Here is a 57,671-nt window from a genome sequence, read left to right on the forward strand (position 1 = left end):
CTCAGTATGGCCACGTCGATCACTCCGAACTCCCGCTCCTTGCCGAGCGGGACAGTGTTCTATACGTGGGTCAACATTCGATGCAAAAACCTACCTCGGATGGGTCAGGATTCGGTGCAAATCAACACAGTCAACACACAGAGCTCCCTGCCTTCCTGGTCAAGCAACCGCCGAGCGTTGGCGATTTGGTCTGCTACCTCGGGACGGCCCAGTTTTGCGTGTGGTTTGACCTCTACCAGTACAGATCGCCCATCGCGCAAAAGCAGTTCAAAGTCCGGCGTATAGCGCCACACTGGTGCCTCGGAGCGAATCGTGCACGGCTGCTCACGATAGGCAACTATGGACGGGTGCATTTCGAAGAGAACGAGTGCGTCTGCCTCGAGCAACTCCTCATAGGCGATCATCCGCCCGTTCTTCCTACTCGGAAATTTGCCGCGCAAAATACTTCCTGATCGAGAGAGTATGTTGCGCGCAGGGGCGTATGCACCATTCGCACCCTCGCGCCGAAGAAGGTGCATATAGAACCTCACTCAGTCGACAAACGTCGACGGTCAGACGAGCGCTCCGAAGCATCATGCGGGTGCCGGCGCAAAGCACGGTGTTCCGTGAAACTTCATTGGGTCGCTAGATCATTGATGCCAAGATTAAACAACAGACAAGATTGATCAAGTGCAAATTGGACTACGCTGATGATCTTTAAGAAAAAAGTTGTCGTCTTTGAATATTCCGACAATTGTCTGCAGCGCTTTTTCACTCGCCAAAGTAGCATTAGTAGATTGTTCGCCCCGGCTACGTACCCACCTCTGCATACGCGTACTGCGTTTGCGCGTCCCGCTCTTTTGGGAGATGGGCTTGACGGGGCGGCGGAAAGATTACCGCTGATGAGTGCGGCATGATTCTCATTGTTGACCTTGAGGCGACCTGCTCGGACGATGGTTCAATCCCCGAGGAAGAGATGGAGATCGTCGAGATCGGTGCGTGCTGGGTTGATCGGCGAGGACACATCTTTGACGAATTCCAGAGCTTCGTGCGCCCGAATCGGCACCCTCACCTAACACCGTTCTGTGCAGCCCTGACCGGCATCAATCAAAGTGACATCGACGGTGCTGAAGACTTCCCTCGTGCAGCAGCTCGCCTACAGTCGTTTTCATGTCGGTTTTCCCAGCCCGATGCTGTATGGGGAAGCTGGGGCGCGTACGATCGAAAGCAGATCGAACGGGAAAGTGCTCAGCATGGTTTGCGCATGCCGATCACACTGCCGCACCAAAACCTCAAGCGGCTATTCGCGAAGCGCCGACGGACGGGCAAAGAGGTAGGCATGGCAATGGCTTTGAACCTTGTCGGATGCAAAGCAGAAGGAAACCATCACCGGGCGCTGGACGATGCTCGCAATATCGCGCGCCTTGTTCCTTGGGTGTATGGTGTTGAGACGTAACCCGCAGCTTGGTCGCATGAGGGTGAATTCAATGGACGATCAGAAACAAGGGACGCTTGCTGCTCCAAAGGTCATTGTTCGCCGCAAGTCAAGGCGAGTGATAGTTACACCGGCGATGAAAGAGCGTTTGCGCAAGGAGGCCCAGACGTCTACGCGCACTCGTTTTCCCGAACTGCCTGAGTGGCAACGTTGATCGGCCTGTTCGAGAACTTTGTTCGCGACTCTTTGTCTGGGACGATGCTTCATTAGCAAGGTGCTTACGCTGACGCGTCTTCTCTTCCGCTATTCCGCAGAGCGCATCGGTTCGTCCGTGGCAGTCAACACCCCTGCGACCTCCTTCAGTTGCCGTCGAGCAATCATAGTATCGACAGCCTGTTCAAGAACGCTGCGAACCTGGCTGCCTGTGCTGCGAATTCCGAATCCACGCGACACAGCCTGGATGACTTGGTCCCGCGTGGCACCAAAGCTCCTTTCGATCAGTTGGAGAGCCGCGACTTCGATCTCCTCAGGCGGCAGCATGTCGGCACGACGAAGGGCGATGGTGTTGACCCCTGAGCGATCACGAGGTACTGGCACACGGTTTGGAGTAGCCAGGAACTCCCCCGAGCGCGTGATTCGGCCCGTCGCTATCGCAATATCAATGGACCTTCCCACCACATCTTCAATACGAGCGCCTGCCCGCTTCAGCCCCCAGGCTTCTCGCATCCGGGTAATGACATGGTCGCGATGCACCGGCCCTTCCACGTCGACCGCTTGAACCACCAACTCTGTCAACGCTCCTTGCGGCGCTTCATACAGCTCCCCGACGAGATGGCGCGGTCGCACTAACGTCACCTCTTCATAGGGAGCAAAACCGGCGGCATCCTCTTCATCGGTTACCGTTTCACGCTCCACATAGGGTGCCTCGGCATCCAATTGCTCAGTAAGCGCAACATCCTCTCGTAACTCATCGAATTCGGCCTTAGCGGCTTCAATGCGACGAATCAGCGCGTCCAGCTGTTCGGTCGGGCGCTGGAACCAATCGGCACTCCAAATCCGATGGATAGTCCAACCGTGTTCCTCCAAGATCGCCTGTCGCAGCCGATCGCGATCTCGGGCCGAACGAGCACTGTGGTAAGCCGCACCATCGCATTCGATACCCAGCAGGAATCGTCCTGGTCGCTCGGCATCGAGGACCGCCAAATCAATGAAGAAACCGGCCAAGCCCACTTGTGCTTGGACCTCGTAGCCCCTCGCTCGCAGTGCGTTGGCCACCTGCACCTCGAATATGCTGTCATGGTCGCGCCCCGTGACCTCGGCCATCGACAAGCGCCCCGTGCGGGCATATTGGAGGAATATCCGGAATGCGTTGACCCCGGCTCGCTCCGCCGCATAGGCCGGGTCAATATCCTCATCCGTCATGGACGCAAACACGTCGCATCGCTGCTTAGCGCGGCTAATCAAAACATTCAGGCGCCGTTCACCGCCAGCCGTACCTAAGGGGCCAAAACGCATTGGTACTCGCCCATTTGGCACCGACCGGCCATAGCCCACAGAGATAAAGATCACGTCACGCTCGTCACCCTGGACGTTTTCCAGGTTTTTGACGAAGAACGGTTCTGAACGATGTGCCTTGAAGAACTCCTCAACCTCAGGTGACAATCCGCGGCGCAGAAGTTCGAGTTCATCAATGATGGCGCGACGCTGAGCAGCGGAAAAGGCTGCTACTCCTAGGGACAACTTCGGGTAGGTGCGTGCGTGGACGATGATCGCTTGGGCCACCGCTTTTGCTTCGATCAGGTTATTGCGCTTATTGCCAGCGTCGAACAAACCTTCGTGGACATGATGAAACCGTAGGCCCCGGCCACCCTGCGCCGTGTAGGGACTCGGCACGATATAGAGCTTGTTCTCATAGAACTGCCGGTTACTAACTGCAATCAATGACTGATGACGGCTCCGGTAATGCCAGCGCAGCATCCGGGTAGGCAGGCCACGAGCCGTGAACAGACCAAGAATGCTCTCGATATCCGCAACTGCTGTCGCCCCTTCATCATCCTCGTCCTCGTTGCTTGAGGTCATCTTGGCAAAGAAAGCAGTGGGTGGTAGCTGCTTTGGGTCACCAACCACAACCACTTGTCTAGCGCGAGCAATCGCCCCCAAGGCATCAACGGGTTGAATCTGACTGGCTTCGTCCATTACCAGCAGATCGAACTCCATGGCGCCCGGCACGAGAAACTGTGCAACGGACAGCGGACTCATCATAAACACCGGTTTGAGCGCTCGTAGCGCTGGTCCGGCCTTTTCGACGAGCTTACGCAGAGATATGTGACCCTTCTTTTTCTGAATCTCGCCTCGCAATACGCCGAGCGGCCCCAGCGCACCACCATCGCGAGGCGGAACGTTTTGGTAATGCGCGTGTACAACTTCCGCGCTCGCAGCAAGGATCCGCTGTCGATCCAGCGCGGCGAACTCCTGCACGAGGCGCCCATGGGTGGTCCCATCAAATCTGGCGAGATCAGGTTCGAGTCGTACCATCCGCGCATAGGTCGCCTCGAAATAGGCCATCTCGAACGCAGAGGCCAAAGCGTCCGGCGCAATTCGACCGGCATCTAGGCGATCCACCAGATCACTGCAGCCTTGTGCACGCGCGCGGGCCGAGCGATCTCGGTAGTTCACCCAGCGGAAGAGCTGTTCGTGCTCCTCGCTCCAGCGTCGCAGGCGCCAAACGAGCACTTCAAGCCGCGCATCCAGGATCGTGCCGCCAATGGAAGCCTCCAGATCCAATTCGAGTTCGTTACCCAAAGCGGTAAGGCTCGTCTGGATGAGTGCCTGCAATGCAGCCAACACCTTGGCGCGAGACACTAAATGCTCTCGCTCATCAACTCGGCCAGCTAAAGCTCGAATGTCAGGATTCTGCCTAATCCAGTCCGCGGCAGATTTGAGTGCCGCCCAGTTCGACTGCTCTGCTTGCCATGCGCCATCAAACGCTGCACGCCCCAGCGTCAAACCTTCGCGGACAGCCTGCCGATCGCGTTGACCGGCGGCCAGCGCTGCCAAGACAACACGAGCCTCACCCGCGCTTGAGACTCCAGCGGGAATCAGCACGCCTGCAGCCGAATACGCACGTGTATATCGCACAGCCAGTTGAAGCAACGAGCGCAAATCGGCACGCTCCACCGCGGCCACTTCACCGAATACGGGGCCTCGGGCCACCCCCAAATCGTCCCAGACTTCTTTTAACCCACGCTCGATCTGCAGGCAGACGGCCGATAGTTGTTTGGCGCGCGCGGCGACCTCCGTCTTTTCCGGGCCGCGCGCGGCGATCAGTCGTGGTTCAGCCCCGAGGCCTTTCAGGGATCGCATCCACTCGACCAATGCCAAGAGTGGCGCCGATTGTGACCTCGCACCACGCCAGTCATCGCCAAACGCGCTGCGCCCAAAAGCATCTTCTGCTTCAACAGTCCTCTTCGCGTCCTGCCCCTTAGCCAGGGTATCCAGCAACCCCAACACGACGGGCAGCGGCTGATTGGGTGTCGCTAGAACGGACCTTACCAATCGATTGGCCGCACGCCATTCACCGCTCAGAAAGCGAAAAACGCTCGTGCCACGCGATGCCAAGGTTGCACGCGCAGAGGCCAAGCTAAGGGACCACGCCATTTCGGTCAGTTGAGCTCCAATGGCGGTCTTGGCGGCTTCAAAGTCGGCCACTGCTTGAGCAACTTCTCCGGCACGCTCGACCCCATCATTCCAAAGATCAGACGCGAATGTTTCCGGGCTGGCGGGCGGAGCAGACGCGACACGCTCACCGATACGGGTCAGTGTCTGGAAATCTCCAAATGTCGATCCGGGATCTCGACCAAGTTGACGAGCAAGAGCAGCCGCTTCCGCCAGCAAGCGAGGCAATTCTTCGGATAATAGGGCGAGCCGCTGAAACTGCTGCGCATTGAAAGTCTCGGGAAGCTCCGTGAAGGCAGGGAGAACCTCACCGAGATCCGCGTCCCAGGCATCCTCAGCAACTCGACCGGTCAAGGCTTCTCGTCGTGCTGCACACTGTTGCCCAAGTTCGAGCAAATGCAGGATGACGTCAGAATTTTGCCAAACGTCGTGCCCCATGGCCGACGCGGATAACCTGGGGGCTGCCGCAATACGCTGAAGCAACTCCACCATCGGTGGAATGTCAGACAAACGAAGCGGTGGCTCAAGTTCCAAGAGCTCAGCTGCAATGGCGAACTGCTGCTGTGCCGCCAAGACCCGCTCTAGTAGCTGCTGGACACGCGCAACCAAACGCTCGGCATCCATCGGTGAGATCGCCGGCAGTCCCACACCCACCCAAGCATGATCAGCTGGCCGACCGATTTCAATCACGCGGCTCGCCAAATCGGCCAACAAATCCTGGCGCGCAGCGAAGCCATCCTTGCCCCATTGCTCCGGGCTCTCGAGGTGAATGTCGTTCGGGCGCTCCCCCTGTTCGCGTAGGCGCACCAAATGCCCAATCACCTGAAATGGAGACAACCCTGATTTCGGATCGATGGCGTGCAGATTCCGAGCATGCGCGTTGAGGCTGTCGCGCGCCTCAGTCAGCCGCGCGAAAAGGCTTCCTGGATCCGTGACCTTGGGAGCGCCCAGTTCCCACGTGCGCCGAAGCTCGTCCAACACAGCGCGCTTGTTGGCTTTGTTGCTGTGCAGCTCCAGGCAGGCATCGCCGACGCCTTTATCATCGAGACGGCGCTTTACAACGTCCAATGCGGCCATTTTTTCAGCCACAAAGAGCACGCTTTTCCCGTCTTTGACGGCAGCGGCAATGATATTGGCGATAGTCTGGCTTTTGCCTGTCCCCGGTGGTCCCTGAATGACTAGATTCCTGCCCCGCCGCACTTCGTGGATCGCCAGCGCTTGCGAACTGTCGCAATCCAAGATATGTAGCATTTCGGACGGTGGGATCAGCGCATCGATGTTAGCGTCCTCATGCGCGAGCTCCTCGCCGCCTGCAAAGCCGTCCGCCAGCAGCGAACGAATCAAAGGATGGTCACCTATCGTGGCGCCCTCAGGCCAGACCGCTTGATCTAGGTCCCGGTACATCAGAAACTTCGCGAAAGAGAAGAACCCCACCGACATGTGGTCGGGGAATACCTCCCACGTGTCCTTGGTTTCGATGCTCTTCCGAACCAACTCCATGTAACTGAGTGGCTCGAATGTGTCGCTCGCCTCAAAAGCCGGCATACGGAGCGCATGGACCCGATCGAGATAAGCCTCAAGCGACAGGTTGGACGCAAAGTCCTCCTGCCTAACCTTCAAGTTGAAACGCTCGCCGGCATTGCCACGATCGAGCTGGACGGGGATTAATAAAAGCGGCGCGTAACGAATGTTCTCTGCGTTGTTCGGATCGATCCACTTGAGGGCGCCCATCGCTAGGTAGAGCACGTTGACGCCCTGCTCTTCCTCCAACGTGCGTGCATCCAGATAGAGTTCCAGCAGGCGGCTCTGGAGACCCTTACTAGTTAGACGAGTTTGCAGACGAGTGTCGGCATGCCGACGCAAAACACCTCGCTCGTCCCTGCTTTCATCGTCGGGTTGGGCCAATTCCTCGATCTCATCGGGTTCGGCCTGCCTCTTATCCGTAGACGCATCGGCGGGGACTCCATCAGTACCTTCAGATGCTGGATCATTGGTCTCTGCAGCGCGCCCCGCTACGAAAGTGAAAGTCTTCCCCTCTCGAACCAACAGTCGAAAGATTTCACCGATTTTCTCATCGATAATTTCGATGGACCGACCACTCCGAGCCCCACGGGGCATATTGAGCAACCGGTTACGAGCTGATAGATCGAGCAGTTCGACTCGGACTCGTTCTAGCTTCTCGGCGAGCGGTAAATTACTTTGAAAAATGGTTTGATTTTCACCGGCAGCCGGCGCGCTTTGCCCTTGTACTGGCTCCATGAGCTCCCCACACGTTCTTTCTGCCTGCGTCGTTCGAAGGCTTGTTATTCGATCAAAATCAGGCAGCTCAGAAGACTCAGTCCTGATAGCTGCCTGCAAATCACTCTCGCGGTCTAACGAGCGTGACATGAGCACATCATGAATCTCGTGTCTTGCGCTGTTGCGCCGATTATCGCGTTACGCGAGCGAAGTGCCATAGTACCGACGGAGTAGGTACCAATTGGCACCGCCAAATGTAGGATTTTTATATCAGTTGTTCGGAATTTTTACTTCCACAACACACAAACACGCCCCCGAGGGTCATGGTGTTCACGAGAACCCTTCGATTCAACCACCGGCGCCTCCAAACGCCTTGGCTTTCCGTGCTGCCACAAGCGAGGCCGGGGTGCGATGTTCTTGAAAATAGCTGATGCAGTTTCGTATCCGCGATGCAGACGCTCATTTTCGCGCAGCAAAAGCTTCTCCAATCTGCCGTGCACGCTTGATCTCGTCGCTGTGCAGGTAGATCGAAGTGGTCGAGACCGAGGCGTGGCGCAGATTGTCGCGCACGGTGGTCAGTTCGGCGCCGTGCGCCAGGGCGTGGGTAGCATGCGTATGCCGCATCCAGTGTGGACTGGCCTTGCGCAGCTTCTCTGCCAGCACTGCGTAATCTTTCTCGATGACGTTGGCTGCCGTCTCAAAAAACCTCCTGACCACACTCCACAACCGCGCCGCCGAAATGCCACCGTCGGCATCCAACCCTAACCCACCAATCAGCGGCGTCTTCGGGTTCCAACGTGCCCACGTGACTGGTAGCCCGCGCTCGACAAGGTAGCGGTCGAGCGCCGTGCGCGCCAGCGGCGGCAATGCAACCTTCCCGGCACGGCTGCCCTTCCCTATCAAATTGAGCCAGTGATCGCCTTGTCGGTCAGTTTCGACGTCGCCAAGCTTGGAAGAAACAAGTTCGCTCGCCCGCAGGCCGGTCGCATAGCCGAAATCCAACACGAAACGCAGCCGCTGCGCGGCCGGCGCTTCCCACCCATACGACCATTCCAAACCGTCCGCGATGGTGCGGACCAGCGCCCACTCGCCCTCGGTGAAGGCGTGCGAGGCGTCCAGTGCGGCAGTCCGCCCGCCACCCCGCACCTTGATGCCCGCGAATGGGTTGGCCAGTACGTAGCGTTGCTGGATCAGCCAGCGGAACATGGCGCCCAATACCGACAGCGCATACGCAGTCGAACGTGCCGAGAGCCCGTCCGTGAACGGCCGCCATTCGACCGAGGTGCGCGGCCGCGCCGGACCGACCCAGCGCTCCCGTGGTGTCGGCCGTCGCAAGAAGCTCCGGTAGGCGATCGCGTCCTCGGTGGTGAGTGAGGAGAGCGGCCGACTGCGTTCGACGATCGCCCACAGGATCAGGCGTTCCGCCTCCTTGCGATAAGCGCGCTGGGTGGCGGGCGATTCATGCAGGGACAGCCAGGCCTGGACCGCTTCGTAGTCGTTGTCAGCAGCGAGGGTGCAGGTCTCGCGCGGCGCACGGAACTGCCCTTCCGAGCCGTCGACCTCGTGTGGCAGGCGCAACTGCTCCCAGGGCACCACCACACCGAGGACCTGTTCCGCGACCAATGCCCGGGCACGCTCGGTCAGTTGCGGATGCTCGGCAAAGAAGATCTCGATACGTCGCGCGCTGGCCTGCCCCAACCCGGGAATGATGGCCCACCAACGGCGCCGACGCGGCACGCGAACGGTCAGGTCGGCGAGAGTACTAATGCCGGCTGCACGCAACGCAGCGACGGCACGCGCATCCAGCCACAGCGCCACGTCATCGCTGATGACCGGCTCCGGCAATCGCAACATCCGCAGTAGCTCGATCGCCTGGTCGGCTGCCCTACCTTGCTTGGCACGTTCGGCCGCCGGAATCTCAAACAGCACCGCCAAGTCTTCACGCTGACGCCGACGCGCAAACGCAGCAAGCTGGCGCCGAATACGGCCAAGCACGCCGCGCGAGGACTGCCTCGGCGTCAAGCGGTCGCCCAGGTAGCGCTCAACCGCCTCGCGGGTGGACAGGCCGGCATGCCAGCCCCGCAGCGCCGCCAGTTCGGTGGCATCAGGGAAGCCAGCTGGGGTGCCGATGGAGGAATCGATTGGGAGCAGACGCGTTTTCATGGAAGGCAGTTTAGTGCTTCCATACGGCTATTACGATAAGAAGACTTATCGTAATAGCTCCATATGATCGAAGCGCGATGATGATTTCTCGGCTTATCAACTTGGCCGGCGAGATCGGCGGTATTCCAGAGGATGTCCCTTGGTAGCAGGCCGAAGATGCCCATTTCCCAACACTACTTCGCCTACTGGGCCAATCTTATTGTCGAGATTCTCGCAACTCTGAACTTTGTTTACTCAACTCTGAACTCTTCGAGTACAGAGTAGCAGGTGCGATTGCTAAAAGCTTCGCTTACGCTTGCGATGCCTTGATGTAGTCGCTCACGGCCTTTGTGACCTGCGCGGTCGTGGCCTCGCCGCCCAGATCCGGTGTGTGGACGCCGCTCGCAGTGGCATGCTCGACGGCTTGCATCAGCACCCTGGCCGCGCTGGTCTCGCCCAGATGTTCCAGCATCATCGCTGCAGTCCAGAAGGTGGCGATCGGGTTGGCAATGCCTTTGCCCGTGATGTCGAATGCGGAGCCATGGATCGGCTCGAACATCGAAGGGAAGATACGTTCCGGGTTCAGGTTGGCCGTCGGGGCGATACCCAAGCTGCCGGAAAGGGCCGCGGCGAGGTCAGACAGAATATCCGCGTGCAGGTTGGTTGCGACAACCACGTCCAGCGTCTTCGGCTTCAGGACCATGCGGGTCGTGACCGCATCGACCAGTTCGCGGTCTGTCTTCACATCCGGATACTCGGCCGCGACTTCGTAGAACATTTCGTCCCACATGACCATGCCGAAGCGCTGCGCGTTCGACTTGGTCACAAGAGTGAGATGTTTGGCGGGACGGCTACGCGCGAGCTCGAAAGCGAAGCGATGGATGCGTTCGACGCCTGCTCGCGTGAAGATGGCCGTCTCCGTCGCAGTTTCAATCGGCAGGCCGCGGTGCGCGCGGCCGCCGTGGCCTGCATATTCGCCTTCGGAATTCTCGCGCACGATCACCCAATCGATGTCCTCGCCGTTCTTGAGCGGACTTTTGACGCCTGGAAGAACACGTGCCGGCCGCACATTCGCGTACTGGTCGAAGCCTTGTGCGATCGGAAGACGCAATCCCCAGAGCGAAACGTGGTCCGGCACATCCTGGCTGCCGACGGCGCCGAAGAAGATTGCGTCGAAGGTCTTGAGCTTCTCGAGCCCGCCTTCAGGTATGTAGTGGCCGTGCTTCAGGTAATACTCGGAGCTCCATGGAAGGAGCTCCACATCGAGCTTGAAGCCGCCGTCGCGCTTTGACAGCACCTCCAGAACTTCAAGTCCGGCGGCAATGACTTCGGTGCCGATGCCATCTGCGGGGATCGCGGCGATCTTGTGTACGCGCATGAATTCTCCTGGTGTGTCTTGGTCAAGCATCCACGGGAAACACGCAAATGTGCGGCAATGGACACTGTGTTGCCATCAAGTAAAAAGGAACTTATGGGGCCGGTCGCGCCCACCGTCGTCGCCGACAGCCCGGTAAACACACTTTCATCCCGGCGTCCTACCTAGATAGCTTGCCAGGTGCATCCGCATCGAATTACAGACCAACGAGGGCCGGCAGGCCGCCCAGGTTCTTGATCTCGTGGCTGCCCCACACCGGCCAGCTCGGCTCGTGACCGCGCGCGACGAACACCCTGTTCTTGATGCCGATGTCATCCGCCGAGAGGTGGTCGTAGCGATAGCTCGACGACACGTGCAGGATGTCTTCGGGGCGGCAACCGAGTTGCTCGATCATGTATTCGAAGGCTTGCAGGCGTGGCTTGTAGGCTTGCGCCTGCTCTGCCGTGTAGACGCGGTAGAACGGCGCCCCCAGCTTCTCGACGCTGTGCGGAATCAGATCGTTCATGGAGTTGGAGAGGATGACAAGTTTGTATTCCTTCGCCAACGTGGCCAGTGCGTCCGGTACGTCCGGGTGCGGCTGCCAGGTCTTCACGGCTTCGTAGAACTTCAGGCCTTCGTTATCGCGACATTCGACACCCCAGCGGCGACAGGTACGTTCCACGGAGTTGCACAGGATCTCGTCGTACGGCCTGAAGTCGCCCATCACCTCATCCAGGCGATAGCGCGCGAAGTCCGTAGTGAACTGCTTCATCTCTTCAGGAGCAACACGGTCAGCGAAAAGCTCCTCCATCTTCTCCTTCATCTGGAAGTTGATCAGCGTCCCGTAACAATCGAAGGAAATGTATTTGGGCCTCAAGCTGGTAGTCATGATTCAGGTTCCTTTGTTTGACAGAGGGTCAGATGTCCGACCAGAGCCGTGCTCGTACACCGGCATTCGAGAGCTTGCTTGATCAGTACGGCGCCACTCTATGCAGCGGCCCATCCGATAGAATGGATGCGAATTCACACTACTTTTTCCTTGGAGTAAAAAATGATTCACTCGCATGAGCTCAGCTTTTTCTGGGAGATCGTCAAGCAAGGAAGCTTGTCGGCAGCGGCGCGCGAACTCGGCGTCACGCCGGCAGCGGTCAGCAAGCGGCTGGCAAAGATCGAGGAAAGCCTGGGCGTGCCGCTAGTGCGGCGCACGACGCGCCGGCTCAGCCTGACCGATGAAGGAGAACTGTTCCTCACCCATGCCCGCCGGATACTGACGGAACTCGAGGAAATGGAGCAGCAGGTGGCCCAGAACCGCCTGGCCCCCAAAGGCCTGCTAAGGGTGAATGCACCGCTGGGTTTCGGGCGAACCTACATCACCCCGATCGTCTCTCGGTTCGTCAAACGCTATCCCGAAGTGGAGGTCCAGTTGCAACTGACAGACCATCCACTCAGTCTCGTCGACGACACCTTCGAAATCGGCATCCGCTTCGGCGAGATTCCGGATGCACGCCTCATTGCACGGCGCATCGCGCCCAATCGCCGTCTCGTCTGCGCGGCGCCGTCCTACCTCAAGACGCATGGCATGCCCAAGGTCCCGCACGACCTTGTCCACCACAACTGCATCGTGTTGCGACAGAACGAGTCGGCCTACGGCTTGTGGCGCTTCTCAAAGGGAAAAAAGACCGAGACCGTCAAGGTACGCGGAACCCTCTCCAGCAATGACGGCGAGGTGGCTCTCAGCTGGGTGCTGGCCGGACATGGCTTGATGCTCAGGGCCGAGTGGGACATCGCAAAGTATGTCCGGACCGGTCGACTGGTGATTCTGCTGGAGGACTATGTGACGGAGCCTGCGGACATTTTCGCCGTCTATGCCGAGCGGCAGGGGCGATCTCCACGGGTGCGGGCTTTTACTGATTTTCTCGTGAATAGTTTCGCGCAAAGCGCGGGAAAATCGCAGGCGCCTGAGTTGAAGTGGTAAAGAGCCATCCGGTACCGAACGCCGACAGAAATGATGTCGTCATTGAGGTCGCTTTGCGGATGATGCGGGCCCCGGGGCGACGCTCCCCATCGGTGCATTGCCGGTCAGCGTATGCGCTAGGCTGTTCCTTCTTCGTGTTGATTGTGTGGGGCAGTACCAGACGAACGTGACGCTAGCTTGAGCGCCATCGACCAAAGACCACTTCCGTTGGGCAGCGCTCGAACAGCCCGTCGTCGATTGTCTTGCGCGCCCCCCCCCCGCCTCCTCGCCGGGCAGAGGCACAAAATGAACTGGCCCGGGCAACTGCAGCACTTCTTTCGGAATGCGGACCGCGCGCGCCAACATCACGATATGCACGTCATGCCCGCATGCATGACACCTTCCTAGACCGACGTACGAGCAAACTTACTGGCCTCACGAATCGGCGATACATCCAACTCTGTGCGTAGGACGATTCCCCGCTCCAAGGTGACGCCCGGCAGGCTCGCTACCACGCGGGTGCCGCCAGGCCTCGCACGACCGAATAGCCAACGTCTTCGAGATCAAGCGCGACGATGTCCTCCGTTCGGTGTTCTTCAAACCGCGACTCCAGGTAGCTATGCAGGTCGCGTCGCTGTTTCGCCGAGTGCGGATGATGCTGCCGCCATGGCGGCGCAAGGGTTATGGGAACTTTCAATTCCAATACCTTTTGAATGCAAGTTGCTTTACGTCTGTGCCATCAACGCGGCAAGCGTCGCGGGTTACCCAAAGAGGGACTTAAAAATTGTGCCGGATCCCGATGTCGAATCCGTTGGAGGATTTACCCGGCGCGGTCACGGCGCCATCAAGCGCTGAAGCTGACGTACCCCCGTTGCTCACGTGAGCAATGGCCGTATACAAGGCAGTTCGCTTCGACATCGTATAGACATACCCAAGCGCCCACTTCTTGGCCGTCGGGCTGCTTGCCGCATCAGTGCTGTAACGCGAGTATGCGATCCGGATGGCGCCAGCGCCGGCGGGAATCTTCGCACCAACCAGCCAACCCCTGGCGCTGACCGGTCCGTTCTTGTCCCACTCGTACATGCCCATGGCGCAGACCACGCCAAAATCATAGCTCGCACCGGCGTTGTTCTGCCGAACATCGCCTGCTGCGTAGCGAGCCCGGCTGACTGCGCCAGCGACGGTAAAGGTCCCAGTGGAGTAGCCGGCGCGAACCCCAAAGCCGTTCCCGTCTTTGGAGGTAGGGGTACCACTGGGATTTTCACCCATGTAATACATGGCGTTGAACTGGAAGCCGGAGCCGCTGAATCCCTGAGGCCCGTATCCAATCGAGGAGGCGTTGAAGCTATGCCCGTAGAGGTACGAGATGCTGTTGGAGGCGCGGACCGTGGTCGGGCCGGTGATCGCCGAGTTCAGCACTTGGCTGCCGCCGCTGCCACCGAGGTCAAATGGATCAAAGACGGCAAGATTCATGTACTGCGGCACATACTCTCGGCCGAGGCGAATTTCACCCCAATTGTTTCCGACGCTGATTGTCGAACGACGGTTGAACGTGAGCCCGCCATTGCCTGTAATACCGGTGGACTGGTTGTTGGTGTTGGTGGTTTGGCCAGTGCCGGTGTCCGCGTTCACACCGCTCTCCAGCCAGAATCCGGCCTTGAGGCTGCCGCCAAGGTCCTCCTGACCTCTGAAGCCGATCCGGGAGGCGGCAAGGTAGCCGCTCGCCATCTGGTTCAGGTTCGAAATGCTCCCGGAACCGTGCGCCAAAGCCATGTCCACAGTGCCGAACAGGGTCACGCCGGATTGTGCGTAAGCGGTTCCAGTCAGCGAAGTCGCGAGTACAACGGCCACGGTGATGGCTTGCAGTGTGATCGAATTCGATCGCATGGGATGTGTCTCCTAAATCTTGTTAGCGTTTTGATTTTTTCCGGAAGCACTGCACTGCCCCCGACAAGGACAGCGCTGCGAGCGAGAGCGCGAATAGCGTCCACAGACCCCGGGCTACCAACGCAGCCGCGATCCCCTGATTGCCGGGCAGCCATCCGGTGTGCAGCGGGTACACCACGTTCAGATAGCGCACTGTCAGCGGTTGCTCGCTGGCTCGCACGATGCGCAGAACCGAGGCGTCAGCCTCACGCAGGTACACCGAGTGGAAGCCAAAGGGATTCCACTCATCCACACGCAATCGCACGCGGAGTACGCCACCGCGCGCCGCGTAGATTCGTATCGGTCGAGCTTGCGGCAATGCGACGGATGCGGCAACGAGTGCTTGGCCCAGCGTAGACCGTTGCCCCGCGCTTGCGGCCTGCCCGGCGGGTGGAGGCACAACTGAACCTCCGCCTGCAAACGCAGACAGCGCGCCGCTCGCCAGTTCCGGCGAGCGCAGTACGAAGCCGGTAGACAACATCATGGCGAGTGGAAGGATGGCGACCGGACCGATCAATCGATGCCATTGCTGCCAGGACGAGCGCGCAGGCATCCGCCTCACGCGCAACCAGACGCGCAGACCCATCGTGATCGATACCAGGGCGAGCAACGCCGATGCTCGAAGTACCCAGGGCCCGGCCTCACCGAGCATCAGATGCTCGTGTAATTCGAACAGCTGGGTTTTCAAATCACGGCTGTCCGGCTGCAGCTCGCCTGCCGTGCCGCGCGTCGCATCGATCTCGGCCCAGCCACTCTCGCCGGGCTGCGCCATGCGTAGATGGACACGGATCGGTGCGTTGGGGCCACGTGGCAGGTCGACGAGATCAGCTTTTGCCGTGTGGTACCGGCTCGCCAGTTCGACCATGCCCCGATCCAGCGCTTTTCCCCATTCGTGTACCGTAGGAGGACTCGCCTGCGGCGAGGGCAGCGGCTGCAGCCACAGCAGGGTGACGCCAGTTAGCGCCGACACCGAGAGCAACGGTGCGAGCACCCAGCCTAAGTAACGGTGCCATTGGTAAGAGAATTTCATGCGGCCTCCCGTTCACGGCTGCCATCCGTCATGGCAGCTACGCCGCGCTGACGGCCAACGTACTGGCTCGGCGTCATGCCCCAGGCGTTCTTGAAGTGTCTGCAGAGATGGCTTTGGTCGTAGAAGCCTGCCACTTGTGCTGCAGATGCCAGCGACTCGCCGTCGGCTAACAGTGTTTGCACCAACTGGAGACGCTGCAGGCAGATGAAGCGGTGTGGCGAGACGCCTGCATGTCTGCGGAATACCGCGGAGAAGCGCCATACGCTCAGTCCGGCCTTGGCGGCTAATTCATTGAGAGAAAGGCGTTCGTCGAGATGCTCGCCTATGTACGTGATCGCCCAGGCGATGCGTGGGTGCATGGTCATCTTTGGCTCCTCCAGCAACGGCTTTTAGTTCTAGCTCTATTGCCGTCAAGTGTAGGAACTGTCCACGGCAGGTTCCGCTGAAGCACCTTGCCCGCAAACGAACGTCGTGGCGTTGTAATGGTGTGCAACAGCATGAAGTTTTTATGACCAGACGCATGCCACGCGCAGCAAATTCGTCCAAGACGTGCCATTCGTTTTAACGTAAGCACCAGCGCGCACTCATGAGGGGCGGACACGCCACGCACAGCAAATCCGTCCAAGACGCTCGGTACCATGACACCTAGAATTCGCCGACCACGCCGCACAAGGGACTTCGGTTCTCACTTGCCTCGTGGTCCGTCGCGACGCTGCTGAGCCCAAATTTGACCCGGCATCCGACGAGTCAGTGGCGGTAGAACAATGCAGCACCAGCTGTCTGTTCGATCACGCTGGAACCGTCGCTTTTTCAATTTCCCGCCCCAAAAAAAACCGATTGGAGAAGACAATGAAAACCATCAACAAGCTTGCCCTCGCCGCATGTGTGATGACGAGCTTTGGCGCAGCGACCGTTGCGGACGCACATGGCATCTGGTTCGCGCAGCGCTCGAATGAGCTCGCATTGATCTACGGTGTAGGTGCCGATGATCTAGACGCAGTGAAGCGCCTGCCCAAGATCAAGGCTGCCGCGGCCTATGATGAGAACGGCAAAGAGGTGGCGATGCAGCTCACGCCCCATGCATCCCTGCTCGTAGTGAAGGCTGAAAAGGAGCCGGCGATCGTGACCGCTGTGCTCGACCACGGTCCGTGGAGCAAGGCAGCCGACGGCGAGTGGTACAACAAGGGCAAAGACGAGGTGCGTGATGCCTCGATCAGCGAACACACCTTCAAGTACGCTGTACATCTGCGCCGGCTGAATCTGGTGCCCCCCATCCTGCCAGCCCAGAAGTTGCAGATCGTGCCAATGGTGAAGCCTCTGCCGGAGAAAATGGGCGAAAAGCTTGTGGTCCGGGTGTTGTATGAGGGCAAGCCTGTTCAGGGAGCCCTCGTGCAGCCCGATTACGTGACTGACCCCGACTCCAAACCACTGAAGACTGGTGCCGACGGCATCGCGACCATCAAAGTGCGAAACCAGGGTCTCAATGTCGTCGTTGCAACGCTCACGACGCCACCTGCGAACCCCGTGCAGACGAACCGCGACGAGTATCTAGCGACGTTGTCATTCGTGCTACCGCACCAGCCCGAGTAAGGCCGACCGAGGCCAAGCATTGCGGGCCCTGTACGCACGTGAAGACGCATCGAGTTTGCATATGAACAGCCCATTCCCGTCCTTTCCGCAGTTCATCACTGCGCTCACGCTTGCAGTGCCAACCGGCCTCGCCTGGCCCCGGCTGCGCAACTGGCTGCGTGGCCGCCCCCCGGCACAGGCTGTCCCCTCGATGCTGACGACACGGGTGCGCCGAATCGTTGATGAGACAGCTGACATCAAGTCGTTCGAACTCGTGAGCGCCGACGGCTCTAAGCTGCCCGGCTGGAGCGCCGGCGCGCACATCGACGTGCGACTCGACCAAGATACTGTTCGGCAGTACTCGCTGTGTGGAGCACCTGGCACACAGGACATGTATCGCATCGCGATAAAGAATGCGCCTGACTCACGCGGGGGTTCACGCGCGATGCACCAGCGCGTGGGCGTCGGAGATACGCTTGTCATCAGTCATCCGCGCAATCACTTCGAAATGATCGACGATGCTTGCCACTACGTACTGATTGCCGCCGGCATCGGGATCACGCCGCTGCTCGCGATGGCGCAGGAGTTGCAGGCTCGCGGTGCCTCGTACGAACTGCATTACTTCACGCGTTCGATCGCCGAGACCGCGTTCCAACAAATGCTTTCGGCGCAGCCGTATGCTGATCGCGTGAGCTTCCATTACGCCGTTGGCGCGCGACTGCGTGACCTGCTGCAGGTGAGCCTTCGCCACTATTCACCTGGCCACCACATCTATATGTGTGGCCCGCGCCGGTTTACGGACGTCATCAACGATGTCACAGCCGGCATCTGGCCGCCCGAAGCTATCCACGTCGAATACTTCGGTGCGGACGTTGCTGCGACGTCCGCACCGGGCCACGCGTTCGAGGTTAAGCTGGAGCGCTCGAAGCGCACGATTCCGGTTTCCGCCGAATGCAGCATCGCCGATGCGCTATGCGCGCACGGCATCTCTGTTGCCACCTCGTGCCGCGAGGGTGTCTGCGGCACCTGTTTGACTGGCCTCTTGGCCGGCACGCCAGACCACCGGGACGCGTTCCTCAGTGACAAGGAGCGTAAGGCTGGCGACAGGATCATGATCTGCGTCTCGCGCGCGAAGTCTAAGCAGCTCGTGCTCGACATCTGACCGCGACAGCGGTCGAAAGCCTCCCCTACTCAGAGCGTCGAGAAGGAGTACGTGTGTACGTAGGGCCGATTGAGTAAGCGCCGTCATGTCTTGCTCGAAGCGCTCGGCGTGCACACCCTTGCCCATCGGTCACTGAGAATTTGATCGGCGGCGAAGTGTTGTCCTATCTGCTCGCCCCGATTCCAACAAGGATTCCAATCCCGCCGCAAGCAGATCGCCGAATGCCGATCCGTTGTGCGACATGAAAATTGGTGTGCCGCTAAGCATTCAGTCAAGAATTGGAGAGCCGCTCACATCGGCGATCAACTCAATGGAATCTCCAAGATCCACTTGAACGTCCACCGGTCGGTGCTACGCGTCAAACCGCGTCCAATACCGAAATTGAAAACGAACGGCTTACGGTCCACATCAAACGCGAGAAATAGCGTGTGCTGCTGCTCATGCAATGGCAGGAGATGATCAACACGCCCCAGTCCTGCGTAGTACTCCACCCCGGTGCGAACTCCGGTTGCGACAGTGCGAGCCACCTTGAATGCGGGCGCAACCTCTGGCACACCGCTGCGCTCGGGGCCAGAGAGGTTCCAGTCAAGCACTGGGTTGATCGCCCATAGCCACCGCTCATTCTGAAAGCCATAAATCGGCCGCAACTCCGCCGCTTGTTGCGATTGCTCAAATCGTGTCGCAACGTGAGCCAGCTCGACGTTGAGACCAGCGAAGTGGCCAACCCCATCTTCCGGTCGAACAGGCATCCACTTCACGCGGAGCTTCGGACCGGTGACGTAGTACGTGTTATCGCGCGTGAGCGAAGTCGGAACGTACAGACCAAGCTCTACCGACGGCGTCAATCCGTAAGAGAACTCAGCGGTTGCGCGCCAACCGTGGGGGGTTGTGACTTCTTTGGGGTACGAGGGCTCTGCGATGCCGCTCGGCGTCGTGTTCAGATGCAGCTCCAAACCAAACTCGCCCGGTGCGTTGATGTCGCCCGTATAGACCTGGATTTCGTCGGGCAGCGCTGCGTGCACCGGCGGTCCCGACACGTACAACAAACTTGCGGTGAGCCCGGCAATGTGGGCAATGCGCGAATTCAGCATGGGGGTACTCCGTTTTCTACCCGCCGAAGCACAAAGGTAGGATGAGCGCTCTTGCTTATGTCCCAGTGCGTTACAACGGGTGGGGGGATGAAATGAATCTGTACGGCGCGCACGTCAAGGCTTTTGCGACGGGCGAGCCTTGAGTCCGAGCGCCTCTGGCGCGACGTAAGCCAATGGCCCAAGTTGGAAGGCAGGTAGGCGACGGTATGCAGAGCAGCCCCCCAAGGGGAAAACTCATCGATAACTTTATGGGGCCGCGCAAAAACGCCCGCCCCAGCAAAGCTAGCGTGTTTCCTGCCTACCTTTCAGTACGGCGGAAAGTTTGATAGCTCCTGAGCTTTCCCCCATCGAGGCTAGCTAAGCTGGCCCTGGCAGACGTACTTGGTGTGAAGGTAGTCGTCCAGCCCGTGGACGGAGCCTTCACGGCCGTAGCCGGATTCCTTCACACCGCCAAACGGCGCGGCCTCGGCGGCCAGCGCCCCTTCATTGATGCCGACGATGCCCGTCTCCAGCGCTTCGGCCACGCGCCAGATACGGCGGACGTTCTGGCTGTAGAAGTAGGCGGCTAGGCCAAACGGCGTGTCGTTGGCAGCGGCAATCACCTCGTCTTCGGTCGTGAAGCGCGTCAGCGGTGCGACGGGGCCGAAGGTTTCTTCGCAGGCGCAGGCCATGGTGGCATCGGCGTCGATCAGCACCGTGGGTGCGTAGTAGTTGGGCCCAAGCTGTGTCAGGCGCGCACCACCGGTCAACACCTTGGCGCCCTTTGCGATGGCGTCCTGCACGTGCCGGTCGATCTTCTCGACCGCACGCGCGTTGATCATCGGGCCGATCTGCGAAGCGGGGTCGGCGGCCGGCCCGACCTTGAGCGCGGCCACGCGTGCGGCCAACTTGGCGGCAAACGCATCGTGCACCGCGTCGTGCACGAACACGCGGTTCGGGCACACGCAGGTCTGCCCGCCGTTGCGGAACTTGGCCGCCATGAAACCATCCACGGCGGCATCGACGTCGGCGTCTTCAAACACGATGAAGGGCGCGTTGCCGCCAAGTTCGAGCGACAGCTTCTTCAGCGTGTCGGCGCTGCGGCGCGCCAGATGCTTGCCGACGGGCGTGGAGCCGGTGAACGTGATCTTGCGCACGCGGCCATCGTCCAGCCAAACGTCCACCACTTCAGGCGTCCGCTCGCGCGAGGCGGTCACGATATTCAGCACGCCCGGCGGCACGCCGGCTTCCTGTGCCAGACGCACGAGCGCGAGCGATGTCAGCGGCGTGTCTTCCGCGGGCTTGCAGACGACGGTGCAGCCCACCGCGAGCGCCGGGGCGATCTTGCGCGCGATCATCGCCGCCGGGAAGTTCCACGGCGTGATGGCCGCCACCACGCCCACCGGCTCCTTGAGCGCAAACATGCGCCGGCCCGGCACCGGCGCAGGAATCACCTCGCCGTTCATGCGCGTGGCTTCTTCGCCAAACCATTCGATGTAGCTCGCGGCGTAGGCCACCTCGCCCTTGCCTTCAGCAAGCGGCTTGCCCTGCTCCAGCGAGATCAGCTTGCCAAGATCGTCCTGATGCGCCAGCACGAGATCGTTCCAGCGTTTGATGATCTGCGCGCGCTGCTTGGCCGGCACCTTGCGCCACGCCGGGAAGGCGGCATGCGCGGCGTCCAGGGCAGCCCGTGCCTCATCCGCGCCGGAGTCGGGCACGCGTGTGATGAGGTCGCCGGTGGCAGGATTTGTCACGTCCAACAGCGGGCCGGTTGCGCTCAGCCATTCGCCGGCGATGTAGTTGGCGCTGCGGATCAGGTCCGCGCGATCGAGTGAGAGAGACATCGTCTTTTGGTCCACAGCAAATGAAAATCAGGCACCCGCAACGTGCGCGGCAATCGCCTCGCCCACCTGCGTGGTGTTGGCGGTGCCGCCCAGGTCCGGCGTGCGCGGGCCGTCCTTCAACACGGCTTCGATGGCCGCGACGATGGCGTCGTGCGCTGCCCGCCCCGCCCCTTGTCCTTGCGTCAGGAAATCCAGCATCAAGGCCCCCGACCAGATCATCGCAATCGGGTTGGCGATGTTCTTGCCGTAGATGTCCGGCGCCGAGCCGTGCACCGGCTCGAACAGCGACGGGAACGTGCGATCGGGGTTCAGATTGGCCGAAGGCGCCAGGCCGATCGTGCCGGTCGTCGCGGGTCCGAGATCGGACAGGATGTCGCCGAACAGGTTGGTCGCGGCCACCACATCGAAGCGGCCCGGCTGCAGCACGAAGCGTGCGGTCAGGATGTCGATGTGCTGCTTGTCGAGCGTGACGTCGGGATAGCTTTGCGCGACTTCATCCGCGCGCTTGTCCCACCACGGCATGCTGATGGCGATGCCGTTGCTCTTGGTGGCGAGCGTCACGTGTTTGCGCGGGCGGCTTTGTGCAAGGTCGAACGCGAACTTCAGCAGCCGTTCCGCACCACGTCGCGAGTAGACCGATTCCTGGATCACGATCTCGCGGTCGGTGCCTTCGTACATGATGCCGCCGAGCGATGTGTATTCGCCCTCGGTGTTCTCGCGCACGACGTAGTAGTCGATGTCGCCGGGCTTGCGATTGGCGAGCGGGCACGGCACGCCCTCAAACAAACGCACGGGGCGCAGGTTGATGTATTGGTCGAATTCGCGGCGGAACTTGAGCAGCGAACCCCACAGCGAAACGTGATCAGGCACCGTGGCCGGCCAGCCGACCGCGCCAAAGAAAATCGCGTCCATGCCCTTGAGCTGCGCCTTCCAGTCGTCGGGCATCATCTGGCCGTGCTGCTGGTAGTAGTCGCAGCCGGCCCAGTCGATGTTGTGACACTCCAGCTCGAAGCCAAAGCGCTCGGCCGCCGCCTGGATGACGCGCAGGCCTTCTGGCATCACCTCCTTGCCGATGCCGTCTCCCGGGATGATCGCGATGCGAAATGCGGGAATCATGTCGTTCCTTGTTCTATTAAACGGAGACTGCGGCAGCGCGGTCCCGCTCATCAAGCCAGCCCTGACGCAGTTCAGGCACCGAGTTGGCGAGTTGCTCGTAGTACGGATGATGTGGGCCGCGATCAAAATCAGCGCGCGCCACCTGCGTGAGCTTACGACCGTGCTGCATGACGACGATCTCGTCGCACACGGCGCGCACGGTGTGCAGATCATGGCTGATGAAGAGGTAAGACACGCCCAGATCGCGCCGCAGGTCGGCCATGAGGTTGAGCACGGCCGCACCCACCACGGTGTCGAGCGCGGAAGTCACCTCGTCGCACAGGATCAGATCCGGCTCTGCAGCGAGGGCGCGCGCCAGGTTCACGCGCTGCTTCTGCCCACCCGACAACCCACCCGGCAAGCGTTGCGCCACGCTGTGCGGCAAGCGCACCAGATCGAGCAGCTCGCGAATGCGCCGCTGCAACGCCTCGCCCTTCAAGCCTTTGTAGAACTGCAGCGGCCGCGCCAGGATGCGCTCGATGGTGTGTGACGGGTTGAGCGCCGTATCCGCCATCTGGAAGACAATCTGGATGCGGCGCAGCTCCTCGTGGCTCCGGTTGGCAAGCAGCGGCTTGAGTTCACGGCCGGCGAACGTCATGTTGCCCTGGCACGGCGCAATCAGGCCTGCAATGGCCCGCGCCAGCGTGGTCTTGCCTGACCCCGATTCGCCGATCACGCCGATGGCCTGCCCGCGGTAAAGCTTGAGGTCGATCCCTTCGATGACACAGGTGATGGGCTTGCCCTTTGTGCCGACAGGTCCGTAGCTGGCAGCCAATGACCGTACATCGAGCAGCAACTCACCTTCGCCCAGGCAGTGCTCCGCTGGGCGCGCGGTTGGCCGCGCCGCCGCCAGCAGGCTCTTGGTGTAGTCATGATCAGGCGTGGCGAGGATGTGCGCGGTCGGGTTGATCTCCTGCATCTGGCCGCCGCGCAGCACCAGGATGTGGTCGGCCATCTGCGCCACCACGGCCAGGTCGTGGCTCACGTAGACCGCCGTGGCGCGGCGCTCGCGCACCACGCGGCGGAACGCACGCAGCACCTCGATCTGCGTGGTCACGTCCAGTGCGGTGGTCGGCTCATCCAGGATCACCAGATCCGGATCGATGATGAGCGCCATCGCCGCCATGAGCCGCTGCAACTGCCCACCCGACACCTGATGCGGATACCGCTCGCCAATGGTTTCGGGATTGGGCAGTGCAAGTTCGCGGAACAACTCCACGGCCTTGGCCTCGGCTTGCGCGCGCGACATCGTGCCGTGAATGCGCGCCGGCTCCACCACCTGATCCAGGATCGTGCGCGAGGGGTTGAACGACGCCGCTGCACTCTGCGCGATGTAGGCGACGGTGCGCCCGCGCAACGCGCGCTGCTCGGCAGGCGGCAGGTGCAGGACATCGATGTCGCCAATGCGCACGCTGCCCGATGCGATCTCGCATCCACGGCGGGCATAGCCCATCAGCGCCAGCGCAGTGGTGGTCTTGCCGGAACCGGACTCGCCAATCAGCGCCAGCACCTCGCCCGGCTGGATGGCAAAGCTGAGGTTGTCTACGAGGGTCTGTTCGCCTGCGGTAATGCGCAGGCCTTCTACGACGACGGACGCACCCATGTTCAACGCCCTCCGCGTTCGCGGGCCGCGCGGCCCGGCAGGTTGTCGATGACGATGTTGACGGCGATGGTCAGACTCGCGATGGCCAACGCCGGTACGATCACCGAGGCGCCTGCGTCAGGCAGCGCACCGATGTTCTCGCGCACCAGCGAGCCCCAGTCCGCATCGGGCGGCTGAATGCCCAACCCCAGAAAGCTCAGGCTCGCCAGCAGCAGTACCACGTACACAAAGCGCAGGCCCAGGTCGGCCAGCATGGGCCCGAGGATGTTCGGCAGAATCTCACGCAGCATGATGTACAGCGTGCCCTCACCGCGTGTACGTGCCACAACCACGTAATCCAACGCGTTGATGTTGACTGCCAGCGAACGTGCGATGCGATACGCACCCGGTACGTAGATAATCGCGGCGGTCGCCACCAGCATCGTCACCGAAGAACCGAAGCCCGCCACCATCAGCAGGGCGAACATCTTGCTCGGGATGGCGGTCAGCGTATCGAGCACACGGCTCAGCGTGGCATCAACCAGCCCGCCCATGGCGGCGGCAAACAGCGCCAGCACCGTGCCCGTACCGCTCGCCAGCAGCGTGGCCACGAGCGCCACTCCAACCGTATAGCGAGCGCCCTCCACCACGCGGACGAACATGTCGCGCCCGAGGTAGTCGGTGCCGAACCAGTGGGCCGCGCTCATGGGCCCGAACACGTCGCCATTGCCGTCGCCGCTCGTGATCAGATGCGCGGGCAGCAACGCGGGCCCGACCACGGCCGCCAGCAGCCAGAACACCAGCACGGTCAGGCCAATGAGGCCCGTGACGCCAAAACTGCTCAGCAGACGCTGGACGCGATTGCGCTGTGCTGGCAACGGAGCCTGGAGCGCAGGGGAAGAAGGGGTGGATTCCATAGTCATACTCATATTCGTGGTGTGGGCTTGCTCCCTTCACCCGTGCCGCAGGCGCGGATTGGCAACAATGCCCAGCACATCGGCAGTGGTTACTAGGAGCAGATAACCAGTGCAAAAAATCATGGCGCAGCCTTGCACCAACGGCATGTCGCGCTGGGACACGCCGTCGACCATCAGCTTTGCAATGCCGGGATAGTTAAAGATGGTTTCGATGATGATCACGCCCCCCAGCAGGTAGGACAATGACAGCGCCACGGCATTGGCAATCGGCCCCACCGCGTTGGGCAACGCATGGGCGAGCACAACGCGCATTGGCGAAGCGCCCTTCAGACGCACCATTTCGATGTACGGCGCTTCGAGCTGGTCGATAACCGCGGCACGGCTCATTCGCATCATCTGCGCGACGATGACGCAGCAAAGCGTCAGCACCGGCATAGCAAAGGCTTGCAGCATCTGCCCGAGCGATTCAATGGCATTGACATAGGAAAGCGCCGGTAGCCAGTGCAACTTCACGGCAAACACCAGCACGGCCAGCGTCGCTACCAGGAATTCGGGTACAGAGACCACCGCGACCGCTGCACTTGAGGCAATACGGTCGAATCTCGAGCCCCGCCAAACAGCCGAAGCGATGCCTAAACCAAGCGCTATCGGTACCGAAAAGAAGGCGGTCACGGCCGCCAACAGCAGCGAATTTGGCAAACGGCTCGCTACCAATTCGGCCACGGGAAGCTGGGTTGTGGCCGATTGCCCCATCTCGCCGCGCGCGATGCCTCCGAGCCAATGTACGTAGCGTTGAGGCGCCGGTACGTTCAGCCCCATCTGCGCGCGAAGCGCGGCTAGCGCCTCGGGCGTTGCGTCCTGACCCAGTTGCTCTTGCGCCGCGTCGCCGGGCAGCACAGCGGTGATCGAAAACACAATCACTGATACCGCCACCAGTGACAACGTTGCGAGCAGCACGCGCCGCACCAACAGCCTAAAGATGATTTGATTCATAACACTCGCCTCGACTCGATTCCGTCGCCACGTCAGGCATCGAGCCAGACGTTCTCAGCAAACGAGTAGCCCATGAGGCCACCCAGCGGAATGGGCGTGAGCCCTTTAAGCTTTGACGTGTGCCCATCAATGCTCGCGAGGAACATGGGAATGCCGATGCCCGCCTCGTTGTGAATCATGGTCTGCATATCGGCGTACATCTGCTTACGCTTGGCGATGTCCATCTCGGACCGGGCGGCCGTGAGCAACTGGTCGAATTTCGGACTCTTCCAGCGCGACTCATTCCATGCGGCGTCCGACTTGAAGAACTGCGTAAGGATGGCGTCGGCGCTCGGGCGCGGATTGGCATTGCCAAAGCCGACCGGACTGTTGAGCCAATGGTTCGACCAATACCCGTCAGCCGGCATGCGCTTGATGTCCAGGTCTAGCCCGATGCGTTGCGCGGTCTGCTGCAGCACCAATGCGATTTCCACCGAGTACAAGGCGGCCGGCGACGCCACCACTGGAATCTTGCCCGTGACGCCCGACTTCTGCAGGTGGAACTTCGCTTTCTCGATGTCGAAAGGCCGCTGAGGCAGATCCTTGAAGTAGAAGCGGTTGGTCGGGTCAATCGGTTGATCGTTGCCGATGACCGCGTGGTCGAGCGCGATAGTCTTCTTCATCTGCTCGCGGTCGAACAGATACTTCATAGCCAACACGAAATCAGGGTTCGCGCCAGGCCCCATGTCCTTGCGCATGATCAGGTCGGTGTACTGGCCTGATTGCGTCGTGAATATCGCGTATCCAGGGGTACTCTTGACGCGTGCAACAGCGCGCGGGTTAATCGCCGCCACCAGGTCCATCCCCCCGGAGAGCAATGCGTTGACGCGCGCGCTGTCATCAGCTATGCCAACAAACTCGATTTCGTCGAGGTAAGGCTTGCCTGGTTTCCAGTACCCATCGTTGCGTACGACCACCGTCCGCACGCCGGGCTTGAATTCCTTGATCTTGTAAGGTCCGGTGCCAATGCCGGCGCTGAAGTCGGTCGTTCCTGCCTTGACGATGTGAAAGGCGAACGTGCCGAGAATGACCGGCAGGTCGACATTTGGCGCGGTGAGCACCACTGTGACTTCGCTCGGACCTGTGGCTTTGACGCTCTCGATCTGGTCGGCCAGTACCTTGGCCTTGGAGGCTGTGGCCGGATCTTTGTGGCGCATGATGGAATACACCACGTCAGCCGGCGACAACGCTTTGCCGTCGTGGAAGGTCACGCCCTTGCGCAGCGTGAAGACCCAGGTCTTGGCATCTGCGGTATGGGAAGCCTCCGCCAACGCCAGGCGCGGCGTCAACGTTCCATCCAGTGAGAACAACCCGTTGTAGACCATGTTGCAGCGCGCATAGTCACTTTGGTTTGACTGTTTGGCTGGATCAAGCGTGTCGGTAGTTGCAGCCGTCGCGGCCGCCACGCGGATACGCCCGCCACGACGAGGTGTCTGCGCGTAAACATTTGCAGCTGTGGCAGCTAAGCTTCCGGCCAGCGTGGCTTGCATGCCACCGGCCATGAGCATCTTCAACACGTCGCGGCGCGAGGCGCCGCGCTTGAGCGACTCCATCACACGCAGGCTTTCGGTGGGGCCCACAAGGGCATCGAGTTGGTTAAGGCTGTCGCTCATGTTGTGTCTCCTGTTGCAGCTCAGCACGCCGCAAGATATGTTGTTCTAGGCGATACGGTATTGCGTCGGCTGCTATGCAAGCCGATCCTTCATGCGGTAATACATGCCTACTGCCGGCAGAAACCAAGGCGAGCCGAAGTGGCCGGGAATGGCACTCCACGCGCGATCGCGCCACGGGTTGGCGGCAGCGTTGCCGGCCATGACCTCGGCCATACGTTCACCCATGTGTACGGACATCTGCGTGCCGTGGCCGCTGTAGCCCATCGAATAGAAGAGACCGTCGCGCTCGCCGGCATGCGGTAGGCGGTCCTGTGTCATGTCAACCAGGCCACCCCAGCAGTAGTCCAGGCGAACATCGCGCAACTGCGGGAAGATCTCGGTCAAGCCGGCGCGCAGAATCTCGCCGCTCGCAGCATCCTCTTGAGGGCTGGACACCGCAAAGCGTGCCCGGCCGCCGAACACGAGCCGGTGGTCTGGCGTGAGCCTGAAGTAGTGGTGGATGTTCGCCACCGTCACATAGGTGCGGCGCGCCGCCAGCAACGCGTGCGCACGCTCCGCGCCCAGCGGCTCGGTGGTGACGATGAAGCTGCCAATAGGGACGATGCGCCGACGCAGCCAGCCGAACGTGCCGTAACCGCCGTGGCGCGAGGCGCCGGTCGCAAGCAGAACCTGCTTGGCCAGCACCGTGCCGCGCGTGGTGTGGATACGATGCACTTGCCCCTGCACATGCTCGAGGCGTTGCACGCAAGTGCACGTATGAATCTGGGCGCCCTGGCGTTGAGCCGCCATGGCCAAGCCTTGCGCGAAACGACCCATGTGCATCTGGCCGCTGCGCTTGTAGAGCAAGCCGCCTTGGAAGCGCTCGCTCTGCACCTCCGCGCGCACGCGGGCGGCATCGAGTATCTCGACATCCCGATCCACACCATCCGCAATCAGCCGGTCCGCGCTGCGTTGCAGGGCGTCCATCTGATACAGCCTGGTGGCGAGCTTGAGTTTGCCGTTGCGCTGGAAGTCGCAGGCGATGCCCTCGTCGCGCACGATGCGCTCCACCGTATCCACGGCGGCGTCGTAGGCGTGATACCAGGCGCGGGCGCGGTCCACGCCAACCTTGGCGGCCAGGTCAGCGTAGTCGACGGCCAGGCCGTTGTTGACGTGGCCGCCATTACGCCCCGACGCCTCAGGCGCCACCCGCTCGCCCGCTTCCAGCACGACCACGCTGGCGCCGCGCCGGGCCAGCGCCAGCGCCGCCGACAACCCCGTGAAACCGCCGCCGACGATCACCACGTCTGCCTGCGCCGGCAGATCGTGCACGTCCAGCGGCAGCGCGGGCACCGAGTCGTTCCAGTAGGAGTCGAGTTTCATGGAGGTCATGTGGGGCGACGATGCAGACGCGGCTTAGAGGCCAACAACACCGGGCAGGCCGCCGATGTCCTGGATCTCGGTGTAACGGTACGCCGGATTGCCCGGGCCGTGGCCGCGGTTGACGAACACCTTGTTGACGATGCCGAGGTCGTCGGCCGACATCAGGTCGTAGCGCAGGCTGGACGACACGTGCAGGACGTCTTCCGGGTTGCAGCCGAGCGAATCGAACATGTATTCGAAGGCCTTCAGGCGCGGCTTGTAGGCCTGGGCTTGCTGCGCGGTGTACACGCGGTGGAACGGCGCACCGAGCATCGCCACGTTCTTCTGGATCTGCGCGTCGTCGGCGTTGGACAGGATCACCAGCGGGATTTCCTTGGCAACCTTGGCAAGACCTGCCGGCACGTCGGCATGCGGGTCCCACGTAGGCACGGCGTCGTAATAGGCCTGGCCGTCGGTGTCGAAATACTGGATCTTCCATTTCTTGCACAGGCGGCGTACGGCGTTCTTCAACACCACCTCGTACGGTTGCCAGTCCCCCAAGACTTCATCAAAGCGATAGGCGCTGAAGTCCGCGATGAACTGATCCATCTGCGTGGCCGGAATGCGGTCCGCAAACAACTCGCGCGTCATCTCGCCCATGCGAAATCGCGTGAGCGTGCCATAGCAGTCAAAGGTGATGTACTTGGGGCGGAAAGTCATGATCAAAGGTCCTCAAAAGGCTCCGCGTTATGCGGGCTCGGCAGCATCGTTGTGACAAAAACATTTAAGCACGCACGCTTGCATGCGTTATAGGGAATTAAGGCGCGCGACATAGGAAAGCTGCCGTTTGCGATGGCATCTGCGGCATGCCATGCGGTGCGCATTCCAAGCGTGCCGGGCGCACCGGTAATGCACCGCAGCAAAATCGATCGGCACACTGTTGAAACACCAATTGACCTCCACGATTTGCGGGGCCCACTTCCCTCCCGATTCGGGATAGCCGGCGTTGAAGAAGGTAAAAACTGGATGCGCCGTTAACGGTTGACCGAGGTCCGGTGCGTCGTCGATCGCACTGACGACACCGCTGAGCCGAACACGACCGTGACGTGATTGTTATAGCGCGTGGACGCGATGTCGCTGGCGGGCTCATCAGCACATTCAGCGAACAAGCGCGGGCGTTGGAAGTCAACGGGACATCCCGGTTTGCGGCGTTACGCAGCGGGCGGGTAATGCATGCAGTTTCAAGCGGGGCCGTGTGTACCAAGTCGGCGTCGATCAGATCAGACCAACGACCCAGCAGGCGCGCTGTATCACGCGGGACGTGGGTGAAATCCGATACAGGCTTCAGCACAGATTGACGGAGCATCGCAGCTCGACGCACCTATCGAAAAGAGGTCATTGATGCTAGGCAGGAAGGCTCGGCATTTGTGTTTGTAACGCCCCACTCCACCGCATCCAATTGCGAAACCGCCTCCCTCTGCAGACGATACTTGCAAATTGCGGGCGAGCTTCGATTCACTGTGGCCCGTCAGGCTGTTGTCGTCCAAGATGAGAGGGAATTCACCTCCCCTTCATCAGAAGGAATGCTTGCATGTATACCCCACCCGTGCCTCATCAAAGTACCGCTGCCGATGGCGTGGTGCTGCGCCCAATGACCATCGATGATCTGGCTCAGGTGCATGCCCTTTCGGAAGAGCAGCGTTGGCCGCACCGCCCAGCGGACTGGGCGCAGAGCTTTGCGCATGCCGAAGGTATCGTCGCCGAGCGCGATGGTCAGATCATCGCCACCGCGCAACGTTGGCACTGGGGCCGGCGCCACGCCACCATCGGCTTGGTGATCGTCACCCCCGCGTGCCAGGGGCGGCGCATCGGCCATCGCCTGATGAGCGCACTGCTCGACGGCCTGGACAACCACACCGTGCTGCTGCATGCCACCGCAGAAGGACGTGGTTTATATGAGCGACTTGGTTTCGTGCGCACGGGAGAAATCCGCCAGCACCAGGGCATTGCGCAACCCACGCCGCTGATCGCCCTGCCCGCCGGCTGCCGCCTGCGCCCGGCCGGGCTCAATGAAGCTGCGGACTTGCGCCGCCTGGATGCCGAGGCACGCGGCATGCCACGCGATGCGTTGATCGACGATCTGCTCGCCAGTGCCGAAGCCTGTGTCGTCCTGGACGACGACGGCGAGCCGCGTGGCTTCGCCATGCTGCGCCGCTTTGGTCGCGGGCACGTCATCGGCCCCGTGGTCGCCCCAGACGCCGAGAGCGCCAAGGCGCTGATCGCGCATCTGGCCGGCATCAACGCCGGCCACTTCACGCGCATCGACATCGACTTCGACAGTGGCCTGACGGAGTGGCTGGAGAGCATCGGCCTGCTGCGCGTGGAAGCCCCCACCACCATGGTGCGTGGTGAGCCGCTGGCCACACCGCCCAACGGCCCCACGCTGTTTGCCATCGTCACCCAGGCGATGGGTTGAACCTCGAACATTGCACCGACGTCGAATCGTGACGACCACCTTCCTCTACAAAGCCGACCCAGTCCGCTGCCGCCCAATGGGCCGAAGTCTTCCGCCAGCATGCGCCGGACATCGACTTCCGCATCTGACCCGAGATCGGTGATCCGGTACGCGTGCGCTTTCTGGTGCCGTGGGAACCGCCCGCCGATATCGCTACGCAGTTCCCGCATCTAGAGGTGTTGTTCTCATCAGGCGCGGGGGTGGATCAATTCAACTCTGCCGCGCTGCCACCCACGCTGCCCGCGGTGCACATGATCGAGCCTGGCATCGCGCGCGGCATGGTCGAGTACGTCACGCACGCCGTGCTGAGCCTGCGCCGCGACACTACTGTTTATCGGCGCCAGCACTCTGCCGAGCAGTGGCGGCCACTGCCGGTGCGCCGCACGATCTGCTGCCGCGCGTCGAACAACAGCAGCCCACTGCGTTCTACCTGCGCAAAGCAGCACCAAGCCACAGACGCATCAGCCTAATCTTGAGTCTAACGAATGCTCGTGTTTTGCATGAATGGACTCTGATATGACTCAGCTCTGCGATCTTCCCCAACTAGCCTCGCTCAACGCCATCGACCGTGCGCACCTGATCCACCCTGTCTCGGCGTGGCGCACGCACGAGCAGCGCGGGCCGACGGTTCTGTCCTCCGGCAAGGGCGCATGGCTGACGGATGCGTCCGGTCACGAACTGCTCGACGCATTTGCGGGCCTCTGGTGCGTCAACGTCGGCTACGGGCAGGAAAGCGTCGTGCAGGCCGCCGCCGAGCAGATGCGCCGTCTGCCCTACGCTACGGGCTACTTCCATTTCAGCAGCGAGCCCGCCGTCCGCCTGGCCGAGAAGCTCGTACAGATCACGCCGCGCTCGCTCAACCATGTGTATCTGACGCTGGGTGGATCGGAGTCGGTGGATGCTGCCGTGCGCTTTATCGTGCAGTACTTCAATGCGATCGGCAAACCGACGAAGAAGCATTTCATTTCGCTGGAGCGCGGGTATCACGGTTCGTCGTCCACCGGCGCGGGGCTGACGGCGCTGCCGGCATTCCATCGCGGCTTTGACTTGCCGCTGCCCACGCAGCATTACATTCCCTCGCCCAATCCTTACCGCGCCGCCGACCCGGCTGACGCGCAAGGCATCATCGCGGCCTCAGTGGCGGCACTACGCGCCAAGGTGGCGGAACTGGGCGCCGACAACGTCGCCGCGTTCTTCTGCGAGCCGATCCAGGGCTCGGGCGGCGTGATCGTGCCGCCCAAGGGCTGGCTCAAGGCCATGCGCGATGCCACACGCGAGCTGGGCATCCTGTTCGTGGTGGATGAGGTCATCACCGGTTTTGGCCGCACCGGCCCCATGTTTGCGTGCGAGGCCGAGGGCGTGGAGCCCGACGTCATGACGATGGCCAAGGGGCTAACAGCGGGCTATGTGCCGATGGGCGCGACGATGATCTCCGACGCCATCTACGCCGGCATTGCCGACGGCGCCCCGGCGGGCGCACCGATCGGCCACGGCGCAACGTATTCGGCGCACCCGGTGAGCGCCGCCGTGGCGCTGGAAGTCCTGCGCCTGTACGAAGAGGGCGGCATCCTCGCCAACGGCCAGCGCGGCGCAGCCAGCTTTGGCGCGGGGCTCGATGCGCTGCTGGCGCACCCGCTGGTGGGTGATTCGCGCCACCGTGGCCTGCTGGGCGCGCTGGAGCTGGTGAGCGACAAGGCCACCAAGCGCGGCTTCGATACCGCACTCGGCCTGCCCGATCTGATTGCCTCGGCTGCCTATCGCAATGGCCTCATCTTCCGCGCGTTTGGCGACAACATCCTGGGCTTTGCCCCAGCGCTGACGTTTACCGAAGACGAATTCGCCCAGCTCTTCGTGCGGCTGAAGAAGACGCTCGACGATGTGCTGGCCGTGCCGGCCGTGCGTGCCGCGCTCGCCTGATGCAACCGCTAGTAGCAGACCAAGAGACGCTGGCTGCCGCAAAATCGGATCAAACTTCCACGCCTTCGCCCCCGTCATGATCGAAGCCCTCAAGATCGATCGCCTGGATCTGCGCATCCTCGCCCAACTGCAGAAGAATGCGCGCATGACCAACGTGGACCTCGCCGATGCCGTGGGCCTGTCGCCCAGCCCGTGCCTGATCCGCGTCAAGCGCCTGGAGCAGGCGGGCTATATCTCCGGCTATGGCGCACACATCCGGCTGGAGAGACTGGGCGACACCCTCACGGTGTTCACGGAAGTCACGCTGTTGGACCACCACCGCGAGACTTTCGTGCGCTTCGAGGCTGCCATCCGCGAGATGGACGAGGTGCTCGAATGCCACCTGCTCTCCGGCGGCTACGACTACCTGCTGCGTTTCATCACGCGAGGGGTCAATCACTACCAGGAAGCGATCGAGGGTCTGCTGGAGCGCAACATCGGTATTGCGAAGTACTTCAGCTACATCGTCATCAAGTCGCCGTTCGTCAAGACCCACTGCCCGGTTGAACGGCTCTTTCCCAATCAACGCTGACGCCGTATGCCCGACGCCGTCTACGTTCATCCCCGCCGCGTTGTGCGACTGGCAACAGCAGAATCCACAGATCACTTTCGAGCCGTCCACCCCAATATGCCGGCGTTCGGATTTCCAGAGAGGGCACAGCGTAGGCAATGCGATGGCAATCATTGCCCATACAGACACCGCAACCACCTTCACCAAACTGGGCGCTTTGAGCAACTAGCCGCGAGCGCTGCGTAGTCCCGCTTAAATCAAGATCGAGAGAAACCTCCATGTCGACTCTTCAGCAAACAACCGTCACTTGTGCCCCTCCGCCCTCATTCGTTGATCTGCGCCAATTCGCACAAGACGAAAGTCAAGGCATTCCCATGCCCGCTTCGATGGATGATGATCGCTTCCTCTCCAGCCGCCGCATTCTCGATTGGCCTCAAGGCCCAGTGACGGCGGGCATCATTGCGCTCGATGCCGACGGTGGTTCAGTGCAGTCGCTTCCGGCGGACGAGTTCATCATCGTCCACGCGGGGAGTTTCACCATCACGCAGCAGGACTCGCCTCTCGTCCTGAAACCTGGTCAAAGCACGGTACTCAAAAAAGGCGCCACATTCTCTTGGTCTGCACAGGGTCCGGTGTCGCTGATCTTCACGCGCTACAACAACAGCCAATCGGGAGATCGCGCCATTGTGCCGATCAAGGAACACCCACAGTTGGAAGCGACGGGCACGCCGCCGGCAGACCTTCTGCTCACGCCCGCGCCGGTATGTCGCAACTACACCGACTATCGCTCAACCGACGGTGAGTTCGTCTGCGGCACTTGGGATTCAACGCCATATCACCGCCGGGCGATGTTCTATCGCCACTTTGAACTGATGTACCTGCTAGAAGGCAGCGTGACGCTTATCGACGAAGCCGGCCGAGCTGGCACGTTCTCAAAGGGCGACATCTTCCTCGTTGAACAGACAGCGCGGTGCACATGGGAAAGCCGTGAACATGTCGCGAAGGTCTATGTGATTTATCGCCCCGTGCAATAAGGGATACCTCGTCTCAACCTGATTGGGCCTAGAAAGATGGAGCGGTTGCCAAAGTGAAAACGTTGCTACTTAGAAGGGATGAAGTCGCCAGCCTCATCTGCATGAGCGAAGTCATCGGTGCAGTAGAAGAGGCATACAAGGCCTTTAATGCAGATCAGGTGGTACAGCCCGACTATATCGGGATAGACCTCCATCCGCCGCGCGGGGATATTGATTTCAAGCTCGGGTACTACAAAGGCAATGAAATCATCTCCATGAAGGCGTCTTCCGGCGGTTTCCCAAACAACCCTGTGACGTATGGTGTGCCGAGCGGCATGGGGACCATCCTGCTGTTTGACGCGCAGACCTGTGCGCTGATTTGCGTGATGGATGGAAGCTTGATCACCGGCCTCCGGACCGGCGCGTCCGGGGCTGTCTCGGTCAAGGCGTTGGCAAGAAAGAACGCGAAAAAGATCACATCGATCGGCACCGGGAATCAAGCCCGAATGCAGATCCGTGCCATCAACGAGATCATGCGCGTTGAAGTGATTCACGCATGGGACCACACTCCCGAGTCGCTCGCGAAGTTCAAGGCCGATATCGAGCGCGAGTTCGGCATTCCTGTTGTGACTGCGCACTCCAAGCAAGACGCCGTTGAGCAGGCAGATATCCTGATTACGACGACGCGCGGCAAAGGCTCCGTGGTGGAAGCCGATTGGATCAAGCCCGGCACACACATCGTTGCGATCGGCACGGACGCAAAGGGCAAGCAGGAACTGGATCCGGAAGTATTCCGGAATGCAAAGGTAGTCGTTGATTCGATCCTGCAGTGCACGGAAAAGGGCGAAACCCAGCATCCGCTAGGCAGGAACATCATTGCCAAAGACGGCATCCATGCAGAGATCGGCGAAGTCTTGCTTGGCACGAAGCCCGGAAGAGAGAGCGACGACGAAATCACGATCTTCGACTCCACAGGCATGGCCATTCAAGACAATACAACTTCGACAAGAATCTATCGGAACGCAATAGAGCGGAACGTTGGCACCTTCTTTGAATTCATTCAATAAGGGGATCTCCAATGCGCAACTACCCTACCATTCAGGACATTCGGGAAGCCCAGGAACGACTGAGGCCTCACATCAAGCATACGCCGTTACTGCGCGCAGAAAAGATCGAGAAAGTCGTCGGCTGCCAACTCTACCTGAAACCCGAAACGCTGCAGATTACCGGAGCCTTCAAGATTCGAGGTGCCTTGAACAAGGCGCTTTCCATGCCAAGGGAAGAGATCGCCAACGGCATCATCGCGACGTCTTCGGGAAACCATGCACAGGGGCTCGCCTACGCCGCCAGAATGCTGGGCGTAAAAGCATTTCTGGTCCTTCCGGTTACCACTCCAAAGATCAAGATCGAGAATACGAAGGCCCTGGGCGCAGAAGTCATTCTCTTTGATGGTGACACCGCTGCGAGATGGAAGAAGGTTTATGAAATTGCCGAGGAAAACAAGTACGCGGTAGTCCACGCGTTTGAAGACCCTTTGGTAATGGCCGGCCAGGGAACAATCGGATTTGAAATACTGGAAGACCTGCAAGATGTGGACACGGTCATTATTCCCATGGGCGGTGGCGGTCTAATTTCGGGAATCGCGACCGCCCTTAAGGAAACGAAACCATCAGTGCGCGTCATCGGCGCGGAGCCCGCCTTGACGCCAAAGTACTATCACAGCAGGATCAATAAAGAGCCTACGTCGCTTCCCTTGGGAAATACCATCGCAGATGGTTTAAGGATCAGCGTTCCAGGACAAAATCCGTATCCCATTATTGAAAAATACGTGGATGAAATTGTTCTAGTTGAAGACGAGCACATCATCGCGGGTATGCGGGTACTTGCCAAGGATGCGAAATTGATTGCTGAGCCCGCTGCCTCAATTGGTGTTGGAGCCTTGCTGGCCGGCGCCATCAAAGTCAGGCCAGACGAGAAAGTGTGCGCGGTATTGACTGGCGGAAACTGGGACCTATCCGATCTTGCCGAGATATACCGTTCGGCGTGACGCCTGAGATCAAACCTGTCTCCTCGACCTCCGGGAGCTTGGCTCGCAGACAGCAATACCTGCGAGCTTTTTTTGATGGACGAACGCATGGACATTCCCAAAGCACTGCGCCAATCCGGTCTGAAAGTGACCTTGCCAAGGCTGCGCATCCTGCAGCTTTTTCATGAGCGTGAAACAAAGCACCTGTCGGCCGAAGAGATCTACCGCAGCCTGATCGACGAGAAGATCGACATTGCGCTTGCGACCGTTTACCGCGTGCTGATGCAGTTTGCCCAAACAGGCATTGTCATCCGGCGCCATTTCGAGTCGGGCGCGGCGGTGTTCGAACTCAATGAGGGCGATCATCACGATCACCTGATCTGCTCTGCCTGCGGCAAGGTGGAAGAATTCTTGGACAGCGACATTGAACGGCGTCAGGAAAACATCGCGCAGGAACGCGGCTTCGTTCTTCATTCGCATTCGCTGTCTCTCTACGGCCTGTGTGCAGCCTGCAACTCGGCCCAAACCGCGCCATCGGAAACGTCCGGATCGGACCGCAACAAATATGAACGGCCAGATCTCCGACATCAACCCGCAGCCCGAGCAGATCGGCGGCAGTACCGTTGATGTCTTGAATTGCGGCGCGTCGTGCCCTGAGGTCAAGTCCCCGCTCGTGCACTGCTGAAGCCCGCCTTTGGCCGGAGGGCCACCGCGTCGCCATTCCAACATTCCCCTCGCGTGATGCCTGGAGCAACATGCTCACGGCCGCTGTGCCCCGCGCTTGACGGCCACGCGCGTGCAGGCCAGCCCCCCCTCGCCTATCTGGCTGCTTGCGATCCTGAGCAGCAAAGGCGGCTTCCATCAGAGAGTTGTTCCCTAAGTCCCGTCGGGGCGCAATTCCAGGCCACCGCGGCAACGGGAAACCGGACGACCACACCCGGCAAAGTCCGCTCTGAACGAGCGCCGCACAACATTTCGCACACGTGCGAGAACGACAAGGAATCTGCTCGAGCCTCACTGCAATAGAGCATCTCTGCAGCACTGATCTTCATAAACTTGTATTCGACCTGGCATCCACCTGTCGTCCACCTTTAGGAGATCAATGAAATGGCATACAAACCGAAATTCATCAGCTTCGATTGCTACGGCACCCTCATCAACTTTGAAATGGGTCCGACCGCAAGACGGATTTTCGAAGACCGTGTTCCGGTGGATCGGATGCCGGCTTTCCTGGACAGTTTCCGGTTCTATCGCCTCGATGAAGTATTGGGCGAGTGGAAGCCGTTCTTTGACGTTGTTGAAAATTCCATTCGACGCGCCTGCCAGACGCACGGCGTTGAATATCGCCCTTCCGATGCAGTCGCCTTGTACGACGCCGTTCCGACCTGGCAGCCTCATCCGAACGTCGTCCAGACGCTGGAGGCTATCGCTCCGCATGTCCCGCTGGTGATCCTGTCGAACTCCATGGTCGACCTGATTCCGCACAGCGTCGCTCACCTCAAGGCGCCTTTCCACGCCGTGTACACCGCCGAGGAAGCTCGCGCATATAAGCCCCGGGCCCAGATGTTCGAATACATGTTCGACCAGCTTGGCTGCGGCCCCGATCAGATGATGCATGTTTCGTCGAGCTTCCGTTATGACCTCATGACGGCGTCTGACCTGGGATTCATGGCCAGGGCGTTCATCGATCGCGGTCACGAGCCGGTGTGCGACGGCTATGGCGTCAACAGACTGACCGACATTCGCCAGCTTCCCGGTTTGCTCGGGCTCGAATGTCTGCCCCACACCGCCACGACGAAACGAGCCGCATGATGGCGGAGAATCGTGCGATTGCGGCGGCGGCGCTGAGCACGGCGGCCCCCGCCCTGGCTCCCGAGCAAGTGGCGGCCGTGGTCAGTCGCCTTTACGGTGTTCATGGCAGCGTGAAGGCGCTGGCAGGCGAACGCGACCAGAATTGCTGCATCGAGACCACTGATGGCACGCGGTACGTCGTCAAGATCAGCAACCCGTCCGAGTCGGTGTCGGTCGTCGACTTCCAGATTGCTGCGCTCGAACACATCGCCCGCGTATCGCCTGATCTTCCGGTGCCGCGCGTCGTGCGCACACTTGGCGGACGTACGCGTGACACGGTCATCCTCGCCGACGGTGTGCAAACCACCGTGCGGATGCTGACCTATCTTGATGGCATCCAGATTCGGGAGACGCCGCGGACTGCCGCGCAGCGCAGGGCAATGGGAGCGTTTCTCGCCAGGCTGAATCTCGCGTTATGCGATTTCTCGCATCCGTCGGCAACGCACGATCTCCTCTGGAATGTCTCCGCTGCGCACCGGCTGACGGCCAAGTTCGATTCCATCGACGACGCCGCGCGGCGCGCGCTCGTCGAGTCGTTCATGAAGCGCTTCACCGACCATGTCCTGCCGCACCTGGCCTCGGTCAGGGCACAGGTCATCCACAACGACTACCACCTCTACAACGTGCTGGTCGCTCCTGACGATCACGAGCGCATTCTGGGAATTATCGATTTCGGCGACATGCTGCACGCGCCGCTGGTCGGCGAGGTCGGTACGGCGGCGGCCTTTCACATGACCGGCAATGCCGATCCGTTCGAGGGGCCTGCACAGTTCGTCGGCGCCTATCACGCGATTCTGCCGCTGACCGACGTCGAGCAAGAGATCGTCGCCGACCTCATGGCCACACGCCACCTCATCACCGCACTCATTTCGGAATGGCGCGCCAAGCGCTACCCCGAAAACCGCGCATACATCATGCGCCACAACCCCGCAGCGTGGGAGGCGCTATCCCAGATGGCTGATCTTTCCCGCAATGAGATGCGCGATCGACTACTGGCCGAAGTTCGCGACGTACGCGAAGTACATCATGGATAAAGAAAAGGAAAACACAATGACAAGCACCACTGACCTCAACATGGTCAATGCCTACATCCCAGGTCGCGCCAACGTGGCGCCCGCCACTGCGGCGTTGATCGAGCGGCGTGACGCATTGCTCGGCCCCGCCTATCGGCTGATGTACGAGCATCCCCTTCACATCGTGCGAGGCGAAGGCGCGTGGCTCATCGATCCGGAAGGCCACCGCTATCTCGACATCTACAACAACGTCGCGTCGCTTGGACATTGTCACCCGGCGGTGACCGAGGCGATATGCCGGCAGGTGAAGACGCTCGCGACCAACACGCGCTATCTGCACGACACGATTCTTGAACTGGCCGAACGCCTGCTCTCGACCGTGCCCGAGACCGAGCTTGCCCATCTCATGTTGACCTGCACGGGCAGCGAGGCAAACGACGTCGCCTATCGTATCGCTCAAGTCCGCACCGGCGGCACCGGCGTGATCGTGACGGAAACCGCCTATCACGGCTTCACCGACGCGGTGTCGAAATTCTCCCCGTCGCTCGGCGTGACAGTCGATCTCGGCGCACACGTTCGTCTGGTTCCGGCGCCGCGCCTCTATCACGCAGATGGCGCCGACATCTCCGAGCGCTTCACGCGCGATGTCGAAGCGGCAATCGCCGATCTGAAGCGCCACGGCATCAAGCCGGCGGCATTGATTGTCGATTCCGTATTCACGAGCGACGGCATCCTGCCTGAACCGACAGGCCTTCTGAGGGGTGCCGTCGACGCGATCAAACGGGCCGGCGGCCTGTTCATTGCCGACGAAGTCCAGCCTGGATTCGGTCGGACCGGCGAGCATATGTGGGGCTTCCAGCGTCACGGCGTGGTCCCTGACATCGTTACGATGGGCAAGCCGATGGGCAACGGGCAACCTGTCGCTGGGTTACTGGCTACAGCCGACGCACTCGCGGAGTTCGGCAAGAATTCAAGGTACTTCAATACGTTCGCGGGCAATGCCGTGTCGTGTGCGGCGGCCTTGGCCGTGCTCGACACGATCGAGCAGGAAGGCCTAGTGCAGCATGCTGCCACGGTCGGGAAGATCCTGCGTGACGGCATCTCCGAGCTAGCCAACCGACACGAGGCCATTGGCGACGTACGTGGCGTAGGTATGTTCGTGGGCGTTGAGCTTGTCGCGGACCGCGCATCGCGGGTACCGGACCGGGAGCTCACTACCCGAGTGGTCAATCGCATGCGCGACAATGGCGTCCTGCTCAGTGCCTGTGCGATGGGGCACAATGTGCTGAAGATCCGACCGCCGCTGGTGCTCACAGCCGAGCAAGCCGGCATCGTCATCGAAACACTGGACGAAGCGCTATCCGCGGTGCGGTCGGAAAAACGGGGGTAGCCCGGACTGACATTGGCGGTGATACCGGCTCATGCGATCTTCAGATTCCCTGGATCCGTTCGACATCAAGATTCTTGTCACGCTTCAGCGCGAGGGACGCTGCTCGAATGTCGATCTGGCAGCGGCCATTGGCCTCAGTGAGAGCCCATGCCTACTCCGTACGAAACGGCTCCAGGAAATCGGCGTCATCCGCGGCTTTCGCGCGGAGGTCGAACTCGAGAAGCTGGGCAATCACGTCATCGTGCTTTCCGAGGTGACGCTGAACAGCCATCGGCCCCACGACTTCCGCAGATTCGAAGCGGGGGCCGGCAAGTACCAAGAAATCGTCGAATGCTACAACGTCAGCGGTGGCTACGATTACCTTCTGAAAGTCGTGGTGCCCAGCATCAGCTACTTTCAAGCGCTCATGGAGCGGCTGTTGAAAGACGATATCGGGATCGAGAAGTTCTCCAGCCGGATCGTATTGCGCAAGCCGCTTGAGCAGCGCGGATATCCGCTGACCATTATTGCAACCGGAAAGCCAAGCTGGGACTGAGTGTGCCGCCCAGACGCGTGAACACTTTGCCCCAGCAGTCACATGGCTCGTAGCATGAACGGGTTCGATCGCACACTAAGGACGAGTATTGTGGGCCAGCGGCAACGCTCGCAGCGTTGTCCTTCCCTCGTTCCAGCGTGAAGCAATTTCGTCTATAGCAGGGCAAAAAACACTTGCGATCTGCGGTTTTTCGCGATTTGTCGGTGCCATTTGCGGGGCATGCGAACGTACCATCTGGTCGGCATCGTCGCCAGCCCTCTTCGCTTTATGATGCGCTCGTCCATCCGCACACGCGTTGTCTTCACCAGCATCGTTCTTGTCGCTCTGTCGATTGTCTGCTGCACACTCGCAAACTACTTCATTGCACGAGCGAGCCTCAATGAGGCCATCGATCGCAACCTAGCCTCGATCACGGATAACCGTGCGGTCGCCATTGGCGAGTGGGTCGCAGGAAAGAACCGTATGGTTGCATCGCTTCAGGATGCCGTCTTGACACCTGAACCGATGCCTTTCCTTGACCAGATTGCTGCCGCAGGCGGATTTTGGGATGTGGGCGTTGGTTATCCGAGCAAGGCTGCGAAGTTCACCGGCTGGCCCAACATTCCGTCCAGCTATGATCCGACCACTCGCCCGTGGTACAGCGCCGCTCAGCAAGCCGGCAAGGCCGTCGCAACACCGTACGTGAGTACCAGCGGAGCGCTGCTCGTCGCCTTGAGCGTACCGGTGATGCGCGACGGGTCGATGAAGGCTGTGGTCGTCGGAGATATTACGCTGGACAGCGTGGTCGATGGCATCAAATCCATTCGCCCAACACCTGCAAGTTTCGGCATGCTGGTGGATAGCACCGGCCGCATCATTGCGCATCCGGATCCCAAGCTCAGGTTCAAACCTGCCACTGAAATTGCCGCGGATTTCTCCCGCGTCACAGTAGGCGCCGCCGGCGAGCCCAAAGGTCTGCTCGAACTCACGGTCAATGGCGCAAAAAAACTCGTTCGCGCTCAAGCGGTGCCGGGCACAGATTGGAAGGTCGTAGTTGCGCTAGACAAGTCGGAAGCGACTGCCGGACTTCGCTCGCTGATGATTGCTTCGCTGACGTGCCTGGTGATCGTGGTCTGCATTGCCTCCGTCGTTGTCGCGGCCATGACGACGACGGCGTTCCGACGCCTGCGCGACGTGTGCCGGGCCATGGCGGCAATCGGCTCCGGGAATGGCGATCTGACCCAGCGTTTGCCCGCGCATGGCCGGGATGAAGTGGCAGATATCGCACGCTCCTTCAATCAGTTTGTCGAGAAGCTTCAAAGCGTCATGCTGCGCATCCGTGATAGCAGTGAACTGGTGCGCGCCGCTGCCAACGAGATCGCGGCGGCAAGCCTGGATCTTTCATCCCGCACGGAATCGGCGGCCGCGAATTTGCAGCAAACGGCCGCCTCGATGCATGAAATCTCGAGCACAGTGGACCGATCGTCCACCGCCGCACGCGATGCCGATGAACGCTCCACCGCAGCGACTAGGATTGCGTTACGCGGCGGCGAGGTGGTGTCAGACGTGGTCGGCACCATGGCGAAGATCGAAGAGGCATCGGACCGCATCGGGGACATCATCGGCGTGATTGACGGCATTGCCTTTCAGACAAACCTCCTCGCACTTAACGCCGCCGTGGAGGCGGCGCGCGCGGGGGAACACGGTCGAGGTTTCGCGGTCGTCGCGCAAGAAGTGCGCACACTTGCGCAACGAAGCGCACACGCCGCGCGCGAGATCAAGCAACTCGTCGGCTCTACTGTCGAAAGCGTCGCCGCAGGCTCAGCTCAGGTACGCCAGGCTGGCACGACGATGACGGAGATCGTGGCGAACGCGACTGAAGTGCAGGCCATCGTCTCGGGAATCGCCCAAGCGGCTAACGAACAGACACAAGGCATCCAAGAGGTGAATCACGCCGTCATGCAATTGGATGGAATGGTCCAGCAGAACGCGGCTCTTGTGGAGCAGTCTGCTGCCGCGTCCAGCGCGTTGCAGGAACAGGCAAATGCGCTTGCCACAACGATCGGTCAGTTCAAGGTGGACTGAGGCTTCAGCCCGATGCGAGCCGGCTGTCCACAAAGGGGCATCCTGAACCGCCTGCACGCGCTCGGCACAGCATGCTGGCAGCGCGCCATAAAACAGCAGCTTCGTGGTGATGAACCTGCCGTTTCGCAACAAGCGCAGGTGCACTCTATGTTGCAATGACACCAGCCGAAGATCGACTCAAGCGCTGCACTGCAGCGGAACATCGCCGTGCCACTGCTATGAAGCCCAATAGGCACCGGATCACTTTTCCAGCCGCTTGCATGCTGACCGATCAAGACAAGTACACGCATATGAAGCCCTTGTGCGGAGGACCATTCTGATGATGCACGCCATCGTTGAGCGCCTGAGCAATGCGGGCCATCTGGACCGTATCTTCGTCGACGGCCAATGGGTTCGCCCGGTGGGGCATGGCCGTGCGGCCGTCGTCGATCCTTCGACACAAGACGTCGCTGCAGAGATCGCACTGGGAAGCCGCCAAGACGTCGCCGCAGCTGTGGCCGCCGCCAGGGACGCCTTTGTCGAGTGGTCCGTCAGTTCGATAAAGAGCCGCGTGTCGCTTCTCGACCGGGTGCACGCCCTCATCCTCGAACGGGCTGAGGTGTTTGCCTACGCAATCTCGTTGGAGATGGGTGCCGCCATTAGCATGGCGCGCAGCGCGCACGTGCCTTCAGCGGCAGCGCACATCCGCGTGGCAAGTGAAAACCTACGCCGGTATCCGTTTGTCTCGCACCGAGAGGGGATGACGATCGCGCGTGAACCGATCGGCGTATGTGGCCTCATCACGCCATGGAACTGGCCGCTGTATCAAATCACTGCGAAGGTGGGCCCTGCGCTGGCAGCAGGATGCACCGTCGTGCTGAAGCCGAGCGAGCTGTCGCCGTTCAGCGCCCTACTTTTTGCGCAGGTGATGCATGACGCCGGAGCACCTGCCGGCGTGTTCAACCTGGTAAACGGGGAAGGACCAGAAGTGGGCGCCGCACTGGCGGAACACCCCGACGTGGACATGATCTCCATCACCGGGTCCACGCGCGCCGGGGTTCTAGTCGCGCAGGCGGCAGCCGTGACGGTCAAGCGTGTCGCGCAGGAACTCGGTGGCAAGTCGCCCAATGTCGTCTTGCCGGACGCGGATCTTGTGCGCGCCGTGCCGGGAGGTATCGCCGCAGCCTTTCGCAACGTCGGCCAGTCGTGCAGCGCACCGACGCGCATGATTGTGCCGCGCGATCGCCTGGCCGAGGTGGAGCGGATCGCTTGCGAGACGGTTTCCCGCCTTGTGGTCGGCGACCCGCGCTCTGAACGGACCACGCACGGCCCGGTGGCGAACGCCGCCCAGTTCAACCGTGTGCAAGAGATGATCGGCGCCGGCATTGCCGAGGGTGCTCGGCTCATCTGCGGCGGCCTCGGCCGGCCGCCCGGCCTGGAACGGGGGTTCTACGTACGCCCGACGATCTTCTCCGACGTGCATCCAAAAATGCGCGTCGCTCAGGAAGAGATCTTCGGGCCAGTGCTTTCGATCATGGCCTACGACAGCATCGACGAAGCAGTCGAGATCGCTAACGACACCATTTATGGCCTGGGCGCCCATGTGCAGGGCCGAGATCTCGACGCGGCGCGCGCCGTGGCCACACGCATCCGTGCCGGCCAGGTGCATATCAACTATCCGGCCTGGAATGCCCATGCGCCCTTTGGAGGCTACAAGCGCTCAGGCAATGGTCGCGAATACGGATTGGAGGGCCTGGAGGAGTATCTCGAAACAAAGGCCATCCTCGAACACAGTGATAAACAACCGGCATGAATGCCACCGTGATGTGGCACCACAGTTCGGGCTTCAGACCGTCCAGTGGGCCACGCACAAACATCAAGCTGTAGCTTGGACTGCCGTGTGTCACAACGAGAACATCTTCACCGACGAACCAATGCAATACCACGCAGGCACATACGACTCGGCGCCCCACCCCGGCGTCGTGCGCTCATATCCAATGAATGAGTTCCTGTTCGTGCCCAAGGGCACACACATCGGAGGGCAGAGCACAAAGCGGGTGACCAAGTTCGAATTGAAGCAAAGCGTGCAGGCCTAAAAATGCGAGGAAATTCGGCCATGTCCCAGCCCTTGCGTCTCATTGAGACTTCCTCTCGCCTACCGGCGCATGCCGACGTCGTAGTGATTGGCGGCGGCATTATCGGTGTGTTTAGTGCCTACTACTTGGCCCAGCGAGGCCTGTCGGTCACCGTCATCGAAAAGGGCCGCATCGGCGCCGAACAGTCGAGCCGCAACTGGGGTTGGTGTCGGCAACAGAACCGCGACGCACGCGAGTTGCCGATGGCGACCCGGAGCCTTGAACTGTGGGAACGCTTTACAGAAGACACTGGTGAAGACACAGGTTTCCACCGGTGTGGTTTGCTGTATCTCAGCAACGACGACGACGAGATCGCACGCTGGGCCAAATGGCGCGACTTTGCCAGAACTGCCGGCGTGACAACGCATATGTTGAGCGGCCGTGAGGCCAGCGAGCGCGGTCGCGACACGGGCCGCGCTTGGAAAGGCGGCGTGTTCTCGCCCAGCGACGGTACGGCCGATCCGGCCAAGGCAGCGCCGGCGGTAGCCGCTGCACTCATGAAGCTCGGTGGCACCGTGCAGCAGAATTGCGCCGCGCGGGGTATCGAACTTGAGAGCGGCCGCGTCAGCGGCGTCGTCACCGAAGCGGGAACAATCAAGACCCGCACGGTGGTGTTCGCTGGTGGTGCGTGGGCATCCTCGTTCTGCCGCCAGTTGGGGATCCGCTTTCCCCAAGCGACGGTACGCCAGTCTATCGTGCGCGTGTGCGGGGTGCCCGAGCACCTCCCTGACGCACTGCATACCGCGCGCGTGTCAATCACCCGCCGCAGCGACGGTAGCTATAACTTGGCCATTAGCGGCCGCGGACGCGTGGATCCGACGGCGCAGTTGCTGCGCTTCGCTCCGCAGTTTCTGCCGATGTTCGCCAAGCGCTGGCGAAACGTGTTTCCGGGCGGGTTAGAAGGTATTCGTGCAGGCCACGAAACGCTCGCGCGATGGCGATTGGATGCACCCACCCCCATGGAGCGGATGCGCATACTCGATCCCAAGCCGGATGCGACAGCTGTCAAGCAGACCTATAGCCGTGCCGTCGAACTGATGCCGGCACTGGGCAAGACCGGCATCTCCAACGCCTGGGCGGGCTTCGTGGACAGCACGCCAGACGGCGTGCCCGGAATAGGCGAGGTGCCGGAGATTCCCGGATTCATCCTGGCTGCAGGCTTCTCGGGACATGGGTTCGGTATCGGCCCCGGCGCAGGCCACCTGATCGCCGACCTCGTGACCGGTGACGAGCCGATCTTCGATCCCGCTCCGTACAACCCCGCGCGCTTCAGGCAATCGGCCTGGGGCAAGGTGGCCGACTTCTAGAGTCCTCCAGTGTTTCGGCTCCAGGGTCAGGCCAGTGAGCTGGTGCGGCTCATGCTCACTCAGCTCTTTCTCAACGCGTGTGTCGCAGGCATGCGGATGACCATGTCGCTACGCCTGGCGCAAGGTGACGAGGCCGTTGGCGGCCTGATTGCGCTGTTTGCACTCTCCCAGGTGTTCCTTGCGCTGCCAGCAGGCCGCTACTGCGAGCGACATGGGCTCAAGGGGCCGATCCTACGGTCGCTAGTGGTGGCTGTCTGCGGCTGCGCCCTGGCGGCTGCATGGCCGATACTCCCCGTGTTGTGCGTAAGCGCAGTGCTCACAGGGGGTGCGGGAGGCGTCGCCATCATTGCAATTCAGCGCCATACTCCGCGCGTCGCCGGTAGCCCAGACGCGCTCCAGAATGCGTTTTCGTGGCTGGCGATCGGTCTGGCCCTATCCAATGTTTTGGGGCCGCTCGTAGCAGGTGTCGTGATTGACGCCGCCGGGTTTCGTACCGCGTTCGTGGCAATGGCCACACTGCCGTTGCTTGCTTGGCTGGCCGTGCGAGGTGCTCACGATCATTTGCCCATCGCACCGGAGGCGGCTAATCGACCTACCGGCATCTGGACCCTCTGGCGCGACCCTGCCCTGCGGCGGCTCCTTATCGTCACGTGGTTGCTAGCGTCGTGCTGGGACCTGCACACCTTCGTAGTTCCATTGTTGGGGCACGAGCGTGGCCTGCCGGCTGCAATGGTCGGCAGTATCCTGGGGGCCTTTGGCATCGGCGCCGCTGCCGTACGGCTACTGACTCCTCTCGTAGTGACGCATCTGCGCGAATGGGCCGTGCTGGTCGGGGCAATGATCGCCACCGCGATCCTTTTCGGGATATATCCGCTCATGTATGCGCCGTGGGCAATGGGTATGTGCTCGGCACTCCTTGGGCTCACCCTTGGCGGAGTGCAGCCGATGGCGATGAGCCTGCTGCATCGGTTAGCGCCTGAACATCGCTATGGGGAGGCGGTCGCGATGCGGTTGATGGTGATTAACATGTCCAGCGTCGGCATTCCCATCGCCTCGGGTGCAGTAGTCACCTCGATCGGCACTGCGGGTGTGTTCTGGGCCGCAGGTGTAATGGTAGCTGCTGGCACTAAGCTAACGATCGGCCTCAGGAAGCACTGAGGAAGACTCGCTTCCGGCCCCGACTTCAGAAAAGTTCAGAGTTACGTGAACCAGACCACAGCTAGTTCAACTGGCTACAGCTCTGAATACGCGTAGGATCGGCCCGATCCCTTCACCACTTTGCTGCAAGGCCGACCGAGGACTGTCCGCTTCCGCTCGCTTGCCTAGTTGCGCCGCGCGCTGCTCGGATTGGCACTCGTCGGTCTCGCGCGATCAGAACAACGGAGCCACATAGCCATGTGTGATCTCGGCGACGCATGGAACCTGATGTGCTCAGACTTACTGGCGCGCGATCTCATTATTTGTGTCTGCCGTTCTCGCGAATTATGTCGCCAGTCTCATGAATTAAGTCACCCGACACAAGTGCGTCCTTGAATTCCATGGATACCTGTATATATTTACAGTAACTGTAAATTTATACAGCACCTCCATGGACGAACTGATCCGCATTGAAAACGAGTACGACCGCCAGACCGTGGCGTGGCTGCACGAGCGTCTGGGCGAACAAGCACTGAATGAAGTCGTGCTGCGCATGCATGGGCGCGGGCGGCCCTACGCGTCGGAGGTCTGCCGCACGCTGGGCCTGACGCCGCCGCCGCGCAAACGCACAACGCACGCGCGACCGCTCAACCGGGCGGTGGGCGAGGCCTATCTGGCCACGATCCGCGCCATCCTGGGCCGCAGCCACATGGCGGCATAGCGCGCTGACCAGTGCGATGCGGTATTGCTCCATACGCACATTGCACGAAGGAACTTGCCAAATATGACTCTTCGTGCGCACAAATTCACCAGACGCGCATTGAGGCCCGCCACCCCTTGCACTACCTTGGAATAACAGCGATCGCACGCCGCGCCTCGGCGCGCGATCGCTTTTCGTTTGATTTCAAGGAGTGGATTCATGCTGCATACGCTTTCCAAACTGTGGTGGGTACTCGCGCTGCGCGGGTTGTGTGCGCTGGCGATCGGCGTTGGCGCGTTCGTGGCGCCGGCGGTCACGCTGGCGGTGCTTGTCCTGGTGTTTGGTGCGTACGCGCTGGTGGAAGGGTGTCTTTTGCTGATGACGTCGTTCGCCAGTCAGACGCCGAAGCGAGACCGCTGGCCGGTGCTGCTTCAAGGGCTGCTCGGGGTGGCGGTTGGCGTGCTGACGCTGTTCAACCCTGCGGTGACCGCGCTCGGGTTGCTGCTGTACATCGCCGCGTGGCTGCTGGCGCAGGGCGTGCTGCAGATCGTCGTGGCCGTGCGCTTGCGCGAAGAGCTGGCGGGCGAGTGGTGGCTGATCCTGGGCGGCATCGCCAGCGTGTTGCTGGCTGGCTATCTGCTATGGCGGCCCGAGGCCGGCGTGCTGGCGGTGGTGTGGTGGATCGGCGCGTGGGCCATCGTATGGGGTATGGCCCTGATCCTCGCCGCGCTGCGTGTGCGCAAATGGGGGCGCAGCGGAACTGCACGGGCGTTTGCCTGACGCAGCCCCGATCATCATGCCCGCGCCGTTCCGCAATCGCACCGATGCCGGGCGGCAACTGGCCGCCGCACTGGTCGCGCTTGGCCTGAACGCACCGCGCATCGTGCTGGCGCTGCCGCGCGGCGGCGTACCGGTGGCACACGCGATTGCCAAAGCGCTCGGCGCCACGCTTGGCGTGCTGCTGGTGCGCAAGCTGGGTGCGCCGCTGCAACCCGAACTGGCGCTGGGGGCATTGGCCGATTGCGGCGCAGGCATACCGCCGCATGTCGAATGGAACACCTCGCTGCTGCACGCCCTTCAGCCATCGCAAGCGTATCTGGACGAGGTGATGGCGCAGGAGCTGGCCGAGCTGGAACGCCGACGAGAACGCTACGGTGTCACGCCGCTGCCGCTCGCGGGCGCCACGGTCATCGTTGTAGATGACGGCATCGCCACGGGGGCCACAATGCGCGCCGCGCTGGCTGCCGTACGCCGCGCCAAGCCGGAGCGGCTCGTGCTCGCCGTTCCCGCCGCGCCGGAATCCACGTGGGAAACACTGCGCGCGGAAGTCGATGTCGGCGTCTGCCTCATTGCCGCACCCGACTTCAGCTTCCAGGCTGTTGGCCAGTACTACGAAGATTTCGACCAGACTGAAGACCGCGAAGTGATTGCGCTGCTGGCCGACGCCCGAAAGCGCAATCCTTGATACGCCTGAGCCTTCAGGCTGTTTGCAGACGCCGCTTGCGCTCGATGTCCGGCAGGAACACCGTCAGCAGGCCGATCAGCGGCAGGAACGAGCACAGGTGGTAGACGGTGTAGATGTCGGTCGCATCGGCCAGCTTGCCGAGCACCGCCGCGCCAATGCCGCCCAGCCCGAACGCAAACCCGAAGAACAGGCCCGACACCATCCCCACCTTGCCGGGAATGAGCTCCTGCGCATACACGAGGATGGCCGAGAACGCCGAGGCCAGCACCAGCCCGATAAACACCGTCAGCACCGCCGTCCAGAACAGGTTGGCGTACGGCAGCAGCAGCGTGAACGGCGCCACACCCAGAATCGACACCCAGATCACCACCTTGCGCCCCACGCGGTCACCGATCGGGCCGCCCACGATCGTGCCCACCGCCACCGAGAACAGGAAGAGGAACAGGAACAGCTGCGACGTCTGCGCCGACACGTGGAACTTGGTGATCAGATAGAACGTGTAGTAGCTGTTCAGGCTCGCCAGGTAGAAATACTTGGAGAACAGCAGCAGGACCAGCAGCGTCATCGCGAACGCCACCTGCCCACCTGACAGCTTGACCGCCGCATGCGCACGGCCACCCGCCTTGCGACCATGGCCCGCGGCACGTTCACGCTTGTACCAGCCCCCCACGTGATAGAGCACGAAGATGGCGATGAGCGCCGCAATCGAGAACCACGCCAGGCTGTGCTGCCCGTACGGCATGATGATGAGCGCCGCCAGCAGCGGACCCATGGCGCTGCCCGCATTGCCGCCCACCTGGAACAGCGACTGCGCCAGCCCATGCCGGCCGCCCGAGGCCATGCGCGCCACACGCGACGACTCCGGATGGAAGATCGACGAGCCCGTGCCAACCAGCGCCGCCGCCAGCAACAGCGTGCCGAAGTTCGGCGGCACCGACATCAGCACCAGCCCCACCAGCGTAAAGCCCATGCCCACCGAGAGCGAATACGGCTTCGGATGCTTGTCGGTATAGAGCCCGACCATCGGCTGCAGCAGCGATGCCGTGATCTGGTAGACGAGCGTGATCAGCCCGATCTGCGAGAAATCGAGGTGGAAATTGCCCTTGAGCAGCGGATAGATCGCCAGGATCAACGACTGCATCATGTCGTTGAGGAAGTGCGCGAAGCTGATGGCGCCGATCACGCCAAAGCCGGTCTTGTCGGCTTGCGCAGCGGGTGTTGCCGCGGCGCCGGCCGTGCCGTTTGCAGTGGTTTGCATGATGGTTTGCGGTGAAGAAAAGGTAGAAGCGGGAAGCGCTCAATCTTGCGCCTAAACGGTGCAGGCGTGTTGCCGCAAATTCGACAACGATTAGCGCAAACCGGACAATTTACTGTCGGGGCAGAAGCGTCAGCCCGTGCGGCGCCGCTTCGTCAAAACACGCGCCCCGCCTCCCGCAAACCCGCGCCCAGCTTGCCCCGGCAGGCAGCTAACGTGTTAGCCATATTCGCGCGCGAAGCTACTCCGTTCGGAGCATGGCCGCTCAGGAGACGCTTTCTATACTCGCCAGCAAGGATTGCTGCACGACGCTGAAAGCAGAGAAATAAAGCGCCCGTGCCAGCCGCCAGACGGAACCGACGCGTGGGCCGATGTGTGGGCCGATCTGTAAATCGTTTTGCACGCACGGTGATCCGCAACCCGGACCGATGACCCACATCCTCGATGCTGCACATCGGCCAACATGGGAGGGGAGCCATGTTGATTCTGCAAACGGGAACACAATGTCGCGCGACAGGAGACCTGTTCTATCAGGCCTTGCTAGACGACCGCGTGATCTGCTGCTTCGTGACCTCCGAGGCGGTGGATCTGACCGGCGACGCCATGCGCCCGCCGCCCGCGACATCCGTCCCGTGTACCGGCCCTCGGCTCGCTGACGTCTCTCGGTCAGCGAGTTATTGCGCGCCCCTCGTCCCGTAGGGCGCGCTCTTTTCTGCCGATGCCGTCAGCGCGGGGGCGCTGGCGGGTCACCCTGCACTGCCGCGCCCGAGTGCGTCAGCCAATCAGCCCGGCATCCGTCAGTTCGCGCTTCAGATAGGCGTACAACACCGGCGCGGCAATCACGCCGCCCACGCCAAACAGCGCCTCCATCACGATCAGCGCCAAGATCAGCTCCCATGCGCGCGCATCGATACGGCTGCCGATGATGCGCGCGTTCACGAAGTATTCGAGCTTGTGCACCACCACCAGGAAGACAAGCGACGCCACCGCCAGCTCCAGCGATGCCGTCACGCTCATCACCACGACGGCGGCGTTGGAGATCAGGTTGCCCACCACCGGAATCAGCCCCGCCACGAAGGTCAGCAGGATCAACGATTTGGAATACGGCACATGCTGCCCGAACAACGGCAGCGCACCCATCAGATAGATGGCCGCCAGCGCCGTGTTCAGCGCCGAGATCTTCACCTGCGCGAACACCACCGCCTCGAACGCTGCCGTCAGCCGGCCCAGACGGTTGAGCAGCGCAGCGGCCAGCGGCTTGTGGCGCGTGGGGTCAGGCGTATCCGACCACGCCACCATCGCCCCGACGATCAGCCCGATCAGCGCCAGCGCACTGTGGCGCAGCCCGTCAATGCCCACGGTTGACACTTGGCGGCCGTGTTCCTTGAGCATTTCGACCAGACGCACGCGCAGCTCCGTCACCGACGGCGGGATGGTGTCCGCCACCGCTGCGGGCAACGACTCGCGCAGGTTGTCGAGCACGTCCGCCACGCGCGTGAGCATGCCTTCAAGCCCGTGGCCGTGCTCCACCAGCCGGCCGATCCCCAGGCCAATGCCTACCAGGATGAGCGTGGCGATCACGAACACGCCCACCACCGCAATCGCCTTGGCATGACGCGACAGCGTATGCCGCCGGCGCAAGCGCGACTCAAGCTTGCGCGCCAGCGCATAGACAAGAAACCCCGCAATGGCGGCGGGCAGCAGGCGCAGCCACAGCACAGCCACAATCATGGCGGCCACCAGCACGTAGCTGGTGACATCGATGGCGCGGGAGTGTGCGTTGGGAGGAAGCATCGTCATGAAAACAGGCTGGCAGCAATGTTGATGGAGAGCGCGAGGATGCTCGTATTGAAGAAGAACGAGAGCAGCGCCTGCCCCAGCACCGCCCGCCGCATGGCGCGCGAGCGGATGCTGATATCGGCCGTCTGGCTGGCGACCGCGATCGTAAAGGAGAAGTAGACGAAATCCCAATAATCGGGCTCGAGCTGCTCGTCGGGAAACTTCAGCGGCGGCTCATGACGCGCGCGGTAATACAGATGCGCGTAGTGCACCGTGAACATCATCGGCACCATCAGCCAGGCGCCCAGCACCGTAATGCCGGTGAACGCGTAGTGCGAAGCCTGCGCATGCCCCGCCGACTTGGCTGTCGCCAGCTCAAAGGCAATCGCCACCATGCTGGCCACCACGCCCAGGCAGACCACCCCCAGCACCGCAGAGGCGCTCGCATCCTCGCGGCGGGCGACGGCGCGGATGCGGCTCGGATCCGCCCGCAGCATCATCATCGTGATCAGGATCAGGTACACCCACACGGCGATATCCCAGCCGAGCAGCAGCCGAGAAAGCCACCCCTGCCCCGCCGGCATCACGGCCACCGCAACGGCGCCCAGCGCAAAAGACGCCAGCAGGCGCGGCCGTGCAGCGGCAAATCGGGATATCTGGGAAGACTCGTCTTGCAGGTTCACATGGGCCTCTCGTGCGTGCTCGGGTCGTTCACACAAGGCCGGGGGCGCCGGCCGATGAGGCGACATGGTAGCCGCTTCGGTGCGGCTTCATGACAGCTTTCAGGACGGCGTAAGCATCGACGCGAACGAGCGCTTGCAGCGCTCCTGCAGGCGCTCGTGCGTGGAGAGCTGGTCCGCGATGACGGTGGCCTCCGGATACACGCGGCACATGCCGATCATGGCGGTCTCCAGCGAGCTCTGCGATCCCGCCTGGAACTGGAACTGCTCCAGCACCGTCTCGTCAGCGTCGCGCACGGTGATCTGGAACGAGCCCGGGGTGACGGTCGCACAGCCGGCCAGCATGGCGACTGCGGCCAGGGTGACGCACAAGACAGGGCGCAGCGCGCGACGTGAACGGTTCATCATGGCTTCCTGGTTGCGATGACAGTGAGACGCAGGAACAGCGTCTCGGTTCGCAATAATCGTGCTTCCTGTGCGCACAAACAAAAACGCCCGCAATGTGCGGGCGTTCTTGCGGAAGGAACCAGGGGCTCAGGCCACGGCGCCTTCGGTGTACGGGTCGAACTTGCTGCCGACCTTGGCACCTTCGGTATAGGTGTCGAACTTGCCGGCACGGGCCAGGGCACCCTCGGTGTACGGGTCAAACTTGCTGCCAGCCTTGGCACCTTCGGTGTACGGATCGAACTTGCCGGCACGAGCCAGTGCGCCCTCGGTGTACGGGTCAAACTTGCTACCAGCCTTGGCACCTTGGGTGTACGGATCGAACTTGTCGCCAGCCTTCGCGCCTTGGGTGTACGGATCGAACTTGCTGTCGACCTTTGCGTCATCGCCATAGACGTTGAACCGTTGGCTGACTTGTGCAGCGCCTTGCGTGTACACGTCGAACTTCGTCGCGGCCAGGGCCGGCACGGTAGCCAGGGCGATCAGGGCAGCGATCAGAGTGCGTTGGGCTTTCATGATTCTTCTCCAGATGAGGCGCAGCGCGTCGGGCAGTGATCCGGACAGTTCCTGGATCTTCATTTCGCTGCGGCGCCGCATTCGATGGAGCTATCGTAGGCGACCCTGTTCAGACAATAAATGTCGTGACAGACAATTTATTGTTGCGATATCAGAAATTAAGGGGAAACCCGCATGAACAGGGACTTCGCGGCCTGCATCAACGGTTGGCAGGCAAATTTGCGCAAATAAAGAATGTGACTTTTTCAGCGAAAGTCAGCGTCGTGCGAGGTTCGAACGCATCGGCTGGTCGTTTTGTTTCGCGTTGCAACATTTTCTAAGCGTTGAAAAAATCACATTCTCCGGAGCAAACCCATACCGTTTTGAGGATGGGTTTATGTCACACTGCGCGACATTCCGAGGCTGGCGTGCGCCGGCCGCTCCACGATCCGCTTGCAACCGAACCCTCGATGAACCGTTTTCTACTGGCTGTCGCCCTGTTGGGTACCGCACTCCTCTCGGGCTGCGGTGTGGTGGCCGCGCCGTGCCGTGTGGCGTCGGCGGGATTGAAGATGGTGCCGCTAGTGGGCCATATAGCGGCCGCGCCCACCGATGCCTGCGCGGACATCATTGATTGACGTAGCCTCTGTTCGCGCGGCCTCGCCTCAGAGCATGCGCTGCATCAGCATGCAGTCCAGCCAGCGCTCGAACTTGTAGCCCACGCCTTCCAGCACCCCGACCTCCCGGAACCCGCAGCGCGCATGCAGCTTGGCCGAGCCGGGGTTTTCGCGTCCGCCGCCCACCACGGCCACCATCTGCTTGAACCCGCGCGCCTGGCATTCGCGGATGAGCGCCTGCAGCAGCAGCGTGCCGACGCCCCGCCCCTGTGCAGCGGTATCGAGGTAAATGGAGTCCTCCACCGTATGGCGATACGCGGGCCGCGCACGGTGCGGGCCCGCATAGGCGTAGCCGAGCAGCACGCCGTCGGCTTCGGCCACCACATAGGGCATGCCCGCGTCTTGCAGTGCCTGGAAGCGGCGCGTCATCTCGGCCAGGTCGGGCGGCTCAATCTCAAAGCTGGCGGTGCCCGTACGCACGTGATGCGCGTAAATGCCGACGATGGTGGGCAGATCGGCCAGCGAGGCGGGGCGAACGGCAATAGCGCCGGCATCGAGCGCAGCGGCGGAGGCGGCGGAGTGCAATGCAGCAGGCATAGCGAGTGGATGACAGCAGAAGTAGGAGGGAAGCGCCCATTGTCATGCCAATTTCACAGAGACCGCACGTTGCGCAGCGCATCACAGGGGCATGGCTATCGGGCGGCGCCGGAATGCGGTAAGTTGACAGACGCATTTCCCGCGCCCTCCCCTGCCATGCACGACCTGTTTCCTCTGATCGCCGAATACGGTGCGTTTGCCGTGTTCCTCAATGTGCTGCTTACGCAAGCGGGCGCACCGCTGCCGGCCGTGCCGACGTTGCTGGTGGCCGGCGCCCTGACCTTCCACGGGCCGCTGTACCTGATTGAACTGGCGCCGGCGGCGGTGTCGGGTGCGCTGCTGGGCGATGGCCTGTGGTACTTCGCCGGCAAGCGCTATGGCCGCCACGTGATGGCGCTGCTGTGCCGTGTGTCGCTGTCGCCCGATTCGTGCGTGCGCCGTACGCGCACGCAGTTCGAGCGCTGGGGTGCGCCGCTGCTGCTGGTCTCGAAGTTCGTGCCGGGCCTGTCGACGGTCTCGTCTGCGCTGCTGGGCACGATGCGCACGCCGTTCAGCACGTTTGCGCTTTACAACCTGCTGGGTTCGGCGCTGTGGGCAGTGCTCTGGCTGGCGATGGGCCGGGTGGCACACGACAGCATCGATCAGGCGCTGCGGCAGCTGGACCAGCTCGGCACGCGCGCGGTCCTGTTGATCGTGGTGCTGGCGGCAGTGTATGTGGCGGCACGCTGGCTGCAACGCTGGCGCTTTCGCAAGATGCTGGAGATGGCGCGCATCTCGCCCGACGAGCTGCACGCGCTAATCGAGTCCGGCGCCGCCCCCGTCATCATCGACGTGCGGGCCGACAGTTCGCGCATGCTGCAGCCGCAGCGCATTCCAGGGGCGATGCTGTACGACATGTCCAGCACCAACCGGCCGATCGAGATCGACGGCCCAGACCGCGAAATCATCATCTATTGCGCATGCCCCAACGAGGCGTCTGCCGTGATGCTGGCGCGCACGCTGATGAGCCGCGGTTTCAAGCGCGTGCGCCCGCTGCATGGCGGGATCGACGCATGGGTGGAGCGCGGCTACGGCGTGGAGCACGTGGTGTCCGTGTCGCCGTCCACGCTGGCAACGGCGGAAGCGCGCGCCTGAGGTTTCCCGGCGCGCCGGTACCCAAAGAATCGGACGCGCAAAAACAAAAAGCGCA

46 protein-coding genes and 3 pseudogenes are annotated in these 57,671 nt (G+C 61.4%); 25 read left to right on the plus strand and 24 right to left on the minus strand.

The features are described from left to right. Nucleotides 1-104: 104 nt before the first annotated feature. On the minus strand, nt 105-404 hold the full coding sequence (locus NG900_RS18565) for a Tn7 transposase TnsA N-terminal domain-containing protein (protein ID WP_252682845.1): 300 nt from the start codon (nt 402-404) through the stop codon (nt 105-107). Nucleotides 405-892: 488 nt separating this feature from the next. Between NG900_RS18565 and NG900_RS18570 the strand changes: the two genes are divergently transcribed. Further along, on the plus strand, nt 893-1,435 hold the full coding sequence (locus NG900_RS18570; protein ID WP_252682846.1) for a 3'-5' exonuclease: 543 nt from the start codon (nt 893-895) through the stop codon (nt 1,433-1,435). 282 nt (nt 1,436-1,717) lie between these two features. Here NG900_RS18570 and NG900_RS18575 read toward each other — a convergent pair whose 3' ends face one another. The 4 genes from NG900_RS18575 to NG900_RS18590 all read right to left on the minus strand — a co-directional run bounded on the left by NG900_RS18575 (nt 1,718) and on the right by NG900_RS18590 (nt 11,712). Beyond that, nucleotides 1,718-7,477 (minus strand): DUF3320 domain-containing protein, encoded by a 5,760-nt coding sequence (locus NG900_RS18575; protein WP_252682847.1) that lies wholly within the window; start codon nt 7,475-7,477, stop codon nt 1,718-1,720. Between the two features lie 309 nt (nt 7,478-7,786). Then, nucleotides 7,787-9,490 (minus strand): phage integrase family protein, encoded by a 1,704-nt coding sequence (locus NG900_RS18580; protein WP_252682848.1) that lies wholly within the window; start codon nt 9,488-9,490, stop codon nt 7,787-7,789. A gap of 289 nt (nt 9,491-9,779) precedes the next feature. Then, on the minus strand, nt 9,780-10,847 hold the full coding sequence (locus NG900_RS18585; RefSeq protein WP_252682849.1) for a tartrate dehydrogenase: 1,068 nt from the start codon (nt 10,845-10,847) through the stop codon (nt 9,780-9,782). 193 nt (nt 10,848-11,040) lie between these two features. After that, complete coding sequence (locus NG900_RS18590; protein WP_252682850.1) at nt 11,041-11,712, minus strand: haloacid dehalogenase type II; 672 nt, start codon at nt 11,710-11,712, stop codon at nt 11,041-11,043. 162 nt (nt 11,713-11,874) lie between these two features. On the opposite strand from NG900_RS18590, the gene NG900_RS18595 reads away from it, so the two are divergent. After that, complete coding sequence (locus tag NG900_RS18595) at nt 11,875-12,798, plus strand: LysR family transcriptional regulator (RefSeq protein WP_252682851.1); 924 nt, start codon at nt 11,875-11,877, stop codon at nt 12,796-12,798. A gap of 190 nt (nt 12,799-12,988) precedes the next feature. Here NG900_RS18595 and NG900_RS18600 read toward each other — a convergent pair. The 4 genes and pseudogenes from NG900_RS18600 to NG900_RS18615 form a co-directional block, all read right to left on the minus strand. Then, nucleotides 12,989-13,462: pseudogene (locus NG900_RS18600) on the minus strand (M20/M25/M40 family metallo-hydrolase); the annotation flags it as partial. A gap of 92 nt (nt 13,463-13,554) precedes the next feature. Continuing rightward, nucleotides 13,555-14,664 (minus strand): porin, encoded by a 1,110-nt coding sequence (locus NG900_RS18605; RefSeq protein ID WP_252682852.1) that lies wholly within the window; start codon nt 14,662-14,664, stop codon nt 13,555-13,557. Nucleotides 14,665-14,686: 22 nt separating this feature from the next. Beyond that, the gene (locus NG900_RS18610; protein WP_252682853.1) at nt 14,687-15,733 is read right to left on the minus strand and encodes a PepSY-associated TM helix domain-containing protein; all 1,047 of its coding nucleotides are present in this window, start codon (nt 15,731-15,733) and stop codon (nt 14,687-14,689) included. Continuing rightward, nucleotides 15,730-16,098, minus strand: a complete 369-nt coding sequence (locus NG900_RS18615) for a helix-turn-helix transcriptional regulator (RefSeq protein ID WP_252682854.1) — start codon at nt 16,096-16,098, stop codon at nt 15,730-15,732. Before NG900_RS18615 ends, NG900_RS18610 begins: the two co-directional genes overlap by 4 nt. Nucleotides 16,099-16,582: 484 nt before the next feature. Between NG900_RS18615 and NG900_RS18620 the strand changes: the two genes are divergently transcribed. Next, nucleotides 16,583-17,323 (plus strand): DUF4198 domain-containing protein, encoded by a 741-nt coding sequence (locus tag NG900_RS18620; RefSeq protein WP_252682855.1) that lies wholly within the window; start codon nt 16,583-16,585, stop codon nt 17,321-17,323. Nucleotides 17,324-17,384: 61 nt separating this feature from the next. Beyond that, nucleotides 17,385-18,464: a PDR/VanB family oxidoreductase gene (locus tag NG900_RS18625; protein ID WP_252682856.1), complete on the plus strand. Its 1,080-nt coding sequence runs from the start codon at nt 17,385-17,387 to the stop codon at nt 18,462-18,464. Nucleotides 18,465-18,766: 302 nt separating this feature from the next. Here NG900_RS18625 and NG900_RS18630 read toward each other — a convergent pair whose 3' ends face one another. The 9 genes from NG900_RS18630 to NG900_RS18675 all read right to left on the minus strand — a co-directional run bounded on the left by NG900_RS18630 (nt 18,767) and on the right by NG900_RS18675 (nt 29,738). Beyond that, nucleotides 18,767-19,555 (minus strand): hypothetical protein, encoded by a 789-nt coding sequence (locus tag NG900_RS18630; protein ID WP_252682857.1) that lies wholly within the window; start codon nt 19,553-19,555, stop codon nt 18,767-18,769. A gap of 353 nt (nt 19,556-19,908) precedes the next feature. After that, nucleotides 19,909-21,378 carry an NAD-dependent succinate-semialdehyde dehydrogenase gene (locus tag NG900_RS18635; RefSeq protein ID WP_252682858.1) on the minus strand — a complete coding sequence of 490 codons (1,470 nt, stop codon included), beginning with the start codon at nt 21,376-21,378 and terminating at the stop codon, nt 19,909-19,911. A gap of 27 nt (nt 21,379-21,405) precedes the next feature. Beyond that, nucleotides 21,406-22,494: a tartrate dehydrogenase gene (locus NG900_RS18640; protein WP_252682859.1), complete on the minus strand. Its 1,089-nt coding sequence runs from the start codon at nt 22,492-22,494 to the stop codon at nt 21,406-21,408. Nucleotides 22,495-22,510: 16 nt separating this feature from the next. Beyond that, nucleotides 22,511-24,136 carry an ABC transporter ATP-binding protein gene (locus tag NG900_RS18645; RefSeq protein WP_252682860.1) on the minus strand — a complete coding sequence of 542 codons (1,626 nt, stop codon included), beginning with the start codon at nt 24,134-24,136 and terminating at the stop codon, nt 22,511-22,513. Between the two features lie 2 nt (nt 24,137-24,138). Next, on the minus strand, nt 24,139-25,032 hold the full coding sequence (locus NG900_RS18650; protein WP_252682861.1) for an ABC transporter permease: 894 nt from the start codon (nt 25,030-25,032) through the stop codon (nt 24,139-24,141). Nucleotides 25,033-25,068: 36 nt separating this feature from the next. Then, a complete protein-coding gene (locus NG900_RS18655; RefSeq protein WP_252682862.1) occupies nt 25,069-26,025 on the minus strand; it encodes an ABC transporter permease in 957 nt (318 codons plus the stop codon). A 32-nt stretch (nt 26,026-26,057) separates the two neighbouring features. Further along, complete coding sequence (locus NG900_RS18660; protein ID WP_252682863.1) at nt 26,058-27,677, minus strand: ABC transporter substrate-binding protein; 1,620 nt, start codon at nt 27,675-27,677, stop codon at nt 26,058-26,060. Between the two features lie 72 nt (nt 27,678-27,749). Further along, a complete protein-coding gene (locus NG900_RS18665; protein WP_289813885.1) occupies nt 27,750-29,039 on the minus strand; it encodes an NAD(P)/FAD-dependent oxidoreductase in 1,290 nt (429 codons plus the stop codon). Between the two features lie 33 nt (nt 29,040-29,072). Continuing rightward, on the minus strand, nt 29,073-29,738 hold the full coding sequence (locus tag NG900_RS18675) for a haloacid dehalogenase type II (RefSeq protein ID WP_252682864.1): 666 nt from the start codon (nt 29,736-29,738) through the stop codon (nt 29,073-29,075). Between the two features lie 871 nt (nt 29,739-30,609). On the opposite strand from NG900_RS18675, the gene NG900_RS18680 reads away from it, so the two are divergent. The 19 genes and pseudogenes from NG900_RS18680 to NG900_RS18770 all read left to right on the plus strand — a co-directional run bounded on the left by NG900_RS18680 (nt 30,610) and on the right by NG900_RS18770 (nt 50,615). Continuing rightward, nucleotides 30,610-31,494 carry a GNAT family N-acetyltransferase gene (locus NG900_RS18680; protein WP_252682865.1) on the plus strand — a complete coding sequence of 295 codons (885 nt, stop codon included), beginning with the start codon at nt 30,610-30,612 and terminating at the stop codon, nt 31,492-31,494. Between the two features lie 28 nt (nt 31,495-31,522). Then, nucleotides 31,523-31,913 (plus strand): annotated as a pseudogene (locus tag NG900_RS18685) (Rossmann-fold NAD(P)-binding domain-containing protein); the annotation flags it as partial. 136 nt (nt 31,914-32,049) lie between these two features. Further along, nucleotides 32,050-33,450, plus strand: a complete 1,401-nt coding sequence (locus tag NG900_RS18690; RefSeq protein WP_252682866.1) for an aspartate aminotransferase family protein — start codon at nt 32,050-32,052, stop codon at nt 33,448-33,450. 76 nt (nt 33,451-33,526) lie between these two features. Next, nucleotides 33,527-34,021 (plus strand): Lrp/AsnC family transcriptional regulator, encoded by a 495-nt coding sequence (locus NG900_RS18695; protein ID WP_252682867.1) that lies wholly within the window; start codon nt 33,527-33,529, stop codon nt 34,019-34,021. A 353-nt stretch (nt 34,022-34,374) separates the two neighbouring features. After that, nucleotides 34,375-35,034 (plus strand): cupin domain-containing protein, encoded by a 660-nt coding sequence (locus NG900_RS18700; protein ID WP_252682868.1) that lies wholly within the window; start codon nt 34,375-34,377, stop codon nt 35,032-35,034. 53 nt (nt 35,035-35,087) lie between these two features. Continuing rightward, nucleotides 35,088-36,080, plus strand: a complete 993-nt coding sequence (locus NG900_RS18705) for an ornithine cyclodeaminase family protein (protein WP_315862380.1) — start codon at nt 35,088-35,090, stop codon at nt 36,078-36,080. Nucleotides 36,081-36,091: 11 nt separating this feature from the next. After that, complete coding sequence (locus NG900_RS18710; RefSeq protein ID WP_252682870.1) at nt 36,092-37,060, plus strand: threonine/serine dehydratase family protein; 969 nt, start codon at nt 36,092-36,094, stop codon at nt 37,058-37,060. An 87-nt stretch (nt 37,061-37,147) separates the two neighbouring features. Continuing rightward, nucleotides 37,148-37,552 (plus strand): annotated as a pseudogene (fur, locus tag NG900_RS18715) (ferric iron uptake transcriptional regulator); the annotation flags it as partial. 594 nt (nt 37,553-38,146) lie between these two features. Next, nucleotides 38,147-38,851: a haloacid dehalogenase type II gene (locus tag NG900_RS18720; RefSeq protein ID WP_252682872.1), complete on the plus strand. Its 705-nt coding sequence runs from the start codon at nt 38,147-38,149 to the stop codon at nt 38,849-38,851. Continuing rightward, nucleotides 38,848-39,924, plus strand: a complete 1,077-nt coding sequence (locus tag NG900_RS18725; protein ID WP_252682873.1) for a phosphotransferase — start codon at nt 38,848-38,850, stop codon at nt 39,922-39,924. Before NG900_RS18720 ends, NG900_RS18725 begins: the two co-directional genes overlap by 4 nt. Before the next feature lie 16 nt (nt 39,925-39,940). Next, complete coding sequence (locus NG900_RS18730) at nt 39,941-41,293, plus strand: aspartate aminotransferase family protein (RefSeq protein WP_252683256.1); 1,353 nt, start codon at nt 39,941-39,943, stop codon at nt 41,291-41,293. A 31-nt stretch (nt 41,294-41,324) separates the two neighbouring features. Next, on the plus strand, nt 41,325-41,828 hold the full coding sequence (locus NG900_RS18735; RefSeq protein WP_252682874.1) for an Lrp/AsnC family transcriptional regulator: 504 nt from the start codon (nt 41,325-41,327) through the stop codon (nt 41,826-41,828). Nucleotides 41,829-42,098: 270 nt separating this feature from the next. Then, the gene (locus NG900_RS18740; protein WP_252683257.1) at nt 42,099-43,892 is read left to right on the plus strand and encodes a methyl-accepting chemotaxis protein; all 1,794 of its coding nucleotides are present in this window, start codon (nt 42,099-42,101) and stop codon (nt 43,890-43,892) included. A 319-nt stretch (nt 43,893-44,211) separates the two neighbouring features. Continuing rightward, entirely contained in the window at nt 44,212-45,684 is a 1,473-nt protein-coding gene (locus tag NG900_RS18745) for an aldehyde dehydrogenase family protein (protein WP_252682875.1), read from the plus strand. A 303-nt stretch (nt 45,685-45,987) separates the two neighbouring features. After that, nucleotides 45,988-47,313: an NAD(P)/FAD-dependent oxidoreductase gene (locus tag NG900_RS18750; protein ID WP_252682876.1), complete on the plus strand. Its 1,326-nt coding sequence runs from the start codon at nt 45,988-45,990 to the stop codon at nt 47,311-47,313. Nucleotides 47,314-47,364: 51 nt separating this feature from the next. Then, entirely contained in the window at nt 47,365-48,471 is a 1,107-nt protein-coding gene (locus NG900_RS18755) for an MFS transporter (RefSeq protein ID WP_252682877.1), read from the plus strand. A gap of 430 nt (nt 48,472-48,901) precedes the next feature. Continuing rightward, a complete protein-coding gene (locus NG900_RS18760; protein WP_252682878.1) occupies nt 48,902-49,171 on the plus strand; it encodes a CppA family protein in 270 nt (89 codons plus the stop codon). A gap of 198 nt (nt 49,172-49,369) precedes the next feature. Continuing rightward, nucleotides 49,370-49,930, plus strand: a complete 561-nt coding sequence (locus tag NG900_RS18765) for an HdeD family acid-resistance protein (protein WP_252682879.1) — start codon at nt 49,370-49,372, stop codon at nt 49,928-49,930. A gap of 16 nt (nt 49,931-49,946) precedes the next feature. Next, nucleotides 49,947-50,615 (plus strand): phosphoribosyltransferase, encoded by a 669-nt coding sequence (locus NG900_RS18770; protein ID WP_252683258.1) that lies wholly within the window; start codon nt 49,947-49,949, stop codon nt 50,613-50,615. Nucleotides 50,616-50,628: 13 nt separating this feature from the next. On the opposite strand, the gene NG900_RS18775 is transcribed toward NG900_RS18770, so the two are convergent. The 5 genes from NG900_RS18775 to NG900_RS18795 all read right to left on the minus strand — a co-directional run bounded on the left by NG900_RS18775 (nt 50,629) and on the right by NG900_RS18795 (nt 55,289). Next, nucleotides 50,629-51,873, minus strand: coding sequence for an MFS transporter (locus tag NG900_RS18775; RefSeq protein ID WP_252682880.1), 1,245 nt, complete (start codon nt 51,871-51,873; stop codon nt 50,629-50,631). A gap of 771 nt (nt 51,874-52,644) precedes the next feature. Then, nucleotides 52,645-53,670, minus strand: a complete 1,026-nt coding sequence (locus NG900_RS18780) for an AI-2E family transporter (RefSeq protein ID WP_252682881.1) — start codon at nt 53,668-53,670, stop codon at nt 52,645-52,647. Continuing rightward, entirely contained in the window at nt 53,667-54,332 is a 666-nt protein-coding gene (locus NG900_RS18785; RefSeq protein ID WP_252682882.1) for a DUF1345 domain-containing protein, read from the minus strand. The genes NG900_RS18780 and NG900_RS18785 overlap by 4 nt, the downstream gene beginning before the upstream one ends. Before the next feature lie 99 nt (nt 54,333-54,431). Next, nucleotides 54,432-54,734, minus strand: coding sequence for a hypothetical protein (locus tag NG900_RS18790; RefSeq protein ID WP_315862383.1), 303 nt, complete (start codon nt 54,732-54,734; stop codon nt 54,432-54,434). Between the two features lie 129 nt (nt 54,735-54,863). Next, nucleotides 54,864-55,289, minus strand: coding sequence for a hypothetical protein (locus NG900_RS18795; protein WP_252682884.1), 426 nt, complete (start codon nt 55,287-55,289; stop codon nt 54,864-54,866). A gap of 449 nt (nt 55,290-55,738) precedes the next feature. Between NG900_RS18795 and NG900_RS18800 the strand changes: the two genes are divergently transcribed. Beyond that, nucleotides 55,739-55,906, plus strand: a complete 168-nt coding sequence (locus tag NG900_RS18800; RefSeq protein WP_252682885.1) for a DUF6726 family protein — start codon at nt 55,739-55,741, stop codon at nt 55,904-55,906. A 27-nt stretch (nt 55,907-55,933) separates the two neighbouring features. On the opposite strand, the gene NG900_RS18805 is transcribed toward NG900_RS18800, so the two are convergent. After that, on the minus strand, nt 55,934-56,482 hold the full coding sequence (locus NG900_RS18805; RefSeq protein ID WP_252682886.1) for a GNAT family N-acetyltransferase: 549 nt from the start codon (nt 56,480-56,482) through the stop codon (nt 55,934-55,936). Between the two features lie 156 nt (nt 56,483-56,638). Between NG900_RS18805 and NG900_RS18810 the strand changes: the two genes are divergently transcribed. Then, nucleotides 56,639-57,616, plus strand: coding sequence for a DedA family protein/thiosulfate sulfurtransferase GlpE (locus tag NG900_RS18810; RefSeq protein WP_252683259.1), 978 nt, complete (start codon nt 56,639-56,641; stop codon nt 57,614-57,616). Nucleotides 57,617-57,671 lie beyond the last annotated feature (55 nt).

It is taken from the genome of Ralstonia soli, assembly GCF_023955655.1.
GTDB lineage: Bacteria > Pseudomonadota > Gammaproteobacteria > Burkholderiales > Burkholderiaceae > Ralstonia > Ralstonia soli.

Excerpts from the sequence above, each read along its gene's own strand:
- NG900_RS18565 (WP_252682845.1), bottom strand. The coding sequence starts at position 404 with ATGATCGCCTATGAGGAGTTGCTCGAGGCAGACGCACTCGTTCTCTTC.
- NG900_RS18570 (WP_252682846.1), top strand. The coding sequence starts at position 893 with ATGATTCTCATTGTTGACCTTGAGGCGACCTGCTCGGACGATGGTTCA.
- NG900_RS18575 (WP_252682847.1), bottom strand. The coding sequence starts at position 7,477 with ATGTCACGCTCGTTAGACCGCGAGAGTGATTTGCAGGCAGCTATCAGG.
- NG900_RS18580 (WP_252682848.1), bottom strand. The coding sequence starts at position 9,490 with ATGAAAACGCGTCTGCTCCCAATCGATTCCTCCATCGGCACCCCAGCT.
- NG900_RS18585 (WP_252682849.1), bottom strand. The coding sequence starts at position 10,847 with ATGCGCGTACACAAGATCGCCGCGATCCCCGCAGATGGCATCGGCACC.
- NG900_RS18590 (WP_252682850.1), bottom strand. The coding sequence starts at position 11,712 with ATGACTACCAGCTTGAGGCCCAAATACATTTCCTTCGATTGTTACGGG.
- NG900_RS18595 (WP_252682851.1), top strand. The coding sequence starts at position 11,875 with ATGATTCACTCGCATGAGCTCAGCTTTTTCTGGGAGATCGTCAAGCAA.
- NG900_RS18605 (WP_252682852.1), bottom strand. The coding sequence starts at position 14,664 with ATGCGATCGAATTCGATCACACTGCAAGCCATCACCGTGGCCGTTGTA.
- NG900_RS18610 (WP_252682853.1), bottom strand. The coding sequence starts at position 15,733 with ATGAAATTCTCTTACCAATGGCACCGTTACTTAGGCTGGGTGCTCGCA.
- NG900_RS18615 (WP_252682854.1), bottom strand. The coding sequence starts at position 16,098 with ATGACCATGCACCCACGCATCGCCTGGGCGATCACGTACATAGGCGAG.
- NG900_RS18620 (WP_252682855.1), top strand. The coding sequence starts at position 16,583 with ATGAAAACCATCAACAAGCTTGCCCTCGCCGCATGTGTGATGACGAGC.
- NG900_RS18625 (WP_252682856.1), top strand. The coding sequence starts at position 17,385 with ATGAACAGCCCATTCCCGTCCTTTCCGCAGTTCATCACTGCGCTCACG.
- NG900_RS18630 (WP_252682857.1), bottom strand. The coding sequence starts at position 19,555 with ATGCTGAATTCGCGCATTGCCCACATTGCCGGGCTCACCGCAAGTTTG.
- NG900_RS18635 (WP_252682858.1), bottom strand. The coding sequence starts at position 21,378 with ATGTCTCTCTCACTCGATCGCGCGGACCTGATCCGCAGCGCCAACTAC.
- NG900_RS18640 (WP_252682859.1), bottom strand. The coding sequence starts at position 22,494 with ATGATTCCCGCATTTCGCATCGCGATCATCCCGGGAGACGGCATCGGC.
- NG900_RS18645 (WP_252682860.1), bottom strand. The coding sequence starts at position 24,136 with ATGGGTGCGTCCGTCGTCGTAGAAGGCCTGCGCATTACCGCAGGCGAA.
- NG900_RS18650 (WP_252682861.1), bottom strand. The coding sequence starts at position 25,032 with ATGGAATCCACCCCTTCTTCCCCTGCGCTCCAGGCTCCGTTGCCAGCA.
- NG900_RS18655 (WP_252682862.1), bottom strand. The coding sequence starts at position 26,025 with ATGAATCAAATCATCTTTAGGCTGTTGGTGCGGCGCGTGCTGCTCGCA.
- NG900_RS18660 (WP_252682863.1), bottom strand. The coding sequence starts at position 27,677 with ATGAGCGACAGCCTTAACCAACTCGATGCCCTTGTGGGCCCCACCGAA.
- NG900_RS18665 (WP_289813885.1), bottom strand. The coding sequence starts at position 29,039 with ATGAAACTCGACTCCTACTGGAACGACTCGGTGCCCGCGCTGCCGCTG.
- NG900_RS18675 (WP_252682864.1), bottom strand. The coding sequence starts at position 29,738 with ATGACTTTCCGCCCCAAGTACATCACCTTTGACTGCTATGGCACGCTC.
- NG900_RS18680 (WP_252682865.1), top strand. The coding sequence starts at position 30,610 with ATGTATACCCCACCCGTGCCTCATCAAAGTACCGCTGCCGATGGCGTG.
- NG900_RS18690 (WP_252682866.1), top strand. The coding sequence starts at position 32,050 with ATGACTCAGCTCTGCGATCTTCCCCAACTAGCCTCGCTCAACGCCATC.
- NG900_RS18695 (WP_252682867.1), top strand. The coding sequence starts at position 33,527 with ATGATCGAAGCCCTCAAGATCGATCGCCTGGATCTGCGCATCCTCGCC.
- NG900_RS18700 (WP_252682868.1), top strand. The coding sequence starts at position 34,375 with ATGCCCGCTTCGATGGATGATGATCGCTTCCTCTCCAGCCGCCGCATT.
- NG900_RS18710 (WP_252682870.1), top strand. The coding sequence starts at position 36,092 with ATGCGCAACTACCCTACCATTCAGGACATTCGGGAAGCCCAGGAACGA.
- NG900_RS18720 (WP_252682872.1), top strand. The coding sequence starts at position 38,147 with ATGGCATACAAACCGAAATTCATCAGCTTCGATTGCTACGGCACCCTC.
- NG900_RS18725 (WP_252682873.1), top strand. The coding sequence starts at position 38,848 with ATGATGGCGGAGAATCGTGCGATTGCGGCGGCGGCGCTGAGCACGGCG.
- NG900_RS18730 (WP_252683256.1), top strand. The coding sequence starts at position 39,941 with ATGACAAGCACCACTGACCTCAACATGGTCAATGCCTACATCCCAGGT.
- NG900_RS18735 (WP_252682874.1), top strand. The coding sequence starts at position 41,325 with ATGCGATCTTCAGATTCCCTGGATCCGTTCGACATCAAGATTCTTGTC.
- NG900_RS18740 (WP_252683257.1), top strand. The coding sequence starts at position 42,099 with ATGCGCTCGTCCATCCGCACACGCGTTGTCTTCACCAGCATCGTTCTT.
- NG900_RS18745 (WP_252682875.1), top strand. The coding sequence starts at position 44,212 with ATGATGCACGCCATCGTTGAGCGCCTGAGCAATGCGGGCCATCTGGAC.
- NG900_RS18750 (WP_252682876.1), top strand. The coding sequence starts at position 45,988 with ATGTCCCAGCCCTTGCGTCTCATTGAGACTTCCTCTCGCCTACCGGCG.
- NG900_RS18755 (WP_252682877.1), top strand. The coding sequence starts at position 47,365 with ATGCTCACTCAGCTCTTTCTCAACGCGTGTGTCGCAGGCATGCGGATG.
- NG900_RS18760 (WP_252682878.1), top strand. The coding sequence starts at position 48,902 with ATGGACGAACTGATCCGCATTGAAAACGAGTACGACCGCCAGACCGTG.
- NG900_RS18765 (WP_252682879.1), top strand. The coding sequence starts at position 49,370 with ATGCTGCATACGCTTTCCAAACTGTGGTGGGTACTCGCGCTGCGCGGG.
- NG900_RS18770 (WP_252683258.1), top strand. The coding sequence starts at position 49,947 with ATGCCCGCGCCGTTCCGCAATCGCACCGATGCCGGGCGGCAACTGGCC.
- NG900_RS18775 (WP_252682880.1), bottom strand. The coding sequence starts at position 51,873 with ATGCAAACCACTGCAAACGGCACGGCCGGCGCCGCGGCAACACCCGCT.
- NG900_RS18780 (WP_252682881.1), bottom strand. The coding sequence starts at position 53,670 with ATGACGATGCTTCCTCCCAACGCACACTCCCGCGCCATCGATGTCACC.
- NG900_RS18790 (WP_315862383.1), bottom strand. The coding sequence starts at position 54,734 with ATGAACCGTTCACGTCGCGCGCTGCGCCCTGTCTTGTGCGTCACCCTG.
- NG900_RS18795 (WP_252682884.1), bottom strand. The coding sequence starts at position 55,289 with ATGAAAGCCCAACGCACTCTGATCGCTGCCCTGATCGCCCTGGCTACC.
- NG900_RS18800 (WP_252682885.1), top strand. The coding sequence starts at position 55,739 with ATGAACCGTTTTCTACTGGCTGTCGCCCTGTTGGGTACCGCACTCCTC.
- NG900_RS18805 (WP_252682886.1), bottom strand. The coding sequence starts at position 56,482 with ATGCCTGCTGCATTGCACTCCGCCGCCTCCGCCGCTGCGCTCGATGCC.
- NG900_RS18810 (WP_252683259.1), top strand. The coding sequence starts at position 56,639 with ATGCACGACCTGTTTCCTCTGATCGCCGAATACGGTGCGTTTGCCGTG.